The 57671-nt window shown below is 29.8% G+C and carries 55 protein-coding genes and 2 pseudogenes (2 of these 57 running past the window's edge); 49 read left to right on the top strand and 8 right to left on the bottom strand.

Translation table 11 applies throughout. The features are described 5' to 3' along the window. Both CC89_RS10020 and CC89_RS10015 read left to right on the top strand, forming a co-directional pair. Positions 1-215 carry the final stretch of a GerAB/ArcD/ProY family transporter gene (locus CC89_RS10020; protein ID WP_035293507.1) on the top strand. Its footprint begins 892 nt before the window's first position, so only the last 215 of its 1107 coding nucleotides appear in the window; its start codon lies off the left edge, out of view; it ends in the stop codon at positions 213-215. Beyond that, on the top strand, positions 190-1374 hold the full coding sequence (locus tag CC89_RS10015) for a Ger(x)C family spore germination protein (RefSeq protein ID WP_051931695.1): 1185 nt from the start codon (positions 190-192) through the stop codon (positions 1372-1374). The genes CC89_RS10020 and CC89_RS10015 overlap by 26 nt, the downstream gene beginning before the upstream one ends. Before the next feature lie 190 nt (positions 1375-1564). Here the strand turns inward: CC89_RS10015 and CC89_RS10010 are convergent, their stop codons facing one another. Continuing rightward, positions 1565-2257: an LrgB family protein gene (locus tag CC89_RS10010; protein WP_035291788.1), complete on the bottom strand. Its 693-nt coding sequence runs from the start codon at positions 2255-2257 to the stop codon at positions 1565-1567. A 336-nt stretch (positions 2258-2593) separates the two neighbouring features. Continuing rightward, complete coding sequence (locus CC89_RS10005; RefSeq protein ID WP_035291786.1) at positions 2594-2971, bottom strand: CidA/LrgA family protein; 378 nt, start codon at positions 2969-2971, stop codon at positions 2594-2596. A 438-nt stretch (positions 2972-3409) separates the two neighbouring features. On the opposite strand from CC89_RS10005, the gene CC89_RS20505 reads away from it, so the two are divergent. Together CC89_RS20505 and lplA are read left to right on the top strand one after the other, a co-directional pair. After that, positions 3410-3550: a hypothetical protein gene (locus tag CC89_RS20505; protein WP_180964022.1), complete on the top strand. Its 141-nt coding sequence runs from the start codon at positions 3410-3412 to the stop codon at positions 3548-3550. A gap of 57 nt (positions 3551-3607) precedes the next feature. Continuing rightward, entirely contained in the window at positions 3608-4606 is a 999-nt protein-coding gene (gene lplA, locus CC89_RS10000) for a lipoate--protein ligase (RefSeq protein ID WP_035291784.1), read from the top strand. 165 nt (positions 4607-4771) lie between these two features. Here the strand turns inward: lplA and CC89_RS09995 are convergent, their stop codons facing one another. From CC89_RS09995 to CC89_RS09985, 3 genes are all read right to left on the bottom strand, one after another. Continuing rightward, entirely contained in the window at positions 4772-5293 is a 522-nt protein-coding gene (locus CC89_RS09995; protein WP_035291783.1) for a peroxiredoxin, read from the bottom strand. Positions 5294-5432: 139 nt separating this feature from the next. After that, positions 5433-5660, bottom strand: a complete 228-nt coding sequence (locus tag CC89_RS09990; RefSeq protein WP_035291781.1) for a glutaredoxin family protein — start codon at positions 5658-5660, stop codon at positions 5433-5435. Positions 5661-5662: 2 nt separating this feature from the next. After that, entirely contained in the window at positions 5663-6598 is a 936-nt protein-coding gene (locus tag CC89_RS09985) for an NAD(P)/FAD-dependent oxidoreductase (protein ID WP_035291779.1), read from the bottom strand. A gap of 925 nt (positions 6599-7523) precedes the next feature. Between CC89_RS09985 and CC89_RS09980 the strand changes: the two genes are divergently transcribed. From CC89_RS09980 to CC89_RS09815, 34 genes and pseudogenes are all read left to right on the top strand, one after another. Beyond that, on the top strand, positions 7524-8714 hold the full coding sequence (locus CC89_RS09980; RefSeq protein ID WP_035291777.1) for a phosphopentomutase: 1191 nt from the start codon (positions 7524-7526) through the stop codon (positions 8712-8714). A gap of 295 nt (positions 8715-9009) precedes the next feature. Beyond that, a pseudogene (locus tag CC89_RS09975) lies at positions 9010-10230 on the top strand (NupC/NupG family nucleoside CNT transporter). A gap of 419 nt (positions 10231-10649) precedes the next feature. Beyond that, positions 10650-12287, top strand: coding sequence for a phosphatidylglycerol lysyltransferase domain-containing protein (locus tag CC89_RS09970; protein ID WP_051931693.1), 1638 nt, complete (start codon positions 10650-10652; stop codon positions 12285-12287). Between the two features lie 1014 nt (positions 12288-13301). Beyond that, the gene (locus CC89_RS09965; RefSeq protein WP_035291776.1) at positions 13302-13835 is read left to right on the top strand and encodes a TDE2712 family protein; all 534 of its coding nucleotides are present in this window, start codon (positions 13302-13304) and stop codon (positions 13833-13835) included. A 243-nt stretch (positions 13836-14078) separates the two neighbouring features. Beyond that, a complete protein-coding gene (locus tag CC89_RS09960) occupies positions 14079-14918 on the top strand; it encodes a patatin-like phospholipase family protein (protein WP_035291775.1) in 840 nt (279 codons plus the stop codon). 797 nt (positions 14919-15715) lie between these two features. Further along, entirely contained in the window at positions 15716-16336 is a 621-nt protein-coding gene (locus tag CC89_RS09955) for a sigma-70 family RNA polymerase sigma factor (protein ID WP_035291774.1), read from the top strand. 931 nt (positions 16337-17267) lie between these two features. Beyond that, positions 17268-17948: a YveK family protein gene (locus tag CC89_RS09950; RefSeq protein ID WP_035291773.1), complete on the top strand. Its 681-nt coding sequence runs from the start codon at positions 17268-17270 to the stop codon at positions 17946-17948. A 15-nt stretch (positions 17949-17963) separates the two neighbouring features. After that, positions 17964-18665 carry a CpsD/CapB family tyrosine-protein kinase gene (locus CC89_RS09945; protein ID WP_035291771.1) on the top strand — a complete coding sequence of 234 codons (702 nt, stop codon included), beginning with the start codon at positions 17964-17966 and terminating at the stop codon, positions 18663-18665. Positions 18666-18671: 6 nt separating this feature from the next. Next, entirely contained in the window at positions 18672-19442 is a 771-nt protein-coding gene (locus CC89_RS09940) for a tyrosine-protein phosphatase (RefSeq protein WP_035291769.1), read from the top strand. Between the two features lie 292 nt (positions 19443-19734). Beyond that, positions 19735-21615, top strand: coding sequence for a polysaccharide biosynthesis protein (locus tag CC89_RS09935; protein WP_035291766.1), 1881 nt, complete (start codon positions 19735-19737; stop codon positions 21613-21615). 89 nt (positions 21616-21704) lie between these two features. Next, on the top strand, positions 21705-22268 hold the full coding sequence (locus CC89_RS09930; protein WP_035293503.1) for a NeuD/PglB/VioB family sugar acetyltransferase: 564 nt from the start codon (positions 21705-21707) through the stop codon (positions 22266-22268). Between the two features lie 29 nt (positions 22269-22297). After that, entirely contained in the window at positions 22298-22921 is a 624-nt protein-coding gene (locus CC89_RS09925; RefSeq protein ID WP_051931692.1) for a sugar transferase, read from the top strand. A gap of 24 nt (positions 22922-22945) precedes the next feature. Continuing rightward, entirely contained in the window at positions 22946-23470 is a 525-nt protein-coding gene (gene loaP / locus CC89_RS09920; RefSeq protein WP_051931690.1) for an antiterminator LoaP, read from the top strand. 238 nt (positions 23471-23708) lie between these two features. Further along, a complete protein-coding gene (locus CC89_RS19545) occupies positions 23709-24089 on the top strand; it encodes a prepilin-type N-terminal cleavage/methylation domain-containing protein (RefSeq protein WP_051931688.1) in 381 nt (126 codons plus the stop codon). 91 nt (positions 24090-24180) lie between these two features. Then, complete coding sequence (locus CC89_RS09910) at positions 24181-25341, top strand: NAD-dependent epimerase/dehydratase family protein (RefSeq protein WP_035291764.1); 1161 nt, start codon at positions 24181-24183, stop codon at positions 25339-25341. A 6-nt stretch (positions 25342-25347) separates the two neighbouring features. Continuing rightward, positions 25348-26352, top strand: a complete 1005-nt coding sequence (locus CC89_RS09905; protein ID WP_035291762.1) for a WaaS/CpsH family glycosyltransferase — start codon at positions 25348-25350, stop codon at positions 26350-26352. A gap of 20 nt (positions 26353-26372) precedes the next feature. After that, positions 26373-26936: an acyltransferase gene (locus CC89_RS09900; RefSeq protein ID WP_035291760.1), complete on the top strand. Its 564-nt coding sequence runs from the start codon at positions 26373-26375 to the stop codon at positions 26934-26936. A gap of 19 nt (positions 26937-26955) precedes the next feature. Then, positions 26956-28215, top strand: a complete 1260-nt coding sequence (locus tag CC89_RS09895; RefSeq protein ID WP_035291757.1) for a hypothetical protein — start codon at positions 26956-26958, stop codon at positions 28213-28215. 107 nt (positions 28216-28322) lie between these two features. After that, on the top strand, positions 28323-29243 hold the full coding sequence (locus CC89_RS19540) for a WaaS/CpsH family glycosyltransferase (protein ID WP_051931686.1): 921 nt from the start codon (positions 28323-28325) through the stop codon (positions 29241-29243). Between the two features lie 194 nt (positions 29244-29437). After that, the gene (locus CC89_RS09885; protein ID WP_207641503.1) at positions 29438-30439 is read left to right on the top strand and encodes an O-antigen polymerase; all 1002 of its coding nucleotides are present in this window, start codon (positions 29438-29440) and stop codon (positions 30437-30439) included. 163 nt (positions 30440-30602) lie between these two features. Beyond that, positions 30603-31937 (top strand): oligosaccharide flippase family protein, encoded by a 1335-nt coding sequence (locus tag CC89_RS09880; RefSeq protein WP_035291751.1) that lies wholly within the window; start codon positions 30603-30605, stop codon positions 31935-31937. After that, positions 31918-33072, top strand: a complete 1155-nt coding sequence (locus CC89_RS09875) for a hypothetical protein (RefSeq protein WP_035291749.1) — start codon at positions 31918-31920, stop codon at positions 33070-33072. The genes CC89_RS09880 and CC89_RS09875 overlap by 20 nt, the downstream gene beginning before the upstream one ends. Positions 33073-33111: 39 nt before the next feature. Next, positions 33112-33906: a protein kinase domain-containing protein gene (locus tag CC89_RS09870; protein ID WP_035291747.1), complete on the top strand. Its 795-nt coding sequence runs from the start codon at positions 33112-33114 to the stop codon at positions 33904-33906. 130 nt (positions 33907-34036) lie between these two features. Continuing rightward, positions 34037-35263, top strand: a complete 1227-nt coding sequence (locus CC89_RS09865; RefSeq protein ID WP_051931684.1) for an IS701 family transposase — start codon at positions 34037-34039, stop codon at positions 35261-35263. A 313-nt stretch (positions 35264-35576) separates the two neighbouring features. Further along, on the top strand, positions 35577-36320 hold the full coding sequence (gene kdsB / locus CC89_RS09860) for a 3-deoxy-manno-octulosonate cytidylyltransferase (RefSeq protein ID WP_035291745.1): 744 nt from the start codon (positions 35577-35579) through the stop codon (positions 36318-36320). A gap of 1 nt (position 36321) precedes the next feature. Further along, entirely contained in the window at positions 36322-37149 is an 828-nt protein-coding gene (kdsA, locus tag CC89_RS09855; RefSeq protein ID WP_035291742.1) for a 3-deoxy-8-phosphooctulonate synthase, read from the top strand. A 17-nt stretch (positions 37150-37166) separates the two neighbouring features. Continuing rightward, positions 37167-38141: a KpsF/GutQ family sugar-phosphate isomerase gene (locus CC89_RS09850; RefSeq protein ID WP_035291740.1), complete on the top strand. Its 975-nt coding sequence runs from the start codon at positions 37167-37169 to the stop codon at positions 38139-38141. A 2-nt stretch (positions 38142-38143) separates the two neighbouring features. Then, positions 38144-38626, top strand: a complete 483-nt coding sequence (locus tag CC89_RS09845; protein ID WP_035291738.1) for a KdsC family phosphatase — start codon at positions 38144-38146, stop codon at positions 38624-38626. Between the two features lie 83 nt (positions 38627-38709). Further along, complete coding sequence (gene rfbA, locus CC89_RS09840) at positions 38710-39615, top strand: glucose-1-phosphate thymidylyltransferase RfbA (RefSeq protein WP_035291735.1); 906 nt, start codon at positions 38710-38712, stop codon at positions 39613-39615. 15 nt (positions 39616-39630) lie between these two features. Then, on the top strand, positions 39631-40206 hold the full coding sequence (gene rfbC / locus CC89_RS09835) for a dTDP-4-dehydrorhamnose 3,5-epimerase (RefSeq protein WP_035291733.1): 576 nt from the start codon (positions 39631-39633) through the stop codon (positions 40204-40206). 13 nt (positions 40207-40219) lie between these two features. Continuing rightward, entirely contained in the window at positions 40220-41269 is a 1050-nt protein-coding gene (gene rfbB, locus CC89_RS09830; protein WP_035291731.1) for a dTDP-glucose 4,6-dehydratase, read from the top strand. A 109-nt stretch (positions 41270-41378) separates the two neighbouring features. Next, positions 41379-42221, top strand: coding sequence for a dTDP-4-dehydrorhamnose reductase (rfbD, locus tag CC89_RS09825; RefSeq protein ID WP_035291729.1), 843 nt, complete (start codon positions 41379-41381; stop codon positions 42219-42221). A 72-nt stretch (positions 42222-42293) separates the two neighbouring features. Beyond that, positions 42294-42596 (top strand): hypothetical protein, encoded by a 303-nt coding sequence (locus tag CC89_RS09820; RefSeq protein ID WP_035291727.1) that lies wholly within the window; start codon positions 42294-42296, stop codon positions 42594-42596. Positions 42597-42713: 117 nt separating this feature from the next. After that, positions 42714-43076 carry a hypothetical protein gene (locus CC89_RS09815; protein WP_035291725.1) on the top strand — a complete coding sequence of 121 codons (363 nt, stop codon included), beginning with the start codon at positions 42714-42716 and terminating at the stop codon, positions 43074-43076. A 562-nt stretch (positions 43077-43638) separates the two neighbouring features. Here CC89_RS09815 and CC89_RS09810 read toward each other — a convergent pair. Together CC89_RS09810 and CC89_RS09805 are read right to left on the bottom strand one after the other, a co-directional pair. After that, the gene (locus CC89_RS09810) at positions 43639-44160 is read right to left on the bottom strand and encodes a PIN domain-containing protein (RefSeq protein WP_035291723.1); all 522 of its coding nucleotides are present in this window, start codon (positions 44158-44160) and stop codon (positions 43639-43641) included. Beyond that, positions 44153-44452, bottom strand: a complete 300-nt coding sequence (locus CC89_RS09805; protein WP_035291720.1) for a UPF0175 family protein — start codon at positions 44450-44452, stop codon at positions 44153-44155. The genes CC89_RS09810 and CC89_RS09805 overlap by 8 nt, the downstream gene beginning before the upstream one ends. Before the next feature lie 344 nt (positions 44453-44796). Here CC89_RS09805 and CC89_RS09800 point away from each other — a divergent pair, with 344 nt between their 5' ends. From CC89_RS09800 to CC89_RS21115, 4 genes and pseudogenes are all read left to right on the top strand, one after another. Beyond that, positions 44797-45363 (top strand): transposase, encoded by a 567-nt coding sequence (locus CC89_RS09800; protein ID WP_035291718.1) that lies wholly within the window; start codon positions 44797-44799, stop codon positions 45361-45363. Between the two features lie 41 nt (positions 45364-45404). Beyond that, a pseudogene (locus CC89_RS09795) lies at positions 45405-46958 on the top strand (YifB family Mg chelatase-like AAA ATPase); the annotation flags it as partial. A 40-nt stretch (positions 46959-46998) separates the two neighbouring features. After that, positions 46999-48066, top strand: a complete 1068-nt coding sequence (dprA, locus tag CC89_RS09790) for a DNA-processing protein DprA (RefSeq protein WP_242971910.1) — start codon at positions 46999-47001, stop codon at positions 48064-48066. Positions 48067-48144: 78 nt separating this feature from the next. After that, a complete protein-coding gene (locus CC89_RS21115) occupies positions 48145-48279 on the top strand; it encodes a hypothetical protein (RefSeq protein WP_278320095.1) in 135 nt (44 codons plus the stop codon). Positions 48280-48331: 52 nt separating this feature from the next. On the opposite strand, the gene CC89_RS19535 is transcribed toward CC89_RS21115, so the two are convergent. Beyond that, entirely contained in the window at positions 48332-48928 is a 597-nt protein-coding gene (locus tag CC89_RS19535; protein ID WP_051931682.1) for a helix-turn-helix domain-containing protein, read from the bottom strand. 640 nt (positions 48929-49568) lie between these two features. On the opposite strand from CC89_RS19535, the gene CC89_RS09780 reads away from it, so the two are divergent. From CC89_RS09780 to CC89_RS09750, 7 genes are all read left to right on the top strand, one after another. After that, positions 49569-50858 (top strand): chitobiase/beta-hexosaminidase C-terminal domain-containing protein, encoded by a 1290-nt coding sequence (locus CC89_RS09780; protein WP_035291712.1) that lies wholly within the window; start codon positions 49569-49571, stop codon positions 50856-50858. Positions 50859-51164: 306 nt separating this feature from the next. Next, on the top strand, positions 51165-52859 hold the full coding sequence (locus tag CC89_RS09775) for a PD-(D/E)XK nuclease domain-containing ATP-binding protein (RefSeq protein WP_035291710.1): 1695 nt from the start codon (positions 51165-51167) through the stop codon (positions 52857-52859). Between the two features lie 450 nt (positions 52860-53309). Next, positions 53310-53858 (top strand): CD3072 family TudS-related putative desulfidase, encoded by a 549-nt coding sequence (locus CC89_RS09770; RefSeq protein ID WP_035291708.1) that lies wholly within the window; start codon positions 53310-53312, stop codon positions 53856-53858. 12 nt (positions 53859-53870) lie between these two features. Next, on the top strand, positions 53871-54968 hold the full coding sequence (locus CC89_RS09765) for an ABC transporter ATP-binding protein (protein ID WP_035291706.1): 1098 nt from the start codon (positions 53871-53873) through the stop codon (positions 54966-54968). Continuing rightward, positions 54961-55854, top strand: coding sequence for a carbohydrate ABC transporter permease (locus tag CC89_RS09760; protein ID WP_035291703.1), 894 nt, complete (start codon positions 54961-54963; stop codon positions 55852-55854). Before CC89_RS09765 ends, CC89_RS09760 begins: the two co-directional genes overlap by 8 nt. 39 nt (positions 55855-55893) lie before the next feature. Next, on the top strand, positions 55894-56718 hold the full coding sequence (locus tag CC89_RS09755) for a carbohydrate ABC transporter permease (protein WP_035291700.1): 825 nt from the start codon (positions 55894-55896) through the stop codon (positions 56716-56718). Between the two features lie 275 nt (positions 56719-56993). Further along, positions 56994-57671: the start of an ABC transporter substrate-binding protein gene (locus tag CC89_RS09750; protein ID WP_035291697.1), read on the top strand. 684 nt of this gene lie beyond the right edge of the window; only the first 678 of its 1362 coding nucleotides appear in the window; its start codon is at positions 56994-56996; its stop codon lies off the right edge, out of view.

Raw genomic sequence — 57671 nt, 5'->3', positions numbered from 1 at the left:
GGAGAAAAATTAATATGAAGACTTGGATATATATATTGTATCCAGTGCTTTTTTATATATCTGGCATTTATGGTACACCCACTAATAGGAGAGATATTATAATAAAACTTGGAAAAATGTATGCAATATTTAACCTAGTATATGTAACATCCATTGCTATACTAATCATGTTAAAAAGAGGAGAAAAAAATGTTACAGAAAATAAAAAATCCTAAAAATATAAGAATTATTACATTAATAATAGTAATTATATTGTTTATTTATTCATTTTTAGGAAATGAAGGTGAACTGGTGGAGAATGTTAGTATACCCATGGCTGTAGGATATGATATAAAAGAAATGGATGGTAAAGAATATGTAGTTCCTATATTAATGGCAGTGCAAGACCAGCAAGAAACTGGAATAATTCAAATAGGTGAGGGGAATAGTTTAGGTGAATCAAGAGAAGACAGAAGTAGCAAAATGGATAAAAAATTAATACTTGGAGTAGAGAGATCATACATAATAAGTGAGGCACAGGCACGTTTAGGTGTAAGAGAACTTTTAGATATATTAGTGAGAAATCCCAGAACAAATGACAGAGGATACGTGTCAGTATGTTCTGGCAAAGCTTACGACATACTTAAACAAAAAAATATTAAAGGAGTGAATCCAGCAGAATATACAGAGAATTTAATTAAAAATTTAAATGAAGCTTATTTTTATGTGAAAAATTTTACTGCAATAGATATGATAGTTAGGGTAGATGCGGAAGGAAGAACCTTAGTACTGCCTTATATAGAGATGAAAGATGGTGGATTGCAAAACACAGGATTAGCTATATTTAAAGGAGAAAAAATGATTGGAGTGGCTAATCTTAATGAAACAAAATTTATAAATTTAATGAAGTTTAACGGTGGAAAAGGGATGATCACAATACAAGAAAATGTAAAGGAATATATCAATTTTTACGGCAAATCTAAAAGAAAGGTAAAGTGTTTTAAAGAAAATGGAAAGTATAATTTTATAATAAATATAGATTTAAAGGGAACAGTAGTGTCCAATGTTCTATATAAAAATTTAGATAACGACCCTAAAGAAGTTGAAAAATGTCAAAATGAAATTGAAAAGGAAGTTGAAAGCCAGTGTCAAGATGTAGTAGAAAAGATAAATAAAGAATACAAAACTGATGTACTGGGTTTAGGTAAATATGCAGTAGCGAAATATGGAAGAGATACTGGACAGGATTGGAATGATATAGTGCCTAAATCAAATATAAAAGTGAAGGCAAATGTGACGTTAGAGTCCCAAGGAAGAGCAAATTATACAGAATATGTTTCTAATAGAGCGGAGAACTTAGGCAGGACTCAGCAGCAGAGCGGCGTCCAACACTAGATGTATATTATTTCAAAGATGTGAAAAATTTCAGTTAACACTATGAAAATTTATATGAGGAACAGAGAAAAACATAAGGAACAGATGAAAACATAAAGAATAGGGGAAAACAAACAAGAAGCCGGTTAAGAAATTTTTGTCGTAAAAAGAATGTAAATTTCTCAATCGTCTTCTTAAAGGTTCCTTTAAACTATAGAAATATTTTAAATAAAAGTGGAGCCAGAAATACTGTTAAAAGTCCAGCTATGCCTATAGCAAGGCTACTCATGGCACCTTCCACTTCACCTATCTCCATGGCTTTTGTGGTACCTATGGCATGGGAAGCGGTACCTAGGGAAACCCCAAGGGCCACGCTATCTTTGATTCTGCAAGCTTTACATACAAGAGGACCTATTATGGCACCCATAATTCCAGTTATTATGATAACTGCTACGGTAACTGCAGGAATACCTCCCAGCTGCTTAGATATTTCAATACCTATAGGTGTAGTTATAGATTTTGGCATCATGGAAATGCTCAATTTTGTATCTAAATTAAATAATTTGCAAAGATATATAATGCTAACTATACCAGCAATGCTGCCAGTAGTTATGCCAACTATTATAGGCATAGCATGAGCCTTTAAAAGATTTATCTTCTTATAAAGAGGCACCGCCAAAACTACTGTAGATGGAGCTAAAAAGAAATTTATTATACTTGCTCCCTTATTATAAGACTCCAAATTTATAGAGAAAAATTCCAAAAATAAAATTATTAAAGCTACAGAAATAAGTAGGGGATTGAAAAAAGGAATTTTTGTTTTTTTATAAATAAAATTACCTATTTCAAAAGCCATCACTGAAATTATTATCCCAAATAGGGGATTATTAAAAAGATTTTCCATTATAAAACTCCTTTAAATAAGTAATAAATAAGATTAACCCACAAAAAGCATTATATTACTTGAATTATGAAATTTCTCTGGAATGACTTGCATAAGAAGCGAAGGAACTGTTTAAATTTAATTTTAGAAATTCTTCTTTTAGACAGATAAAATTATCGTAAGTCTGGCAAGGACGCCAGGCTAGCGAACCTGAGGCAGGACGCTGAATGTGAGCGTTAGATAATTTTATATGGCTAAAAGATTAGAATTTCTTAAATTAAATTTATTGTTTTGAGCTCTTATGCAAGTCATGGAGGAGAAATTTCATAATTCCATTACATTCTACCTTATTGTGGGTTAATCATTAGTATTAATTTTTAGTTTTTTACTCTCACAGGCTTTCTTTAAAATTTGTATGGTAAATCCTGTTACTATTATGACTACTATAGTTGATAAAAGGCATACCATCAAAATGGCGCTCCAGTTTCCATTTAATATAGACATACAAGAAATAAGACCAACCCCTGCAGGTAAGAAGAAAAAAGCTAAGTTCTTGAGGAAAAAGTCGCTTATTTCCTCTATAACTTCTAATTTAAGCACTCCCGTGCATAAAAGAATCAATAATAAAATCATACCAATTACATTGCCAGGTATGGATGTTCTCAAAACTAAATGAATTATCTCACCAATAAAGTTTATAAATAAGATAATGCAAATTTGTCTTAAAATTTTCAAAATATCACCTCGATTTTTTATATTTGCTCAAAAGTTCTCATTCATCAGTCCATTAATCCACAGTTTCCAATCATTAAATAAAATTTAGTTAATCTTAAATAAAATTTCATTTAACTACCAAATAAGATTTTACTTAAACACTAAATAGAGATTAGTGATTGGAGACACAAAAAAGAATTATTTTACCCAATATATAATAGTGCTAAGTTCGCAAAATAAGTACATTATATATAGCAATGTTAAATTCGCAATATAATCACATTATATATAATAATACTAAATTTGCAATATAAGCACATTGTATGAAAAGAGAAAATTTTCTATTCAATTAGCATTGAATTAGCATTATTTGTAGAATTCACAAGTTACTTGATTTAAAAGCTGGTTAAGGGTAAGATATAACATATGTATATAGCACTTTGGGGTGTGATTTTCTAGTTGTCAATTATTAAAAATTACAGCCTTAGAGATGATCGAGAGGATTTGAGTAAAATGTTTGATATAGAAACTTGTGTGGCATTTGTAACTAATAGAGTGGCTAAGGAAATAGAAATATTTAAAAAATATTGGATAAAATAGTCATAAATGCTAACTAAAGTACTATAGTAACTTGAATTTTAATAGGGGGAATTCATTTTGCATAATAAAGAAATTATTACCAATATAGTAGTATCCAAAAGCATTAATCCATGGTTTAATTTAGCTTTAGAAGAAAAATTAGTGAAAGAAGCAAAAGCTAATGAAATAATACTATATCTATGGCAAAATGCAGATACTGTAGTCATAGGCAAAAACCAAAATCCATGGAAGGAATGTAAATGCAGAGAATTAGAAGAAGACGGTGGGAAGCTGGCTAGAAGACTTTCTGGGGGAGGGGCAGTATTCCATGACATTGGGAATTTAAACTTCACCTTTGCCATGGACAAAGGACTCTATAATTTGGAAAATCAATTACAAGTCATATTAAAAGCAGTAAAAAACCTAGGAATAAATGCGGAATTTTCAGGAAGAAACGACATATTGGCAGATGGAAGAAAATTCTCAGGAAATGCCTTTTACTTCGGAGATCATACTTGCTATCACCATGGAACTCTTCTTGTAAATGGAGACATGAAAAGGCTTGTTCAGTACCTTACAGTTTCAGAAAAGAAAATAAAATCCAAAGGTATAGATTCTGTAAAATCCAGAATAGTTAACTTAAAAGAAATAAATGATAAAATATCCATAGAAAAATTGATGGAGCAGTTAGAAAAAAGTTTTCAGGAAGCTTATGGAAGAGTTCAAGGGAAGAAAATATATACTGAAAAAAATTCTAATGAAATGCAGCAACTTTATGAAAAGTATTCCTCTTGGGAATTTAGATATGGCAGTTCACCCAAATTTGACATATGCTTAGAGGAGAGATTTCCTTGGGGAGGTATTGAATTTAATTTAAAGCTTAAAAATGCAAAAGTACTGGAGGCTAAAGTTTACTCAGATGCCATGAATGTAAAATTTATAGAAGATATACAAAATTCATTAATAGAAATTCCATTTAAGCAGCAAGATATAAAGGAAAAACTAATGAGTTTGGCAAATACGGAAGAACAAAGAGGAATGGTACAGGATGTGCTTAGCATTTTTAAAGATATCTAAGGCACATTTAAATAAATAACAAGTAAGTATACTAGTCTATTTTGGGTCATATTGCGTCAGTAGAACACGCGGATAGTCCTATTAGAAAATCCAAAAGAAGGGGGGAATATCTTCTTTTGGATTTTAGTATTACAAGAGTGAATATTGCATAAGTGAAATTGGTTATTATAAAGTTTTATCTCCTTCGCTCCAGTCTACGGCGCACATACCTCCAGTTTTTAAAGCCTTAAGTACACGTAGGGTTTCATCTACACTTCTGCCTACATTTAAGTCGTGAACCACACTATATCTTACTACTCCTTCAGGGTCTATTATAAATAAGCCCCTCAATGAAATACCCTCTTCTTTAATTAATATACCATAGCTGTCAGATACGGACTTCGTAATATCAGAAGCTATAGGAAATTTAATTTTCCCTAGATCACCCTTAATCCAAGCTTCATGGGAATACTGACTGTCGCAGCTAACTGCAAGGAGCTCAGCGCCTACTTTATTAAAATCCTCATACCTTTTACTAAAACCTGTTATCTCAGTTGGACAAACGAAGGTAAAATCTAGTGGATAGAAAAACATAACTAGCCACTTGCCCTTGTAGTCCTCAAGACTTACTTGTGTAAAATCACTGCCGCCACCCTTTACAGCATTCATTGTGAAATCAGGTGCATTTTTACCAACTAATCTTTCCATAAGTAACATAACTCCTTTCCAAAACATTTTATTTAATGATTAACCCACAAAAAGGTACAATGCGATGGAATTATGAAATTTCTCCTCCATGCCTTGCATAAGAGCTCGGAACAATAAATTAATTCTCACAAAGCTCAGATTATAATCCTAAAGCTTCATCAATAGAATCTTTGTCAAAACCAAGGATTACCTTATCATCAATTTGAACTACAGGAACTCCCATTTGATTTGAAATTTGGAACATTTCCTTTCTTGCAGCGGCATCTTCAGCCACATTGATATCTTGAAACTCTATATTATTGCTTTTTAAATAATCCTTAACCTTTTTACACCATGGACATGTTGGTGTTGAAAAAACTTTTACCATAATTATACCTTCTTTTCCATAATATATTTTTCAGCTGTTAAGGCTGAAATGGTTCCATCAGATACAGCAGTAGTTAACTGTCTAATGGTCTTTGAACGTAAATCTCCGGCAGCATAAACGCCTTTTATGTTGGTTTCCATATTCTCATTTGTAAGCACATGACCCCAATTGTCTAATTTTATATAGTTTTTAAATAATTCAGTGTTAGCAATTCTACCAATGTATACGAAGACACCATCAGTTTTTATCTCTGAAAGTTCTCCAGTTTTAACATTTTCAATTTGTACACCCTCCACTGAATTTTCACCTAATACATGGCGAATTTCACTGTTCCATATATATTTAATATTAGGTTTTGTGGAAAGCTCTTCTTCATTAGTTTTATTTGCTTGAAGATAATTAAATTGATGTACAATAGTTAAATTTTTTGCAAATTTTGATAGCACTATGGCTCCCTCAATAGCAGAGTTACCGCCGCCTACCACTATCAAATCCTTGCCCTCATAAAGTGCACCGTCGCAAAGTTCACAGTAGTGTACTCCGTTACCATGAAATTTTGTTTCCTCAGGTACAGGAAGAAGTCTATTATTTGAGCCTGTGGCCAATATGATTGCTAGTGGTTTATATATTTTTTTTGAAGTTTCAACTATTTTTTCATCACTGCTTAATTTTAGTGATATTATATTGTCGAATTCATCAATCTTGGCACCGGAATCTAAAGCATGTTGCTGAAAGTTATTTGAAAGATCTGCTCCTGTTATATAAGAAAAACCAGGATAATTGTCTACTCTATAGCTGTCTCTCACTTGACCACCTACTATTTTGTTTTCCAAAACCAAAGTGTCAAGTTTTGAGCGGGAGGCATAAACTGCTGCTGCTAATCCAGCAGGACCAGCACCTATAATGATTAAATCTAAAGATACTGTTTGTTTTTCCATAGGATATACCGCTAATTAACGGCACTTTTTCACTTCCTTTCTAAAATAGAACGAATAGTATTGTAGTTTTATAAGATGATTATCCCACAATAAGGTACAATGTAGTGGAATTATGAAATTTCTCCTCCATGACTTGCATAAGAGCTCGGAACAATAAATTTAATTTAAGAAATTCTAATCTTTTAGCCATATAAAATTATCTAACGCTCACATTCAGCGTCCTGCCTCAGGTTCGCTAGCCTGGCGTCCTTTTAAGGCTTACGATAATTTTATCTGTCTAAAAGAAGAATTTCTAAAATTAAATTTAAACAGTTCCTTTGCTTCTTATGCAAGTCATTCCAGAGAAATTTCATAATTCAGGTAATATAATGCTTTTTGTGGGATAATCATAATATATTAAGTAGATGAAATTTATTATTTATAATAATGGATGAAAGTTTCTATTTCATTAAAATGATTATTATTGTATTTATATTATACAATAATAATTATTAATTGAAAATAGTTTTCTTGAAATATTACTTTGTTTTAGCAAAAGATATAAATTTGTAAAAGATATTACAATGAATAAAGAATATATATTAAATTATATAAAAATATTTTATGCAAAAATTAAAATAAAATACTAAAGAAGCTTAAAAATAAAATATATAAAAAACTGATTTTATGCTATATGTAAACAATTTCTATAATGAAAATATATAACCAATAAATGCATATTTGTTTTAAAAATATTCCAAAAAAGAGTAATATTTTTTCTTTACTTTTTGTTTTCAATATGATAAAAATTATATGTAAGCGGTAACATGTAGTAAAAAAATAGTGTTTCCATAGAAAGTATTTTAAATTTTCAAGCTTTTTTCAAATTTACAGTTATTATATGGAGCATTGAAAGGTATAAAGTTTTTTCATAGGAGGTAGCTAAATGATAAATAGAGTCATATGGATAGTACTAGATAGTGTGGGCATGGGAGAAATGCCAGATTCAGTAAAGTTTGGAGATGTGGGCTGCAATACTATAGGGAATGTATCTTCTAAATTAGGGGGATTAAAACTTCCTAATATGGAGAAATTAGGACTTGGAAATATAGAAGGCATGAAAAATATAAATAAGGTAGAAAATCCAATAGGGTGTTTTGGAAGATTTGCTGAAATGTCAGATGGAAAGGATACTACTACTGGACATTGGGAAATGTGTGGAATACAGTTAGATAAACCATTTCCAACATATCCACAGGGTTTTCCAAAAGAAGTAGTAGAAGCATTTGAAAAAGCTATAGGAAGAAAAATTCTTGGAAATAAGCCAGCATCAGGTACAGCTATTCTAGATGAACTAGGAGAAGAACATATAAAAACAGGATGTCCAATAGTTTACACTTCAGCAGACAGTGTATTTCAAATAGCCGCTCATGAAGATATTTATTCAGTGGAAGAGTTGTACAAAATCTGCCAAATAGCTAGGGATATGCTAGTGGGAGAACATGCTGTAGCTAGAGTTATAGCAAGACCTTTTGTAGGAGAAGCTAAAGGAAATTTCACAAGAACTTCAAACAGAAGAGACTTTTCATTAAAGCCAATACATGAAACAGTTTTAGATAAATTAAAGGCTTCAAAGTTAAATGTTATGGCAGTAGGTAAAATAGAGGACATATTCCAAGGCGCAGGCATAACAGAAGCAGTGCATACAAAGGACAATATGGACGGAGTAGATAAGACCTTAGAATACATGAAGGAAGATAAAAATGGCCTTATATTTACAAATCTTGTGGACTTTGATATGAAGTGGGGACACAGAAACAATGCAGAAGAGTATGGAAGAGGATTAGAGGCCTTTGATGTGAGATTAGCAGAAATAATGGAACAGATGAAAGATGATGACATACTATTTATAACAGCAGATCATGGCTGTGATCCAACTACAGAGGGAACAGACCATACAAGAGAATACGTTCCATTTTTAGCTTATGGGAAAGCGCTTTCAAAGGGTAAAGACCTGAAAACAAGAAAAACTTTCTCAGACATGGGTCAAACTGTAGCAGATATATTTAAAATAGAACCAATAAAGAATGGTGAAAGCTTTTTAGAATTGATAGTTAACCACTCTAAATTCGCTTAATTACGACAACGGACTTGTGAGTGGATAATTATTGGTCAAAATACCAATGATAATTTAAATTAATTAAATAAATATTGAAAATTGTATGACAAAATAACCGTAAAGCATAAAAAATGTAGAAAAACAAAACATAAAGATTATATAAAAACAAAACAAAATAAATTATAAAGAAAATAAAATAGAAATAAGACAAAATAGATTAGAGATAAAATAAAGCAAATTATAAATAAAGAAAAGTATAAAAATAATAAAGTGAGTTAGGAATAAAAATCATAAAAAAGGGAGAATAAGAAAAGTGAACAGATTTATAGGTATTATAGGTTTAATTGTACTTTTAGGTATCTGTTACTTGATTTCCAATAATAAAAAGAAAATAAACTGGAGATTAGTAGCAACAGGTATAACACTGCAATTCATATTTGCACTATTTATATTAAAATTTCCTCCAGGAAGAGCTGCCTTTGAGGTTGTCAGTGGACTTATCACAAAGCTTTTAGACTTCACTAAAGAAGGAACAACATTCTTATTTGGAGGACTTATGGACACAAATAAGGTAGGATATGTATTTGCACTTCAAGTACTTCCAACAATAATATTCTTTTCAGCTTTAATGAGTGTATTATATTATCTTGGAATAATGTAAAAATTAATATCTGTACTAGCTAAAGGAATAGTTAAACTTCTTGGAACCAGTGGAGCTGAAACGTTATCAGCTGTGGCTAACATATTTGTTGGTCAAACAGAAGCGCCACTTGTAATAAAGCCTTTTGTAAAAACTATGACAAAGTCAGAACTTCTATCCATAATGGTAGGAGGAATGTGTACTGTGGCCGGCGGAGTTATGGCAGGATATGTAGCTATGGGTGTTAGTGCTGGACATTTGATGGCAGCCAGCATGATGGCTGCACCAGCAGGACTTGTGGTTTCAAAAATAATATGTCCAGAAGTAGAAGAGCCAGTGACAAAAGGAAAAATTCAAATAGAATTAGAAAATACTAGCTCAAACGTAATAGATGCAGCAGCTACAGGCGCTAGTGAGGGGTTATCTCTTGCGCTAAATGTTGCAGCAATGCTTTTAGCCTTTGTTGCTATGGTTGCCCTTGTAAACTCATTAATAGCTTGGGTAGCAGGTCTATTTGGGGCACCATATATAAACCTTGGATGGTTATTGGGAAGAATATTCGCTCCACTAGCTTTCGTAATGGGAGTACCTGCTCAAGACATATTAAATGCAGGTAACTTAATAGGTACAAAACTTGTGTTAAATGAATTTGTTGCCTACGCAAACTTAGCTCCAATGATAAAAGCAGGAGCATTACAGCCAAAAACAATAATGATATTAACTTACGCTCTTTGCGGTTTTGCAAACATAAGCTCCATAGCTGTTCAAATAGGAGGGATTGGTGGTCTTGCACCAGAAAGACGTTCTGACATAGCTAAGCTTGGAGTAAGAGCATTAATAGGTGGCTGCGTAACTACATTCATGACAGCTACTATAGCGGGACTGTTGTTTTAGTCCCAAACCCCTAGTTTATAATACCCAATCTTTAATCCATAATACTCAATCTTTAATTTACCAATCAACCCAAAGGCGTTCTGCGCCTTTTTTTATTTTGCAACCTTTTTGTAATAATTTTTTTTATTAATGTGTGTTATTATAAAAGGGGATTTTACATTTATTATCATAAAAGTATTAAAAAATCATCATAAATACCAAAAAGTTGTAACGAAAATTTATAAAATGTATAATTAGGTGTAATAGGGTATATTTAGGTGCTATCTACTAGTTTCTAGGAATATGGGCTAGCACTTCTAAACTAAATAAAAATTTTTATAAATAAGATTTTTGGTGATTGGATACTGGGGACTAGTGGATTGATAATTAATTAAGAAGGCTAGCTATGAATCCACTTAATAACAATGAGAGGAGTTAACATGAAAGAGGTATTTTTAAAGGCAAAAAAGATTTGGAAACTTGCGAAAGATTTTAAACTTACTGGCGATATAGGAGTAATTGTAGTATCAGTTATGATATTAATAAGAGGATTTTCGTTAGTATTATACTCCATATTCAGTGGAGATAGTATTATAATGGAAAGATTTCCCGTAGTAGAAAAGTTTAAAATAGGATGCATAATGTTTCTGATGTCAATATTTATAGGCATAGGTCTTATAGTTTTATCCATGGAAATATTTTTAAGACTTAAAAAAAGTTATAGAACAACACAGACATTTCTTATTTTAAATCTAATTTTATTTTTATCACTAGGATTAGATTACGTAGATATAATGCTAATACTTTTAAGTATTTTACTTTTAAGAATAATAAAAGGTCATTTGTACAGAGAGTGGGCTTCGTTTAGAAAAAGAAAATATGGAATTTTAATTGTTTTATCTTTTATATTTATATTAATGTATATGATGGCGGCACCCTTTTTACAGGAGAGCTTTTTATCAGAAAGCATTATAGAAAAAGGTTTATTTAAAAAAGGAAGAAGCTTTTTATTTGCAGGATTATTCGTATATTTTATAACGTGGACATTTTTAATATTAAGAAGTCTAATAGTATTTAGAGATAGAATAAAAAATAAAACCTCAGATGAAGAATTAGCCAAAGTAGAAGAATTTTTAAAGGAAAATAGGGGAGATGTGAACACTCATCTAATATTTTTAGGAGATAAAGCTTTATTTTGGGGTATGGATGGAAAGGTACTTATACAGTACGCTAAGATAGGAGATTCACTAGTAGCTTTAGGAGACCCTGTAGGAGATGAAAAGTATATAGTTGAAGCTATAGAAGAATTTCAGGATTTTGCTAATAAATTTACTCTAAGTACTGCTTTCTATAGAATAGACAGAGATAAATTAGCTCAATACCATGAAAATGGATATCACTTTTATAAATTAGGAGAAGAAGCGGTGGTATCCCTGGAAAATTTCGATTTAAAGGGAAAGAAAAAGCAGAGCTTGAGAACTGCAAAAAATAAATTTGAAAGAGAAAATTATAGTTTTCAAATGGTATATCCCCCATATTCAGATGAATTTTTAAAGAAACTACAGAGCATATCTGTACAGTGGTTAAATGGGAGAAAAGAAGACAAGTTCTCCATAGGTTGGTTTCAAAAAGAATATTTAAATAAGTCTTCTATAGGTGTAATAAAAGATCAACAGGATGAAATAATAGCTTTTGCATCCACTGTTCCATATTATGATGGAAAAGAAACCATATCTATAGATCTTATGAGGTTTAAAAAAGATAGTCCTAATGGCATGATGGATTTACTCTTTTTACATTTAATACTTTGGGCTAAGGAAGAGGGGTATAAAAACTTTAGCTTAGGCATGGCACCACTAGCCAACGTTGGAGTAGCAGACCACTGCCACACTGGAGAAAAATTTGCTAAGTTCATATTTAACTATGGCAACCACTGGTATAACTTTAAAGGACTTAGATATTTTAAGGGGAAATTTGACCCTGATTGGAATCCAAGGTTTTTAGCATACCAAAAGGTTGTATCACTACCAATATTGGCATTGAGCATTAATAGACATATAGGAAAAGGAAACAAATAAGAATATTGTGATGTAAGTGGCATAAGAAAAATCTGTCTTTAAGTCCACAATAAATATATTTTTTAAGACTGTTCGCAATACGCCAAGAAATTCTAATGTTTTCAAATTTCAATACCCTAAAACTTTCAAACTCGCTTCTAACGGCGCTCAAACATGAAAGCTTCTTAACGGGTATTGAAATTTGAAAACAAAGAATTTCTAAGGCTAGCTCAATAGTCTAAAAAAATATATTTATTGTTACCTTAAAGACAGATTTTTCGGTTCATGCATAAGCTATCAAAGGAGGGAGACAGCTAACTAAAGGATGATTTTCCTCCGCTATGCTACAGAAAATCTTTAATTAAATAGAAAATATATAAACATAATAATCTAATAATAAAAGCTATAATTATGTTATTAATGGAATAATTATAGCTTTTTCTTTTAAGGCTTTAAAAATTTTTTAATGGCGATAGCCAACATAAATAATATAGCTAAGACGCATATGAAAACATTACTTTACGGCAAAATGTATTAAATTTTAGTTATTTCCTTATTTTTATGTGTAGTATAAAATTTACCGAAAGGCTACGCCTAAAAAATATTATGAGCGTTTTTCTATTTATAAATTAAAGATTTTCCGTAACGTAGTGGAGGAAAATCATCCTTTAGTAGGCTTCTCCGCTGAAACCACATACATATTAAGCTAAAAATCTGATTTTAATGTAGTAATAAATGTGGAATTTGGGACTATTGAACTAGCTCTAGAACTTCTTATGTCTCACAGTTAAAGAACCGTTAAGAAGCTTTTATGTTTGAACGAGGAACGAGTGAGTTTAAAAGCTTTAGGGGCTTTAACTGTGAGACATTTAGAAGTTCTTGGCGTATTGTGAACAGTCGCAAATTCCACATTTATTACGGAATTAAAATCAGATTTTTCTTCAATGTATTATGTCACAACATATGTTTTTTATGTTAAAATAAGATGTGCATGAATTATAAATTTTCAATATTAGGAAGAAAGTAGGGGTAAGGATGTTAAAGACAATAAAAGTAAATTTGGACGAAGTTGAATCAATGCTATATTTTTGGCAGGCTACTAGTGAAAAGGAGAGAGTTTCAGAGCAGTACATGGTAGATGTAGCTGCAATGAAAGGGATATCTGCATCCTATGATGAAGAGTTTGATGCTGAATCTGTAAGAAAAGTTTTAAGTTCTATAACAAATAAAGAACTTTTATCTAAAAAGACAAAAAAAGAAGGAAGATTTTGGAATTATAACATGTGGGTAATGGAAGACTTAGAGTATACTTTAAGCATGGTGCAACCAGTTAAACAATTAAATTTAGACTCTTTAGTAGAAAAATTAAAAGATGTAGATTCTAAATATGAAGAGGTAGAAGTTAGATTCTCACCATTATCATTAGAAGATTACATAATAAAAGATAATTCTTTAATAATAAACTTCTTCAAAGTTAAACCAAGTGATTTTGATGATAATACATTCATAGATGGAGTGGAAATTAAAGAGTATATTTGTGAAAAATTAAAAGAAGTTATAGCTAAATAAGCTTAGGGAATAGAATGAGAGCATATGTGGAATTGTAAATCCATATATGCTCTTAATTTTGTTTAATGAATAATTGTGCAAGTATATAGAATATAACTAAAGTAATTAATTACAGGGGTCGAATGAGGTAAAATATAAATTTTTTGATAATATTTACAGTTTTCTAAGACCAGCAGCTTAAAAAATGGTATATTCATATTGATAGAAAATTTATTTTTGGATTACAGGAAGAGGAGGATAACGGTGAGTGGATTATTTTTACAAGGTGGTGGAGCTAAAGGCGCTTTTCAGGCAGGAGCTCTTTATGCCTTATGGGAAAAGGGCGTAAAACTAAGAGTGATAGCGGGTACTTCTATAGGGGCTGTAAATGGATACTACTTATACACAGAAAATCTAGAAGCCATGAAGGAGTTTTACACAAATTCAGGAGAGCAAGGGGAAGCTTTATTAAACAAGAAGATTAAGCTGAATAAAGTTGTAGATAATAGTATTATTATGAACATATTAAATGAATTGAAAGGAAACAATGCACAAATAAAGGCTTTCTATGTGAATTATGTAGAAGTTATGGGGATAAATATTAAAGAAAAAGTGGTTAATATTTGTAATTTACAACAAGAACAAAAACTGGATGCAGTAAAGTTCAGTTCGCTTTTGCCTTATGTATCCCATGAACAGGAGGAAAAAAATTTTAAACAGTTGTGGAGAGAATTTGTATCAGGAGAACAAATAGAAAAATTTAAGGAATGTCTCATAAGTGGAGAATACCATGGATACAATTTAGATGGTGGAGTTCTTAACAATTGTTTTTTGACACCTTTTGTGAAAAACAAAGTAGAAAAGTTATATTTAATGCCTTTAAGCAATAACTTTGTGATACCTGAGTACATAAAAGAAGAATACAAAGAAGAAGATATAGTTTTGATAAATAGAGAGAAGGGTTTCAATAGTCATGATACATTGAATTTTCAACCAGACTTTCTTAAAGAACTTTTTTATGAAGGGTACCATACTTGCATAGAAAAATTAAATTTAAATAGTTCCTTTGCTTCTTATGCAAGTAATTACGGAGAAATTTCATAATTCAAGTAATGTAATACCTTTTGTGGGATAATCATAATAGAAATTTATATTATGGAGCTGTCGCATTGAGAAATTTACATACAATATACTGTTCTGCAAGTTTAAACTTAACACAATATATTGTAGTATTTATTTTTAGTGCGACAGCCCCGTTTTAGGTACATTCAAATAAATAACAAGTTAGTATGCTAGTCTATTTTGTGTCATATTGCGCAGCAGAACCCGCCGATAGTTCTACCAAAGTCGGAACCTGCTTCCTTGTCTAACACAAAATATACCAGCATCTTTGACTTGTTATTTTCTTCATGCACCTTATTAGTAGGTGAATGTTAATTGTACAAAATCATCTAGATAAAACTTACAAAAGCTTCTTGACAGCAAACTTAAGTTTGGATATACTATAATTACAGTATTTACCAAAATACAAACATTCCCGGGAAGAGTAAATTAAAAAGGTTAGTATGTATAAAAAATTAAACAAGTATTTAACTTACAATTTGGTATTTAAGTAAGAATTAATAGGTAAAAAGTAAGAAGTAAGAAGTAAGAATGAAAAGGTAAGAACTGACTACTTAACTACAAATTTTAAATTGTAGTTAATTTCTAAAAGGGCTTTATTCTTCATTTAAAATTTTATATTTTTATTTTATAACTGCGAAAGTTGAATATATAAATATTGAAGTACTAAATTGAAGAATATGCTTGTTTTATATTAAGGTAGATACATGGTATAAAAGCATAGATACACACAGGATTAGAAAAAAAGAAATGGGGTTAAAAGAAAGAGGGTAATGTTTATGAGAGGAAAAGTTAACGTTAAGAAAAACATGAGAGAAAGGGAACAGGAGTTAAATCAGTTGGTATCTATGGCTAAAGAGGGAGACAAAAATGCTTTACAGAAGATTATGGAGAAATTTATGCCTTTTATAGTTAAAATAACAAAAAGTGTATACATTAGAGGGATGGATGATGATGATCTTAAGCAAATAGGATGTATATCTATAATGCATGCAGTGGAAAAATTTGACCTAGAAAGATCAAAAAATTTCACCACTTATGTGACCACTGCTATAAGAAATAATTACTATTATGAGATAAGAAAGAAGGCAAATGAACGATTTAGTATAAGCTTAGATGCTCCCATAGAAGATGGACTTACGTTAGAGGATATGCTTCAAGGGGAGATAGATTTAGAAGAGGATTACTTAGAAAAGGAAGAACGGGAAAAGCTTCAGGAGTCCATAAAGCATTTATCTTTAGAAGAAAAGGAATTACTGCTAATTATATATAAAAATACTAAAGGAGCATTAAAGGAGTATGCTAAAAGGAAAGGGCTATCCCAAAGTGGAGTTTATAAAAGAAAAACTAATTTATTTAAGAAATTGAGAAAACTACTAAAAGCTGAGAATAATGAGTAAAAAATATAATTGTGAAAAATGAAAAAAGGGTAAAACTAAACTTGAGGATTAAATGTGAAATCTACAAGTGTAAGTTAAAAATTGTAGTGCAAGATTTTTAAAGTTAGAATCATAAAATTAAAATTATAAAGTTAGAATCGAAATTTAAAAATTAAAAATTTTAAATAGAAGCCTTACAGAAAAAGTTGTGAAACCCACTGTAAGGTTTCTTTTTTGGTTTGTATTATGGATTTAAATAAAAAAATAGAAAAATAAAAAAAATTAAAATATTTTTGCTCAAAATAGAAATAAAAAAAGAGGAAACTTATGTCGAAAATGAATAAATTGTTAACAAAAAAATGTAGAATGGGATAGATTTTAAGGACATATTGAAAAAGATGTATAAAAATAAAAAACATATAGGAAATTTAATACAAATAAAATCATGATTATAAAATTTAATTTAATAACAAGAAAATATTTACAAAATATTACAATGCGTTTATTATATTTACAAATTATATGATTCGTTGTAATATTATTAATATTGGTAATAGATAAATTTAATTACTATAATAGATAAAGTTTATTATATATGATTTATTTACTTATTAAAGTAATATTTTAAGCTAGTTTTTTACTTAATATTAATTATTGAATACTATATTAAGTTTAAAATGTAAAAAATTATCCATAACATTAGTTGTTTGAAAGTTATATATAACTCAACTTTTGTACATGAATTTCAAGTTCTACATTAGATGAATAAACGTTTTTAATTTTAAATTTTAAAAATTAATTTAAAGCAGGTTTACTTCATTCTAAATTTTACATTTTTATTTTATAACTGCGAAAGTTGAATTAGTATAGAAATGTTAATATTTTGTTAAAGTATAATTAAACTTAAACGAAAAAAATATATGGACTATAATGTTATAAACGGAGGATTAAAATGCAAGAAGAAGTAACATTAGATTTAAGAGAATTCTTTTGGATTTTGAAGAAGAGAGTTAAATTAATAGTGAGTATAACCCTTTTATCGACTATAATTGCAGGGGTTATAAGTTTTTTTGTACTATCACCAGTTTACCAATCAAAGGTTAGTGTAGTTATAGGAAAGACTGGAGATAAGAAGCAAAATGAAAATTATCAATATAATGAAGTTATGATGTACCAAAAGCTTGTAAAAACTTATGCAGAAATTGCAAAGCTTCAATCTGTGGCAGAAGACACTATTGAAAAGGCTAATTTAAACATTACACCAACGCAATTAAAAGATATAGTAAAGGTTACACCACAAGCGGACACTCAAATATTGGACATAACAGTAGAACATAAAAATCCTAATAAGGCTAAAGTAATAGCAGACATATTTACAGAGGAGTTTATAAAAAAATCTACTAAGGCAATACAAGGTGGAGAGGTTGAAATTTTAGATCCGGCACAGGTTCCTGAAAAGCCTATAAAGCCTAATAAAAAATTAAATATAGCCATAGCGTTTTTTCTAGGACTTATGGTATCCATAGGACTTACATTCTTATTAGAATACATGGACAACACTATTAAAACCGATGAAGATGTGTTAAAAAGTTTAGAAATACCTGTTATAGGCGTAATACCAGAGCATGAATAAAAGGGGGAAAGGTAAATGCTTGTTATAGAAAAAAGTCCTAAATCCGTACCAGCAGAGGCGTATAGAACTTTAAGGACGAATATACAGTATGCATCCTTTGATAAGGAATTAAGAAGAATATTGGTAACCAGTTCAGGACCAGGAGAGGGAAAATCAACTACAGCAGCTAATTTGGCTCTTTCTATAGCTGAAACAGGTAAGTCAGTACTTCTAATAGATTGTGATTTAAGAAAACCTAGTGTACATAAAAAATTTAAAATATCTAATGAAAAAGGTGTAACTAATTTCCTTTTAGGAGAAGTAACTTTTGAGCAGGCTACTAAAGTCTATAAAAATAAACTATTTATAATGACGGCAGGAACTATACCTCCAAACCCAGCGGAAATGCTTTCTTCAAATAAATTGAAGAACTTTTTAAAAAAAGTTTCTGATCAGTTTGACATGGTTATAATAGACAGTCCACCAGTAATGGCGGTTACCGATGCTCAAATACTTTCTACCATAACTGATGGGGTTATTTTAGTAATTACTTCTGCACAAACTGAAAAGGCCATGGCAATAAAGGCAAAGGAATCACTTAAAAAGGTAAATGCAAACATCCTAGGAGTGGTTTTAAATAGAATCAAAGAAGAAAATGGCAAGAGTTATGGATATTATTACTATTATAATGAAGATGAAAATGGAGAAGTAAAAAAGAAAAAGAGAAAAAAGGAGTAGGATTTTATGATAGATATACATTGTCATATAATTCCTGATATAGATGATGGGTCAAAGGATATTTCTTGTAGCATAGCAATGGCAAAAATGGCCTATGAAGATGGAGTGAGGAAAATAATAGCCACTCCTCATTTTTATCAAAATCATTATGAAAATTCTTTCTTAAGCATAGAAGAAAAATTAGATATGCTAAATACAGAATTAAAAAATAATAAAATAAACTTAGAAATTTTACCAGGACAGGAAATTTTCTTGGACAACCATCTGTTAGACTTATATAGAAAGGGAATTATAAACACTCTCAATAAAAATAATAAGTACATGCTTTTGGAAACAGATTTTACTAAATGCCCCAAGGAGCATATAGACTTAATATACGAGCTAAGAATCAAGGGTATAAGAACCATAATAGCTCACCCAGAAAGATATGCCTACGTGCAAAAAAATTTAGAAAGTTTAAATTCATTTATAGAGGAAGGCTGCTTATTCCAGCTAAATGCTGGCAGCATCATGGGTATATACGGCAAAGAAACTAAAAAAACTGCAAGACTTTTAATAGAAAAAGGTCTATGTGATTTTGTAGCCTCTGATGCCCACGGCATAGGCAAAAGAAATCCAAAGCTAAGGGAGTGCTACGATTTCATACAAAACAACTATGAATACATATTTGATGACATATTAGAAAATGCAGGGGCTGTGGTGAACGGATTTGATATTCATAAGGAGCATAAGGTTATTAAGCATAGGAAGAAGGGATTCTTGGCTATGTTTAGATAAAAATTGAGAATGATTAAAAATATTACCATTTAAGCTTTCGTAAGAATATGTCCATACTTTAGGAATATATGAAAAATATGTTATGATTAAACCACAAAAAGGTACAATGCGATGGAATTATGAAATTTCTCCTCCATGCCTTGCATAAGAGCTTGGAACAATAAATTAAATTTAAACAGTTTTTTCCCTTCTTATGCAAGTCACTCCAGAGAAATTTCATAATTCAGGTAATGTAATGCTTATTGTGGGTTAATCATATTATGAAAAATGTATAAAATTACATTATGAATAGATGGAGGTGAGAAAAATTAAGGATTTAGGGAAATGGAAAAAGCCCATATTGATACTAATAGATGCAGTACTTGTAAATCTATCGTACATATTAGCTCTATACTTTAGATATAACTTTAGTACATTTAAAAATTTTGCCAGCAATTATAAAAATATAGCGATAATAGTTACTATTATATATTTAATTTGTTTCTATTTGTTTAAGCTCTATGAAAGTATCTGGAGTTATGCCAGCATAGATGAATTTATGCTAGTTATAGGGGGTTGTTTAGTAGCAAACTTAGTAACCATGATATTTTTACATGTTTCTTCCTATGGGGTTGCCTATGGGGTAAGCATAATAGCTTGTGCCTTTAGTATTCTTTTTATAGTAGGATTTAGAATATCTTTTAGAATATATGGCAGATTTACCAGTATATTAGATTGCAACGCTAACAAAAACAAGTTAAAGAGAGTAATGATAATAGGAGCAGGAGCAGCAGCTTCTATAGTCATAAGGGAAATGAAAAACAACAATCAAAATAAATACTTACCAGTAGCCTTAATTGACGATGATAACTATAAAGTTAGAAAAAATGTTTTAGGTGTAAAGGTAATGGGTACCAGAAGTGATATTCCTAGAATAGCTAAGGAAAAAGCAATAGAAAATATAATAATTGCTATTCCATCCATTAGCCAAAAGGATAAAAAAGAAATACTGGATATATGTAAAGAGACAGGGTGTAAAATTCAAATTATTCCAAGTGTATATGAAGTAATTGATGGTAAAACTTCGCTAAATCAAATTAGAGATGTGGATATTGAGGATTTACTAGGAAGAAAGTCTATACAGCTGGACATGAAAGGTATATCAGACTATATAAAGGGAAAATGCATCATGGTAACAGGAGGGGGAGGCTCTATAGGTTCGGAACTATGCCGTCAAATCTCCAAGTTTAAACCAAGGACACTCATTATTTTCGATATATACGAAAATAATGCTTATGATATACAAAATGAGCTTAGATACAAATACCCTAAATTAGACTTGAAAGTACTAATAGGATCTGTTAGGGATCACAAAAGATTAAGTTATATATTCAATAAGTATTCTCCAGAAGTGGTATTCCATGCAGCAGCTCATAAACATGTACCCCTTATGGAGGACAGTCCAATGGAAGCTATAAAAAATAATGTGTTTGGCACCTTTAATGTAGCTAGCTGTGCAGATAAGTTTGGTGTAGAGAGATTTGTGCTAATATCTACAGACAAGGCAGTAAACCCAACAAACGTAATGGGCGCTACCAAGAGAATGTGTGAAATGATCATACAGTCCATGGACAAGGTCAGCAGTACTCAGTTTGTAGCTGTTAGATTTGGGAATGTGCTAGGTAGCAATGGTTCTGTTATACCACTGTTTAAAAAGCAAATGGCCCACGGAGGACCAGTAACAGTAACCCATAAGGAGATAACAAGATTCTTTATGACCATACCAGAGGCATCTCAACTAGTGCTTCAAGCAGGAGCCTTTGCAAAGGGTGGAGAGATATTCGTACTAGACATGGGTGAGCCTGTTAAAATATACGATTTAGCCTGTGACTTAATTAGACTTTCCGGCTTTGAACCTAACAAGGACATGCATATTAAAATCTCCGGACTTAGACCAGGAGAAAAGCTATATGAGGAGCTTCTAATGAGCGAAGAGGGATTAACTAACACAAAACATGAAAAAATATTTATTGGAAAACCAACCTTCAGTGACATTCATGAGCTAAAGGCCCATATAATGGAGCTAAGTAGCATCATAGAGGGAGACGATGTGGAGAAGCTTATATTGAAAATTGGGGAAATTGTGCCCACTTATCAGAGGAAGGTAGAGGATGAGGTTGCAGTGAGTTTGTAAGTTTAATAAAGGATTAGAGCAAAATAGTATTTTAAAATTTAGATGTAGTATATAAAAATATAAATTAATAAGAAATTGGTGGTATTGTAATGAATAATTTATTGATATTAGGTGCAGGAGGCCATGGAAAAGTTATAGCTGAAGCCGCAGAGCTTCAGGGTAAATGGAATAAAATTGCCTTTCTGGATGATAGGGAAGATATAAAAGGCATATATAATTCCCCGATTGTTGGTAAGGTACATGAATACGCCAGCCTCATTAATGAATATAGATATGCCTTTGTGGCAATTGGAAACAATGAAAAAAGATTAGAATTGATAGACAAGCTTATAAGTGCAGGTTTTAATATACCAATAATTATTCATTCTAGAGCCAGTGTTAGCAAATATAGCAATATAGATTTAGGTACAGTTGTTTTGGCTGGAACTGTAGTTAATGTAGGGACAAGCATTGGTAAAGGATGCATTATAAATATAAACGCTACTGTGGATCATGACTCAGAAATAGGCTCTGGAGTTCATATTTCATCTGGAGCAGTGGTGAGAAGTATGGCAAAGGTAGGAAGACTGTCCACCATTGGAGCTGCAGCTTGTGTTAAATCTTCTACTATATTAAAGGAAAAATTTATATTACCTGAAGGAAGTGTTATTTAAAATATTTTGGGATTGGGGGGCAAAGGTATATGAAGAGGTTTTTGGATGTATTGTTTAGTGCAGTATTATTAATTATACTGTCACCGCTATTATTAATAATAGCCATGCTAATAAAGTTAAATTCCAGAGGACCAGTATTCTTTACTCAAATGAGAATAGGCAGGAAGAATAATTTATTTAAATTTTATAAGTTTAGAACCATGCGAGTTGGAACTCCCAATGTGGCAACAGACAAGCTGGGAGATGCAAAGAGCTATATAACGTCTGTTGGAAAAGTATTAAGAAAAACAAGCTTAGATGAAATTCCACAATTAATCAATATACTTAAAGGTGATATGACCTTTGTGGGACCAAGACCAGCTTTGTACAACCAGTACAATTTAAAAAAACTTAGAACAAAGGCAGGGGTACATGCATTGGTACCAGGAGTTACTGGATGGGCACAAGTTAATGGAAGAGATCACAACGATGATTTTCAAAAAACAGAGCTAGACAGGTATTATTTAAATCATAAATCATTAAAATTAGATTTGAAAATATTATTTATGACAGTGTTTAAAGTGCTTAGAGCTGATGGTATCCTTGAGGGCGGAAATAAAAATCCAGAAGTTGAGGAACAGGTGGCTGAGCACAAGGAAAGCATGAGCGTATAATCAACAAACAAAGGAGCCACTGCATTGAACCTGCAAGGTAGAGAATGTTGGTATGTATTATTTGTAAATTCCAACCAGGAGGAAAAAGTAAAAGAAATTCTCCAAAAGAGAATGGGAGAGAAATACAAGTTCATGGTTCCAACTAGGGAACTGAGAGAAAGAAAAGATGGAAAGTGGCGTAAAGTAAGAAGAAAGCTGTTTCCAGGTTATGTTTTGATAAAGGGAATTATGAATGTAGAGGTTTATTATAAAATAAAAAAAACACCTGGAATAATAAAGCTACTTAGAAGTGAAGATGAAGTTTTAACAATTGATGAAAGAGAACTAAGGCTACTAAAGATACTCATAGATAACGATGATAACAATATAGGAATTTCTAAATTATATAAACAAAATGACAGCGTAAGGATAACAGCAGGCCCCTTGGTAGGAATGGAGGGCCAAATATTAAAAGTGGACTCAAGAAAAGGCAGGGCAAAGGTGTGCCTTAGCTTTATGAATGAGGAAAGAGTAGTGGAACTTGGTGTTGAGTTGGTGGATAAAATCTGATGTGGACTTTGGGTGTTTCGGCCCCGGAGGAGGCTTAAGAGGTTATAGTTAGCTTGGAGGAAGCATAATGAATTTTATAGGTTATGTGAAGGGGCGAAGCTATAGCCGGAAGACAGCGGAAGGTTATAGTGTGATTATAAAATTTGTGTAATGTTGGTTTAGAAATAGGACTAAATGGAAAGCATTTAAAGTGATAATAAAGCCTATTTTAAACAACAAATACAGAGGTGATATGATCATGTTATTAACTAAGTCAAGCAATATAAAGAAAAACTATAATAAAGGTTTTACTTTGATTGAAATTATAGTTGTTATTTCGATTATAGCAATTTTATGTGCTGTAATTGCACCAACTTATTTTAAATATACAAAAGATGCTAAAGAAAAAGTTTGCAATGTGAATTGCTTACAGTTAGAGAGAAGCTACAATTTATATTTGGAAAAAGAAAATATTGAGCACAGTGATGTTGTTTTTGAACAGTTTTTGCAAAATCAAGGTAAGAATATATGTCCAGAACATGGATATATGATTTATGTGGATGAGAAAGTTCAGTGCAGTGTTCACGTAGGGGATGATGTAAAGAAGGAAAATGAGGATGAGGTGCCGTTCTTGGAATAGTGGTTGATTGAATGGTGAGGACGAAGTGAGAATGGGGAAGGGATTAGAGGTTAAATAAAAATAAATAACTTTAGGAAGGAAGCTTTAAGTTATGAGAAAAGTACTTGTTACAGGTGGTTCAGGTTTTATTGGAAACGCTGTTGTTGAAAGGTTAAAAAATAAATATGAGGTTATAGTACTAGATAATTTTTCACCACAAATACATGGGGAGAATTATGAAGAGTCATATTTATATAAAAATATAAAAGATAAATGTAAGGTAATAAAAGGTGATGTTCGTAATTCAGAGGATTTAAAGGCAGCATTAGAGGGTGTGGACTATATAATACATTTAGCAGCAGAAACAGGAACAGGACAATCTATGTATGAAATTAATAGATATACTGATGTTAATATAAAAGGTACATCTAATTTATTAGAAGTAGTTTTAAAAAATAAATTGCCTATAAAGAAAATAATACTTTCTTCATCACGTTCTGTTTATGGGGAAGGTATGTATTTTTGTAAAGAACATGGAATAGTTGTTCCAAAATCAAGAGAAATAGATGATATGAAAAATGGGGACTTTGAAGTTAAATGTCCTATATGTGGTAGTGAAGTTGAATTAAGATACACAACAGAAGGTTGTGAGTTAACACCAATTTCTTATTATGCATATACAAAGCTTGCACAAGAGAAAATGTTAGAGGTTATGTGTCCTACAATGAACATACCATATACAATTTTTAGATATCAAAACGTATATGGTGCTGGACAGTCTCTTAATAATCCATACACTGGTATACTTTCAATATTCTCTAAGTTGTTATTGAAAAACCAAAATATAAATATATTTGAGGATGGTAAAGAAAGCAGAGATTTTGTTCATGTAAGTGATATTGCAGCAGCTACATGTAGTGCACTTGAAAATGCATCTACTGACTATCAACATATAAATGTAGGTAGTGGAGAAAATATTTCTGTTATTCAAGTAGCCGAAACTTTAAAGAGATTATATGCAGCACATTCAGAAATAAATATTTCAGGAGATTTTAGAAAAGGTGATATTAGGCATAATATTGCAGATATAACTAAGGCAAAAGAGTTATGTGGATTTAAGCCAGTTTATACATTTGAAGAGGGAATGAAAGAATTTACAGAATGGGTAAAGAAGCAAAATGAAGAACAAAGCTTAGAAAAATCAGGAGATCTTTTTGAACGTTCATTATTTGAAATGAAAGAAACTGGGATGCTAATTCAAGCTAAGGAGTAAATGAACATGAGTAGAAAAAAAGTTTTGTATATCGGAACCCCAATATTTAATTATCATAAGAAGATTATTTCAGAGTTTGAAGCTAAGGGGTATTCCGTTGATTTTTATAATGATAGACCAAGCGAAAATTCATTTATAAAGGGTATGATAAAAATAAAAAAGAGTCTACTTAATTCTTTAATTCAAAAATATTTTGATAAGATTATGTCTGAAACCAAAGACAAAACCTATGATTTGGTGTTTATTGTTAATTGCAAGGTATTTACATCGGAAATGATTAAGCAGTTGAGAGAAAGTCAAAAGTCAGCAAGATTTGTATTATACATGTGGGATTCATTAACTCTTTATCCTGACAGCAGAAAACTAATTCCATTGTTTGATACAGCTTATTCTTTTGATTTAGATGACTGTGAAAAAATAGAGAAACTTAAATTTTTACCATTATTTTATTGTAAAGAATTTGAGCAAGTGGGTCAAGTACAGGATAGTCAGATTGATTATGATATTGTAAGTGTTTGTACAGCTCATCCCAATAGATATAAAACAATGCATAAACTATTTCCGGAGTTAGAGTCAAAAGGAATTAGAATATTCTCATATATGTTTTTGAATAAGCTTCAGTATTTATATAATATAACATTTGTTCCTGAGTTTAAAGGAAGTAAAAGAAGTGAATTTAAATTTATACCATTATCAGAATCGGAAAATCTGGATGTATTGAAAAGAGCAAATAGTGTATTTGATATGCAACACAATAAACAGAGCGGCTTAACCATGAGGACTATTGAAACTCTTGGAGCTAAAAGAAAATTGATTACCACTAATAGAAATATTAAAAGATATGAATTTTATAATGAAAATAATATATTCGTAATGGATGAAAATAATTTAGATAAAATAGAAGCTTTTATTAAAAGAAAGTATGAACCCATTAATGATGAAGTATATAAAAAGTACAGTATAAGTAGTTGGATAGATACCATTATTAATGATAATAAGTATTTAAAATAAAAATTAGATAGGAGTAGACTATGAGTTTAATAAAATATATATGGGCTCTTAGGGCAATAATATATAAGTTGCGATTTAAATCCATAGGTAATTTTTCTTACATCGGAAAACCTACTTTCTTGCTTGGTACTAAAAAAATAAACATTGGTGATAAAGTAAGAATATATCCAGGAGCAAGAATGGAGGTGCATGGTGATGATGGAAAAATAACTATACAAAATAATGTTTCTATAGGACAAAATTTCCATATAACATCTAAAGATATGAATTTAGTAATAGGAAAAGATACAACAATTTCAGGAAATGTTTTCATTACAAATATAGATCATGATTATATGGAAATCGGAAAACATATTATGGAGCAAAAATATATTATTAAAGAAACGATTATAGGTGAAAACTGCTTTATTGGTTATGGAGTTGGTATACAAGCTGGAACAGTATTAGGAAAACAATGTATCGTTGGTGCAAATGCAGTGGTGAGGGGTGAATTTCCGGATTATTGCGTCATTGCCGGAGTTCCAGCGAAAATTTTAAAACGTTATAACCCGGAAGCAAAGGAATGGGAAAAATATTCTTATTGAATGAAGGATGATAGATAATATGGATATTAATGATATAAGAAAAGCAAAGGAAGATAATAATTATATAGTTGGAAATATTAATTATGCAAGAGTAAATGCTATGAGAATGTATGATACTAGCTTAAAAGGTTTATTAAAAGAGGCTATTCTTTTGTTTTTGTATGATTTTGATATTATTTATAATGATGTAAGTTATTCGAAAAAATATTTAATATATACTTTAAGAAGTGCACAGCGACATGATTATGATGAAATAATTGAAATGTTTCAAAAAATTAATCAGGATTTTACTTTAATTGAAGTAATACAAGTAAAATCTTTAAGAAATATTTTCGTGAAGTTATTAAAGTTATTGAAGCATAGTATACATTTTTTTAGTAATCGAGTAAAAAAACCATTTCAAACTGCAATTACAACTACAAAATATAATTTACTGTACGATAGGTTGCATAAAGAGAGATTTCTTAATGATGCTCAGATTATAGTCACGTTTTGTGATGCATACTCACCTGATAATCTTATTACTCAAATAGCAAAATTAAAGGGAATTAAGACAGCTACTTTGCAGCATGGTCAATACAGAGTTTTATCAGAGGGTAATGAAAATGCTGATTCAGAAGCATATGAAAATTTTATAAGCGATTATCTATTTACATGGGGGCAGGCAACGGTTGATGAGTTTAGTAAAGTTAATATATGTAAAGAAAAATTAATAAAAACTGGAGCCTTAAGAAGTTTTACATTTAATAATCGAAGAGTTATTAGTATGAATAAAAAAATTTTTGGAGTTGTGTTATGCGGCGAAACTTATAAAGATACAAATATTAGAATGATAAAACTAGCAAATGGTTTTTACGAAAAATATGGATTAAAATATTTTTTAAGAATGCACCCGAGAAATCCACAAAAGGATTATCTAGCGCATGTTAATAAAAAAGCTCTTTATGGATTTTCAAATAATATTGGAAATGTTGATTATGCTAGTATTGTAGATTTTAGCTTGATTCACATGACCGGAGTTTTTGTTGAATTGCTAAGTATTAATACACCTCTTGCAGTTTATAAAGATGATTTTTTGGAAAAAATATTCCAAATCGAGCCGTATTGTATATCTGATTTAGACGGTTTATCAAAATTTTATGATGATTTACTAATTAATACTAAAAAAATTCTGGATGACCAATACAATAAATATCATTACTTTAATGAGCCTAAAGAAAAGTTGAGTACAAATTATAGCATGGCCATTAGTAAAATATTGAATGAAATTGAGGAATAAAGCTTTAATATTTCCAATATCGTCAATAATTGTATTAGTATGGTGACTGGTGTACTAGGTTAAAAATGTATTCAAATAATAATTATATAAAGCAGGTGATTAAATTTATGATATATTTACTTCATTCTGGTTCTGAATTAATTGAAGAAGCTATTAATAACTGTAAATATAAAGATAAAATTGTATTAATTAATCCAACATTAAATTCTAAAATCTTGAGAGGAATTAGAAAAGCCCACAATATGACAAATTTAAGAACCAAAAAAATATGGGTTGATTATTTATTAAAAAAACAACAAGTAGATAACTCAAAATTAGATACAGTTATTGTTTTCGATACTCCACTTTGGATTGACAATATTGAATATATTCGAGAGAGATTTAGTAATGCTAAAATTATTTTTTGGTTTTGGAATATTATCAAAGATAAGACAAAAATAAATAAGATTAAAATGAATTGTAATAGCATATTTATATTTGATGAAAATGAGGCGAAAAAATATCAGATTAAATATCATCCGCAATTTCATTGGATAACAAAAACATCAGATGATAAAATTAAAAATGATATTTTCTTTGTAGGTCGAAATAAGGGAAGATTATTTATATTAGAGAATTTTTATGAAAAGTGTATGCAAGAAAAACTTACAGTTAAGTATCATGTTGTAAAAGACAAAAAAAATGATTTTTCAGAGGTGGTTAATTTGAAAAGTCAATCGATGGTATATGAAGAAGTAATTGAAGAAGTTAAACAAAGTAAATGTATATTAGATATCAATCAAGAGGGACAAGCAGGATTAACTTTAAGAGCTTTAGAAGCATTATTTTTAAAGAAAAAATTGATGACAAATAATAAAGATATAGCTAATTATGATTTTTATAGAGAAAATAATATTCAGTTTTTGGATGAAAATAATATTTGCATTGATAAAGAATTTATAAGTAGTAAATTTCAAGATGTTGATAATGAGATTATTGAGAAATACACTGTTGATCATTGGCTTGAGACATTGATTTACTCAGAGTAATAATAAAAAAGAATGGATGGAATAATATGATAAACCCTTTTTATATGTCAGCGTTTTCTTTTATTGGCGTTTTGCTAATATTTTCATTAAAATGGTCTGGTTACTATCAAAGTTTACAAGTTGGAACTTATATATTTGTTTTTTTGAATATTATATTTAATTTATTTATAGGTTATTTTTTTAGAAAAAAATTTGTGTTTAAAAAAACAAATATAAATATTTTTAGTTCTAAAAAAATGATTACTATAATTTTTTTAGGATACGTGATTAATTTTCTTTATTCTAAAGAAGTGCCTTTAATAAATTCAATATTTGGAATAGGTACATATTATAAAGATATTGCTACAATACCTACATTTTATCCACTATTAAATTCTATGAATGTATTTTTTGTTATATATAATTTTTATTTATACTTGAATTTAAATGAAAAAAGACACCTACATACATCTATTATATTACTGATACCGTTTTTAATAACTATGGGACGTGGTCTCATAGTTATGGCAATCACTCCCTGTGTATTGATGTACTTATCACAAAATATTAAACGATTTGTAAACAAGAAAACATATAAGGTTATAATATTTTTGCTAATATTTACATTTTTGTTTGGTTATCTAGGAAATTTAAGGACAACTCAATCTCATCTCAAGAATATTAGTCCTACTGAAAGAATTCTTTATGTAGGTAATGCAACAGAACAATTTTGGAATAAACCTATACCAAAAGAATATTTTTGGGCATATATTTATGTTGCTAGTCCAATTTCTAACTTTGATAATTTTACACAGTATGATTATGAAGGAAGTACATTTGGTGGGTTTGTAGCGTATAATTTTCTGCCACAGTCGATTAGAAAAAGAGTTATAGATGAAAATTCAATTGACAAGAAAATATATCTTATAGTTGATGAATTTAATGTCTCCACAGCATATGGCATTCCATTTTATCAATTAGGTTGGATAGGTGTTCTTTTGTATCAATTAATATATTATCTAATATTTATTTTCATGTTTATTATTGTTCAAAGATCATATTACCAAACAATATTTCTAAGCTTGTATTCAATGACTTCAATATATTCACTTTTTTCCAATATATTCGTATTAGACATAGTAGCTATTCCAATAATTTTATGTGTACTTTTATCAGTAAAAAAGCGAATTGTATTTAGGAGAAGATTTGTGGTATAAAAGCATTGATATATAATAACTAGATTTAAACAACTGTTATTTATAAAGCACAATAATTATTATTAAAAATAATTAAACTTAGAATTAGTAGAATCATTATGTTTAAAAGATTGTAGTAATTCAAGCAATACATTATAGTCAATTGGATGGTAGGAGGTCGCATATGAACTTATTAAAGAGCAAAACTACAATAAATATTATACTGTCAATGTTCATTAAGGTGCTAGCTGCATTACTTGGAGTTATTACAAGTATTATTCTTGCAAGGGTATTAGGTCCAGAAGATTTAGGTGTATATCAACTAAGTATAACCATACTTACTACATGCGTAATTGTTGCTAAATTAGGCCAAGATAATGCATTGTTAAAATTTGTATCATTCTATTTTTCGAAAGTAAATTGGAGTAAAATCAAAGGGTTACGGAGAAAATCATTTTTATTGACTATAATTTCTTCATTATTTATTACAATGTTGATTTATTTGTCGTCGGAATATATAGCAAACATAATTTTTAAACAACCATTATTGGCTTCAACATTAAAACTTATTTCGATCGCAATTTTTCCCCTTTCATCATTGCATTTGCACGCTGAAATGTTAAAAGGAATTGGAAAAATAAAATCAGGAATGTTCTTACAAAGTGCGTTGATTACATCTATAAATATTATTATAATAATATTTATATTTATTTTTATGGATACTAATTTAAAAGCTATGGTAATAAGTTATTCAACTTCAATAATAATAGCATATATATTTAGTTTATTAGTATGGAAAGTTAATTTACCATTGAATTACAAGAATATTACTGCAGAATTTGAAACAAAGGCTCTCTTAGAAACTAGTCTACCACTTATGTGGGTAGCTTCTCTTAATTTAATATTGAGTTATATGGACATATTTATGATAGGGATTTTTCTATCAACTAAAGAAGTTGCACTATACAGTATAGCTGCTAAAATTGTATTAATGAGCAGTATGATATTAGTTGCGTTTAATGGAGTGATAAGTCCCAAATTTTCGATTTATTTTGGTAATGGTAATCATAAAAAACTAGAGCTATTAGTACAAAAAAGCACATTAGCACTATCGGGTATCTCTTTAATAGTGTATATATTTCTTGTTGTTTTCAACAAAAATATTTTGGGGTTGTTTGGAACTGAATTTATAAAATCGAGTAATATATTTCTACTTTTAGCAACAGGACAATTTTTTGTTTTGGCAACAGGTCCTGTAGGAGCTTTACTTATGATGAGTGGACATGGTAGGTTTCATAAAAGAAATATGATTATAAGTGCGTTAATAAATTTAATACTTAATTTAGTTTTAATCCCTACAATTGGTTCCATAGGAGCAGCTATTGCAACGGTGATATCTTTAGTGGTTAAAAATATGTTAGCCGTGATTTATGTTAAGCGTACACTTAATATAAATGTGTATTCAAATTGGTGGGTAATTTTGAAAGGAGTTTTCGGCAATGATGAAAAATCAAATTAGTTCAGAAATTCACTTGTTTATACTTTGGGAAAATGCAAGATACAAAGAATGGCAAATAATTGAAGATATAAAAAATAATTTTAAAATATTGGGATTATATGAGATTAATTGGAGTAAAGAAAAGTTTTCAGAAAATCTGTCTCGATTCTATGGAAGAAAACTCCCAGTAGGTTCCAATAAAGAAAAACATTGCGGGGTCGGACCGTTCTTATTAATTGTTGTTGAGGATTATTCTCCGAAATATATGCAAAGAAAAACGTCAAAAGGTGTTGAAATAGTAAATATAAAAACTTTTGATTCTAAATCAAAGTATAGAGAATGGACTGGGGGTGGTCATAAAATCCATTGTACAAATTCAAAGAAGGAAACAGATCATGATCTGACTTTATTGCTAGGTGTAAATTCATGTGACTATAAGAAGAGTAAAAAAGATTTTAGTAGTAAAGAAGTAATAAAATTAAATAGTGATATTGTTGGTTCCAAGGGATGGAAGAATATTAGAGAACTCTTTTATGTACTAAATAATACTATTGAGTATGTTGTGCTAAGAAATTTTGAGTGTTTACCAGATCAATATAACATGGAAAATCATGGGGATATTGATATATTGTCAAACAATTTAATAGATATGATATGGATAATGAATGGTGAAAAAGTTTTTAGGCCGAAGTATAGAGTTCAATATAAAGTGAATATAGGCGGAGAAGTTGTTCTGTTTGATTGTAGATATGTAGGTGACAATTATTATGATATTAATTGGGAAAAAAACATTCTTAATAATAGAGTAATTGTAGAGGATACATTTTATGCTCCTAATACTTATGAGTACTATTATTCACTTTTATATCATGCAATTATCCATAAGAGAAAAGTTCCTTCAGACTACATTTTTCAATTATGGAAAATGTGTGAAAAGGTTGGAATAAATGAATTAGATATAAAAGATTTTTCAGAAATTAAAAATATGAAAAATCAACTAGAATTGTTTATGGAAAGTAAAGGTTATAATTATACTGAACCGATAGATTTATCTGTTTTCTTTAACAAAAATATTATCGGAACAAAAATTTCACTCAATCGCTGGATTAATGAGAATATATTTAAGAGAATAAATTCATTAATTAATAAAGTTTGAACTATTAAATAATTTTAAATTCAGGAAGAAGATAAAAATATGAAAAAAATAATATATTATAAAAATAAAACTATGAAACATATAAGAGCTTTTATATGGCTCCTTTTAAAATATAGTAAATTCAAAAAAATATTAAATGAATATGGAATTTCGAGAGTAAAGCCGTATAAGTTTTTCATATGGCATCATGGTTCTCATTACTTCACAGCGTTCACAACTGAAGATAATAAGAAAGTATTCATTAAAACTGGAGGGAAGTATAACTTAATATATAGAGAGGCTAGTGTTCTCAAATATATTCAGAAAAACAAAGATAAAAATTCAAAATGGAGTATACCTAATATTGTTCAATGTTTGGAAAAAGGTGAATTTTCGTTTTTAGCAATCGAGTATATTGATGGACTTAACTTGTCTAAATTAATTGAGGATAATGTTCTAACCCCAAATAATCAGATAGAATTGTTGCAACAATTTAATGAGATTTGTGATTTCTTTTTTGAGCATAAACTTATACATCGTGATATTAGACCGGATAATATAATTATTAATTTAACACCTACTTTTTTGCAAGTAATTTTAATTGATTTTGCATTTACTGTAAGTGATTTTAAAAAAGAGTACAATGAACTTCAAGTAGTTAAAGAATCTAATTTGCTTTACAGGTTAGGAGCAGGATTGAATCCAGAACCTTTTGTATGGGATGATGCATATTCATTTTGTAAAGTTACTGAGCAAGTTAATAACTTGCAATTTGATGATACTCCGGAATTAAATTTATTAAAATCTAAAATAGGAAGATTGAGATATATATGTGAGGGTTGTAAAAAAAAATAAGTTATTTACTTTAGTTCTGCAAAATAAAAAGTCAAATTGGTAATGCTACCAAAAAATAAATATGGCACACCGACGGTTTCCGTGATATATAAAAGTTATTACTCAATTAATCACACGGGAGGTTGTCAGTATGCCAAATAAATTTACTAACCATATTATATCCATAAATGATGAACTTTACAATTATTTAAATGATGTAAACTATGGAATGAATAAGCCACAATTTCATCATTTAACCACTATTATTGATGGATTAATAAACTTAGATGGCACAAAATCCTTATTAAAAGTTTCAGAGCATATATTAACTGCTAAAAGCAGCAGTTCTATATATAGATTTTTGAGTCACTCTAAATGGGACGATAGTCTCATTGATAGAAATGGTATTAATTATCTAAATTTGCATTTTAATAAACTCATAAAGCCAAAATCCGTAGGATTTCTGGTGATAGATGATACTGTGAATCCTAAGACTCAAGCAAAGAAAATGCAAGGCTTAAGCTACAATCACTGCCATACAGAAGGCAAAACTCTTTGGTCTCACTGTGTTGTTACCTCTAATTTTGTTGCAGGGGATATGTCTATCCCTTTAAACTACAAGCCTTATTTAAATGAAGAAAACTGTAAAAAACACAATAAAACTTTTATGGGCAAAACAGATATAGCTTTAGATTTTATTAGCTCTTTTGAAAAACCCACTAACTGTGACAAAATATATTGTCTTGTTGACAGTTGGTATACAAGCGAAAAGCTAATCGAAGGTTCTCTGCTAAAAGGTTTTAACCTCATTGGTGCTTTGAAATCTAACAGAAAAATCTCTCCATTAGGAATCACAATGCAAATTAAAGAATTTGCTAAATATATAAATCCAGCTACCTTAGATGTAGTTACCATCGAAGGAACTGAGTATAGAGTATATAGATACGAAGGTAAAGTTTCAAAGTTTGAAAACGCAACAGCGTTAATTTGCTATGAAGTTGATGGAGATACTTTCAAAGACCCTGTGTATCTAATGTCTACAGATGTAGAACTTAGCAACGAAACTATAATAAAATACTATCTAAAAAGATGGAGCATTGAAACGAACTACAAATATCTTAAAACACATTTAGGCTTTGACGAATATAAGGTTCAAGGTATACTCTCTATCGAGAGATACTTTCTGCTTACATTCTTAGCAATCAATTTTCTAGAAATTTATAGGTTGCATCATCTTAAGGAGCTTCAGACCATTGGCGACACTATAAAATCTGTTAAAAGCCTAGCGGCTAAAGAATTAGTGCATTTTATTTATGAGCAAGCTAAAAACAATGTACCCATAGAATTAATACTTGATGAGCTGAAATTAGCTTCTTAGAAAAATTTTCAAGTTATTTATAGGACAAATATAGTGTGAAACACTGTAACTATATTCCTGTCAAGGAATTTGAATCTACAATTGGTATTTCAACTTCTTAAATTAAAGAAGTTAAGTTATTTATTAATATTATGAATTTTAAAATACTAACTTATGTAATATATACTTAATCTATGGTTAACTGTGAAAAATGCAATTAGAGATATATAAATGAATGTGAAGAAATATTCATGATAACAATACTTATTATAAATGTATGTTTTATATTGTTAAATATTCTATGATAAAATTTTAAAGACGAGAGGTGTAATAAATGTGTAATATAATTGCTATCATACCAGCAAGATATCAGTCATCTAGATTTCCAGGGAAACCATTAGCTTTAATAAATGAGAAACCTATGATTCAGTGGGTATATGAAAGAGTGAGTAGTGTTGATAAGATAAAATCAGTTTATGTTGCTACAGATGATCAAAGAATATATGATGAAGTAATTAATTTTGGAGGAAATGCAATTATAACAGGAGAACATAATTGTGGGTCTAATAGGTTAGCAGAAGCAATAAATAAAATAGATGGAGATTTTGACATTGTATTAAATATTCAAGGTGATGAACCAATGATTAAGGTAGAAATGATACTTGATTTAATAAGTGCTTTCGAAGATGAGAATGTGTATATGGCAACCCTAAAAAAAGAAATTAAAGAAGATATTGAGATAAACAATCCTAATATAGCAAAATTAATTACAGATAAAAATGGATATGCTATCTATTTTTCTAGAAGTACAATACCATTTAATAGAGACAAAATTGATAATATTAAATACTACAAGCATATAGGGGTATATGGTTACACTAAAGAATTTTTGAAGAAGTTTGCTAATTTACCGCAGACTTCTTTAGAAATTACTGAGCAACTTGAGCAATTAAGAGCTATTGAGAGCGGATATAAAATTAAAGTTATTGAAACTAAATATCAAAGTATAGGTGTAGATTTACCAGAACATATAAAAATAGTAGAAAAAGAAATGAAAAAAGAAGGAGTTAGATATTAATATGCCTACTAAAACTATTAATGTTAAAGATATTAAAATAGGTGGAAATAATCCATTTGTATTAATTGCTGGACCGTGTTCTATAGAATCAGAAGAGTTGGTCATGAAAACAGCTGAGAAAATAAAACAAATAACATTAGATTTAAGAATACCTTATATATTTAAATCGTCTTTTGATAAGGCTAATAGAACTTCTATAAATTCATATAGAGGACCGGGATTGGAAGAAGGTTTAAGAATTTTAGAAAAAGTTAAGAAAGAATTTGATTTACCTATTTTGACAGATATACATTTACCAGAACAAGCGCAACCTGTTTCAGAAGTAGTTGATATAATTCAAATACCTGCTTTTTTATGTAGACAAACTGATTTATTAATAGCTGCAGCAAAAACAGATAAATGCATTAATATTAAAAAGGCTCAATTTTTAGCAGCATGGGATATGAAAAACGTAATAAACAAATGTTTAGAGATTGGGAATGACAAAATAATGTTGTGTGAAAGAGGAACAACATTTGGTTATAATAACTTGGTTGTTGATATGACTGGTTTAGTAGAAATGAATAAATTTGGTTTTCCGGTAGTATTTGATGCTACTCATAGTGTGCAGAAACCGGGTGGCAAGGGAAATAGTACTGGAGGAAATAGAGAATATGTAGAATATTTATCGAGGGCAGCTATTTCAATAGGAATTGATTCTTTGTTTATGGAAGTACATCCGGATCCGGATAATGCATATTCGGATGGTCCTAATATGGTTAAATTAGATCAGCTAGAAGAAATTCTTAAGAGATTAAAATTAATTGATGATCTAGTTAAAACTTATTAACGGTGGAGGGGAGTTAAGTGAATATTTTAGAAGAAGGTAAAGAGGTATTTGATATAGAGATTCAATCGTTAATTTATTTAAGAGATAAATTAAATGGTGAATTTGTGAATTTAATTAAATTAATTCAACAAAGTTCTGGAAGAGTTATCATTACAGGAATGGGTAAGTCTGGGCATATAGGAAGAAAAATTGCAGCTACAATGTCAAGTTTAGGAACACCATCGTATTTTTTACATCCGGCAGAAGGATTGCATGGTGATTTGGGACAAATAACTAAAGATGATATAGTAATTGCATTAAGCTACAGTGGACAAAGCGATGAGGTTATTGGGCTTATTCCATCTATAAAAAAAATAGGAGCTAAATTGGTAAGTATCACAGGAAAATCTAATTCATTATTGGAGGAATCAGCTGATTTAAGTATAATATTACCAATAATCAGTGAAGCTTCTACATATAAGTTGGCTCCAACAACAAGTACTACTGCTACTTTAGTATTTGGAGATGCTTTAGCTGTGGTTTTATCAAAGTTGAATAATTTTACGCCAGAGGATTTTGCTGTATTTCATCCTAATGGAGCATTGGGGAAAAAATTATTATTAGACGTAGATTCATTGATGAATAAAAATGGGGATAACCCAATAGTAAATTATGATGCTAACCTTAAAGAAGCAATTGTGGTTATGAGTTCAAAAGGTTTAGGGGGAGTTAGCATAATAAATGATGAAGGTAAATTAGTTGGACTATTAACAGATGGCGATTTAAGAAGAATTATTGAAAAAAATAATCAGATTAATATTTTTAATATAAAGGTTAAAGACGTAATGAATGTAAATCCAATAGCAATAAATAAAAGTGAAAAAGCTGTAAAAGCTTTAGAAGTAATGGAAAATAGGAAAAGGCAAATAAGTATATTACCAGTAATAGATGATGAGGGATATTCAATAGGAATGATTAGACTCCATGATATAATAAGGGCAGGTATAGTATAAAAATGAAAGAAAAATATAAAAAAATAAAGATGTTAATAATGGATGTTGATGGAACGTTAACAGATGGGAAAATATATATCGGAGCTAGTGGAGAAGAATTTAAAGCTTTTAATGTTAAGGATGGTTACGGAATAAAATTATTAAAATTGAATGGAATAATTCCGGCTATAATAACAGGAAGAAATTCCGAATTTGTATTAAGAAGAGCTGAAGAATTAGGAATTGAAGAAGTATTTCAAGGAATAGAAAATAAATTACAAAAATATGAAGAATTAAAAATGAAATACGATCTTATTGATGATGAAATAGCATATATTGGTGATGACATTAACGACTATGAAATATTAAAAAAAGTTGGAGCAAAATTTGCAGTTGCCAATTGTGTTAGGAATTTAAAAACTATTGTTGATTATGTATCAGTACTTAATGGTGGAGATGGTGCAGTGAGAGAAATTATAGATTTAATATTAAGTAATGACATATAAGAAATTTGTTTTAATGAAAAAATAAAAAAGTTTTACAGTCATCAAAAGATAAATGTGAAAAATAAAATCTAAGGGGGCAAAATATGAAAGGTATAATTTTAGCCGGAGGCTCTGGCACAAGACTTTATCCAATTACTAAATCCGTTTCAAAACAAATATTACCTATATACGATAAACCAATGATTTATTATCCATTATCAGTTTTAATGCTTGCAGGTATTAGAGAGATACTTATAATCTCAACTGAAAGGGATCTTCCTTGCTATAAAGAATTACTTGGTGATGGCAGTGAGGTTGGTCTTGAGATTTCTTATGCTGTACAAGCTGCACCTAATGGATTAGCAGAGGCTTTCATTATAGGTGAAAAATTTATAGGGAATGATAAGGTGGCTTTAGTTTTGGGTGATAATATTTTCTATGGCTATGGCTTTAGTGAAAGACTTAAAAATGCTGTAGAAAGAGATGAAGCTACTATTTTTGGGTACCATGTAAGTAATCCAACGGAGTTTGGAGTAGTAGAATTTGATGAAAATAATAATGTAATTTCTATAGAGGAAAAACCTCAGTTTCCTAAATCTAATTATGCAGTACCAGGATTATATTTCTATGATAATGAGGTAGTGGAGATAGCTAAGAATGTTAAGCCTTCTGCTAGAGGGGAACTTGAAATTACTTCTGTTAATAATGAGTACTTAAAAAGAGGTAAGTTAAAAGTTGAGCTATTTGGTAGAGGTATGGCTTGGCTCGATACAGGAAGCCCTTCAGGCTTATTAAATGCTGCAAACTTTGTTGAAGCTGTCCAAACGAGGCAGGGACTTTATGTAGCATGCATAGAAGAAATTGCTTATAAAAAAGGCTTTATAACTAGAGAGCAGCTTCTTAAATTGGCTCAACCTTTGATGAAAACAGAGTATGGAAAATACCTAGCTCAAATTGCAGATGATTATAAAGAAGCTCAAGCTGAGGTTGCAGCAACAGAAAATATTTAAAGCTTGGAGGTAACTATGGGAAAGTTTAAATTTATAGGAACTAAAATAAGAGATTTATATATTATAGAACCTACTATTTTTGGTGATAATAGAGGCTATTTTATGGAGACTTACAGCAAAAAAGATTTTCATGAGGCTGGACTTACTATGGAATTTGTTCAAGATAACGAAAGTAAGTCTAAAAAAGGAGTACTTAGGGGTATGCATTTTCAAACAAAGCATACTCAAGGTAAACTTGTTCGTGTTACAGAAGGAGAAGTTTATGATGTAGCAGTGGACTTAAGAAAAGGCTCACCTACTTTTGGACAGTGGAAAGGTGTTCTTTTGACTGCTGAAAATAAAAAGCAGTTTTATGTGCCAGAAGGTTTTGCACATGGATTTTTAGTTATGTCAGATACAGCAACTTTTAATTATAAATGTACAGATTTTTATGCACCAGAGTATGATAGTGGACTTTTATGGAATGACGAAGAAGTTGGTATAGAGTGGCCATTAGAAGGTATAGAAGAAATATTGTTATCAGAGAAAGATAAGGTACAAAAGAAGTTATCAGAGTTAGAAGTACCTTTTATATATGAAGAAAGAAAGTAGGGGAATAACAATTATGAAAACTTATTTGGTAACTGGCGGAGCTGGTTTTATAGGTTCAAACTTTGTACTTTATATGCTTAATAAGTATGAAGATATAAAAATTATAAACTTAGATAAGTTAACTTATGCAGGAAATTTAGAAAATCTAAAAGATATTGAAAAGGATGAAAGACATATATTTGTTCAAGGTGATATATGTGATAATAAGTTAGTATCAAGCTTATTTGAAAAGTATGAAGTAGACTATGTGGTTCATTTTGCAGCAGAATCTCATGTTGATAGAAGTATAAAGGAACCAGAGATTTTTGCTAAAACTAATGTGCTTGGAACAGTTAACTTACTTAATTGTGCAAAAAATGCTTGGGAAACAGCTGATGGATGGAAAGAAGGAGTAAAGTTTCATCATGTATCTACTGATGAAGTCTATGGTTCTCTTGGTGAAACAGGATTCTTTACAGAAACTACACCGCTAGATCCACATAGCCCATATTCAGCAAGTAAAACTGGTTCAGATTTAATGGTTAAAGCTTACTTTGATACATATAAGATGCCAGTAAATATTACAAGATGTTCAAATAACTATGGCCCATATCAATTCCCAGAAAAATTAATACCACTACTTATAAATAACTGCTTAAATCATAAGGATTTACCTGTTTATGGTATTGGAATGAATATTAGAGATTGGCTTTATGTTGAAGATCATTGCAAAGCTATAGATATGGTTATCAAAAATGGTAGAATAGGTGAAGTTTACAATGTTGGTGGACACAATGAAAGAACTAATATAACTATAGTTAAAACTGTTATAAACTATATCAATGAACATGTAGATAAAGAAGTTACTGAAAACTTAATTAAATATGTAGCAGATAGAAAAGGTCATGATTTAAGATATGGAATAGATCCAGCTAAGATTAAAGACGAGCTTGGATGGTATCCTGAAACAACTTTTGAAGTGGGTATAGTTAAAACTATACAATGGTATTTGGATAACCAAGAATGGATGAAGAATGTAACATCTGGAGAGTATCAAAAATACTATGAAAAAATGTATCAATAAGTAAATTTTAAAAACTCTCAGAGTGACTGTAGGGGTAAGGTATAGTAGTAAACTATGGTCTTATCAGCAGCAGTATGTTCTGAGAGTTTTTTTATAAGGGGTGGAAAAAATGAAGGTATTAATAACAGGCGCTAATGGACAGCTAGGGAGAGAATTAACAAAACAATATAAAGAAAACAGTAATGTAGAATTAATACTTACTGATGTAGTAGATTTAGATATAACAGATGTAAAAGCTGTATATGAATTTGTAAATAATCATAGGCCGGAAGTAATTATAAACTGTGCAGCTCATACTGCTGTGGATAAATGTGAAGCAGATGTAGATATGGCATATAAAATTAATACAGTAGGACCTAAAAATCTAGCAGCAGCTGCAAATGCTATAGGAGCTGAAATAGTACAAGTATCCACTGATTATGTTTTTGATGGAGAAGGGGATAAACAGCTTACAGAATTTGATGAAGTAAATCCACAAACCGTATATGGAAAGACTAAGTTAGAAGGTGAAAAATTTGTAACTATGCTTAATCCTAAGCACTACATAGTAAGAACTGCATGGCTTTATGGTGACGGAAATAACTTTGTAAAAACAATGCTTAAATTAAGTGAAACTAATAAAACTTTAAAAGTAGTTGATGACCAAAGGGGAACTCCTACAAGCACTGTAGACTTAGCTAGAGTGATAATAAAACTGATAGAAAATAAAAACTATGGGATATTCCACTGTACTTGCAAAGGCGAATGTACGTGGTATGATTTAACTAAAGAAATATTTAGAATAAAGGGTATAGATACAGAAGTTATTCCTTGTACTACAGGGGAGTTTCCAAGACCAGCTAAAAGACCTAAGTATTCTGTGCTTAGAAACTATATGTTGGAATTAAGCATTGGAGATATAACTAGGGATTGGAAAGAGAGCTTGGAGGAATATTTAAATATTTTGATTTAATATAGTAGAGTTTGATTATAGATTAATATATCTAGTGTATACACGTGATTTTCGTGAAAGGAGGTGATTATTATGGGCGAATTTAAAGATAGAAGTGATTTAATATATGATAATTTAATTGAAAGATTAGAAGAAGAAGGATATATAATTTCAACATCTGAAAACAACAAAATTGTAGGTTTGATTAGAGATGAACAACTAGAAGATTCTGATGCATTTGAACAATTAGTAAATGATGCAATAAAGACTATAAATTATATTAGAAGCGAAAACGTATCTGAAGGATTTCAATGCAGTGAATGTGGAGAAGAAATAACTTTTGGAACCAATGCTGGTACTGGTAGATGTATTAATTGCGAGAGTGAAGTTGATTAGATGTTTTTTAGTTAAGCATCTATTGAACTTGGGTGGACTGCTAAAAGAGGTATATTAGAAATGTGTAGGGATGCTTGGAGATTTGAGAAGAACTACACTGATTAAGGGGGGAAATTAATGGAAAAGGATTTTAAATACGTAATAGATGGAAGTCCTATTGATTATTTTTATACTACTTTATCAAAAGAAGATTTAATTCAGGCTTACCGCAATGAATATTGTTGCAGTGGGGAATTTGTAGAAAATTTAAATGCTAACTATGACTTTATTGTATCAACGGTGGAAAGACTCGGACATGAAAAGCCTCATACGGTTAGATATTTTTCAATTCCTCGATATGGATGGTGTGATATGGAATTGTGTGCTGTAGCAAAGATAGATAATAATGGGACAACATTTATGTTTACAAACAATAGAGAATTTGCGCAGTTTATAAGCGAAAACAGTGGATATAGTTTTGACGTAGAAACTTTAATATAGATTATATTAATACAGAGAATAATAAAAGCGGAGAATTACAAAGAATAATAACAAGGTCATTACCTTTGCAAGCTTATAAAGTTGCGAGGTGATGGCCCTTTTTTATAATATTAAAAGATAACTTAGGAAGGCTAAATGTAATATATTAACTAGCACATAGGGGATAAGAGCAAGGTTAATTAGCCTAATGGTAGCAAACAAAAAAAGTCCTCCGCTTCGCTACATCCTTTTTTTGTCAGCACCCCTGGGGTGTAATTTTTACCAATAATTCAATAAAAAAACAAAAACACATGAATAAAGCAAACTAAACTTTAATCTATGTGTTTTTTATGCTATTGATATTATTTGAAAAAATACCTGCTAATCTCTAGGAGACTGGTATCTGGTTATCCAAAATTAGCAAACAAAAAAAGTCTTCCGCTCCGCTGCAGCCTTTTTTTGTCAGCACCCCTGGGTGTAGTTTTCTCCAATAATTATATAATATATTTTCAAATATTAACAGAGGAAATTCTGGGTAAATATCTTCACTATATAAAAGACAGTAAATATAATTCAAGTTTTATTATTTGTTTTCAAAAATTTTTTCTTCCTCACAAGCAATTTTTAAAGATTCTAAATATAATCTTTTTGAAATCCTATAACCTTCTTCAATAAGTATATCTAAATATAACTTGATTTCAGCAATTTTTCCTAATTTCTTTGCTAATTGTAGAATTCCTATGATTCCTATAGGTTTAAGCAACATGTCTTTGGCTCTATTTCTAGCAGATCTATCATCAATAATAACTTTATTAATATTTAATTCTTTAGCAGCCTGTATTACCTCTAATTCTCCACGATGTAATCTTCCAATCATTGATTCTACTATTTTATTATTTTTTATCTTATAAACTGTTATTTTTCCCTCATTAACGGCCTTTTTAAGTTCCTCTTGTCCATAATGTTTGAATTCATTGTTTTGAGTAATCTCTATATATACCTCTTCAGTTATATATACTTGGTTAAAAATTTCCCATAATAAATTTAATTTATTAATTATACTTAAGCCTATAATGGGACTGGAATTGCACACGATTTTAGTCATTTTTGTTATACTCCTTTAGTATATCCTTTATTGCCATTTCATCTTCTTTTATATCTTCATCTGTGTATTCACCCCAAGGAATATTTTTGAAATTAAGTATATATATAAAATCATTTAGTGAAAGTCTAGCAATTTCTGCCGCTCTAGCTAAGGAAACACTTTTAGCAACAAATAAACTTATTGCTATAGATATTCGTACATTTTCATCTAGGGAATCACCGTGAGCTAAGTCATCTAATAATGGAAGTATATCCTCTGGTATAACTACAGCATTATTTTTTCTTAATTCCATTAGCTTCAACCTCCTTTTTTATTATTATATCATGTATATATTATTATTATTGAACAATTTCAAATTTAAATGTTTATTAATTTTTAATTAAAATATGAAAAAAGCTTTAAAGTCTTCCGCTCCGCTACATCCTTTTTTTGTCAGCACCCCTGGGGTATAAATTTTACCAATAATTCAATAAAAAACAAAACACATAGATAAAGTAAACTAACTTTAATCTATGTGTTTTTTTATGCTAATTTCCCTTTATTCAAGTTTTTATAAATAAAATAAAGCAAATTAATGTGTAAAATTTATAGAAATGGTCATAATCAAGAATAGTGATGAAAAAGGAGGGTGCTGTTTTGCCTACACCAAAAGTACCTTGGTTTCCCGGAAGCAGCTGCCATATAACTGCAAGAGGCAACCATAGAAATGATATATTTAGAGATGGAGAAGATTTTCAATACTATTTAATATTGATAGAAGAGGCACTAGACCACTTTAAATATGATGGATATAAGATAATTTGCTATTGTTTGATGGATAACCATGTACACATATTAATAGAAACAAAGGATAAACCACCAGGTAAATTTATAGGGAGGGTAAATGCCATGTATGCAAAATATTTTAATAAAAAATATAATTACATAGGCCACTTATTTCAAGACAGGTATCATCCACAGTTTATAGAAACAGATGTCCAAATGCTTGAGGCTAGCAGATATATTCATTTAAACCCATTGAAAGCTAATATGGTTCAAAAGCCAGAGGAGTATCAGTGGAGTAGCTACAGCATGTATATAGGTGAAAAAAAAGAAAAAATTATATGTTCTGACAAAATTCTTTGTTATTACAAGGAAGCAGATAAAAGAGAGTTATATAAGAACTTTGTGGAAAGTGGTATAAAAGTTAAAATTGATGCATGATGGATGCATTATGAAATTGATCATAGTTTAATTTTAAGGAAAAGGAGATGAAATCTTTGGCTTCAGTTGTAAATAGTTTTGCCATAAGTGGAATAGATGCATATACAGTTAAAATAGAAACGGACACTATTTACGGTAAACCAGCTGTTTCTATTGTAGGCTTAGGTGACACTGCCATAAAGGAAGCGAGGGAAAGATTAGAAGCAGCTGTTGTTCATTCGAAATATGAATTCCCTAAAATGAAAATAGTAGTGAATCTTTCGCCCTGTGACGTGAAAAAAAGCGGTTCGCACTTTGATTTAGGTATGGCTATAGGTCTTCTTATACAATCTAAACAGTTGTGCACAGGGGATTTGTCCATCTTTGGATTTATAGGAGAATTATCATTGAATGCAGACTTAAGACCATGCAGTGGTGTACTGCCTATGGTTATTGAGGCAAAGAAAAGAGGAATCACTAATCTAATAGTTCCAAAGCGAAATCTAAAGGAGGCTTCACTTGTAAATGGTATAAATATATTTGGATTTGAAAATTTGAAGGAAGTAGTAGAATTTATTGAGGGAACTAATACTTATGAAAATGTAGAAAATTTTAAAGATGATCATGTGGTCAGAAGAAAATATTTTATTGATTTTGAGGATGTTCAAGGGCAGGATGAAGCCATAGAATTTATAACAGTAGCTGTAGCAGGAGGACACAATATACTGCTTTCTGGTTCACCAGGATGTGGTAAATCTATGATTGCAAAGCGAATTCCAACTATATTGCCGGCTATGACAGAAGAAGAGGCTTTAGAAGTAACTAAAATTTATAGTGTAGCGGGGCTTTTAAAAAACAGAGGCAGACTTATAACAGAAAGACCTTTTAGAGCGCCACATCATAATGCTTCAACTAATTCTCTTATAGGGGGAGGCAATAATGCCATGCCCGGTGAAATATCTCTTGCTCACAATGGAGTGCTTTTTTTAGATGAAATAGCAGAGTTCAATAAAGGCACTTTAGATGCTTTAAGACAGCCATTGGAGGATAATAAGGTTACTATTTCTAGGGTTAGGTTTACAAATACTTATCCAGCAAATTTTATGTTGGTTTCGGCAATGAACCCATGTCCCTGTGGTTACTATGGGGAAGATAGGTGTCATTGTACTGATTATGAGGTGTTAAAGTATAGGCAAAAGCTTTCAGGGCCCATATTAGATAGAATAGATATACAGAAAAATGTTCAACCAGTAGAGTTTATGAAGCTTTCTAAGTATGAAAAAGGTATATCCTCTCAGAAAATCAGAGAAATAGTTGAGAGAACTAGGAAAATGCAAATGGTTAGATTTAAAAATTTAGAAGGAGTAAATTGTAATGCTCAAATGACACCTTCTATGATTAAGGAATTTTGTGTATTAAACAATGAGTGTATTAATTTGCTTCAAATGGCTTATGACAGATTCAAATATAGCGCAAGAACTTTTCATAAGTTTTTAAAAGTAGCAAGAACTTTTGCAGATATGGATGGAACAGAAAATATTTTAAAGAAGCATGTGGCAAAAGCGCTTATTTGTAGAGAATTTGATAAGGAGCAAGCCAATATGATGGTGGTGTAAAGGAGAGTCTTAAATAGAAATGAATGTATATTGGATATGGTTGAGTGAAATAAAGGGTATAGGTCCAGTTATGGGTAAGAAACTTTTAGAAAAGTTTAACGTACCAGAAAATATATTTAAAGCTTCCTATCATGAGCTAATTAGCGTAGGGGGAGTAGGTGACAAAATTGCTAAAACTATAGTAGAGTCTAAAGATGAAACTATGAGTAGAGCAGATTTTATAATAAAAAAATGTATTATTAATGGTATAAAGATACTTAATATAAATGATGAGTTATATCCAATAGAAGTTAAGAAACTTAAAGATTCCCCCAATCTTTTATACTATTTGGGCAATATTAGAAAAAATCCTTTAGGTGTAGGTATAGTTGGCTCTAGAAGATGTACTGATTATGGGAAAAGAATAGCTAAAGAAGCAGCTGAATTTTTATGTGCGAATAACATAACTGTTATAAGTGGTATGGCAAAAGGAATAGATGGCTATTCTCATACAGCTTGTATAAATTTAGGGGGATATACTATGGCATTTTTAGGATGCGGTGTTGATGTAGTTTACCCTAAAGAGCATAAAAAACTTATGGAGAAGATTATAGAAATAGGAGCAGTGGTGTCCGAGTATCCTCCAGGTACCGAGCCAGATGCTAAAAATTTTCCAAAAAGAAATAGACTAATTAGTGCCTTTAGCAAGAAACTTCTAGTAATAGAAGCTAGCCGTAGCAGTGGGTCTCTTATAACAGCAGAATTTGCTAAAAAATATGGTAGACAAGTATTTGCTGCACCTGATAATATTTTTTCAAAAGAAAGTATAGGAAGCAATGAATTAATATTAAATGGCTCAAAAATATATATTTCCCCAAGGCAATTGCTGGATAAGTCTATTAAAAAAATTGAAAACTATGAACAAAATAATCAAGTACAAGCTACTAATAGTTTTAAAATAGATTCTATAGAAAAATTAATATTAAATTCCATACATAAAGAACCTAAAACCATAGATGAACTAAAAACTATTATAAATAATACCAGAGTAGACATTCTAGAAAAATTATCATTGATGGAATTGCAGGGAAAAATAAAAATTTTTCGAGGAAAAGTCCAAACACTCTAGAACAGGTAGCTAGCAAACAAAAAAAGTCTTCTCCTCCGCTCTATTCTTTTTTTGTCAGCACCCCTAGGGTATAATTTTATGTATATAGGAAAAGTAAAAGAGAAAATTATTGAGAGTGAAAAAATAGATGAAGCCATCGCAGGAGATGTGTATTACCTTGGGAGCTTTTTATTTTGCAGGACTGATGGCAACCCCAAAAAGTCTTTTGTTTAGCCCCAATCTTTTTCTGGTAGCGCCCCTGGGATGTAAATTTTAATAATTCAATCTACTCCAAAACCTCCTCATACTCAAAACTAGCATTACCCAGTAGTGCCTTTTCTAGCTTACTAAAATCATATTTTCTTTGAGTATAATCGTTGAAGGTATTGGTTTTATAGCTTTTTTTGTGATTTTTGAAGGTATTGCTATGGCCGTTATTACGGATATTACTGTAGTTACTATAAGAGTTATTACTGCAACTATTGGTATTATTACTAATATTATAATCAGTGTTGTGAATATTCATAGATGATTTATTAGCATTACTTTTTCTAGTTTTTAATGCAGCCCTAAAATCGCTGCATTTTTTTTGTATTTTTTGAGCAGTTTCCTGTACTTTTTTATTAAGTTTCTTTGGCAATATGTACAGATTGCTGGTAGAGCCACGTCTTTTTATTATAACAAGGCCTAGATTTTTTAGAGTTTTTAGGTATCTCTGTATTGTTCTTATGCTTTTATTCATTCTAGTAGCTAGAGTATTTTGAGATGGAAAACAATCTTTTTTATCTCCGTAGCAGTAGCTTTCTAATAGGCAGTATAGTTTTAAAGCTTGTCCATCTATATTAGTATTTAAAATCTCAGAATCAATTGATATAAAGCTCATATTCAGTACCTCCAGTTATTTTATTAAAGTCTAAGGCTTAAAGCTTAGAGTTTGTCCTTCTAATAACTAGATATGTATTTTTGAATATAATTCCACTTCAATTTTTAAGTTTTTTTATTATTTTAGAGAAATTAGTTTATATTATGTAATAGAAAGTTATATTAAAAATTCGCATTTAAAATGTGTATCAAAAAAGTTATATCTTAAAAACTAATTGATTAAGAATTACTATAAATATACTTAGTTTTTATTTATTCCCTTGTATTTATTATGGTGAAAGCAGATGTCGCATTGCAGAAGACAGGGCATGTCGTATTAGATGTGACAAAGAATGATTACCACCCCAGGAGTTCATTTTTTAAATTGAATACATAAGTTTTCTTGTAAATAAAAGTGCGTTAATGTATAATTAAGGTATGATATGTATAATATAGATAAAATGTAATATTACTAGAAAGTTTGGGAATTAGGCCTCAGATAAAAATATTAAACCAAGACATTGAGTTTTTCTTAGGAGACTCAATGTTTTTATTGTATTTTAAATTATGTAAATTAATATAAAGAATAATTATTATATGCAAATGTAATAATTTGATATAATGATTTTATGCATAAATACTAATGTAAAGGAAGAATGTATATGAATAAAAAGATTATTGGAGTTTTAGTTTTTATAATAAGTCTGATTGCTATTTTAATTTTATTATTTAGTGGTAGCAATAAAAGAAGTTTGAGCAAGGCTAATGAATATTTGAATAATGGACAAACTTCTAAAGCAATTGATATATTTAAGAAATTGGAGAATGATAGTAAACTAGGCATAGAAGCTAAGTTTGGCTTAGCTAAATCTTATATTAAAATGAATAATTATAATGAGGCTGAAAAAGAACTTGTTAGTGTAATAAATAATAAGCCGGATTACTATGAAGCTAATATTGAACTTTATAATTTATATAAGAGAGGTAATAGAATAGAAGATGCCTATACAACAGTAAAAAAATACTATAATTTAACTAAGGATAAAAGGGTTGAAAGACTTATAGATGAATCAGAAAAAGAAATTAGAAAAACGTTAGTAATAAATGTTAACCCTAAGGGCGGAGAAATGCACTTTGGTGATTATATAACAATAAATGCACCTGAGAATTGTAGTATATATTATACAATGGATGGCACGAATCCAAATAAAAATTCGCAAAAATATAATGAAAAGATTAAATTAAGTAAAAATGGTAGCATAACTTTAAGAGTTATGGTTATTAACAACAAAAATAATATAAGTAATGAAATAACCTATAAGTATAATGTAAAAAACAAGGAGATAATTCTTAATCAAGAATTGCAAAGAAAGTTTAATATTTTTATGAGTAATTTTGCGGAGATTCCATATGATATGAAATTTGCGGAAGGTAAGATATCTAATGAACAACTAATACTATTTGGTTTTTGGCATAATTATAGAAACCATTACAGAGGAATCTTTTCAAAAGGAGCTAATTATTTTGAATTTGAGAATCTTCACGATAAACTTAAAAAGGACTATATTGAATCTGCAGTGAAAAAATATTTTAATATAAATAGTATTAAACATCAATCAATACAAAAGGCTTATAATGATATATATGAATATAAAAATGGATATTATTACAAAATGCACGGCGATGGCGAGTGTCCGATAGATTACTCTGTTGTTTACAAAATGGAGGATATAGGAAATAACCAATATTATATATATGCTAAAAATTATCATACTAATGAATATAATCAAAAAATTGATTTGGATTACGATTATTATTCATTAAATTTTGATAATGCAGAAAAAATCTACAAAGATAAGTTTGACGGAGATAAAATAGAAATGGTTAGAGCAAAGGTTAAAAAGATAAATGAAAATGGTAGCGAGCGATATATTTTGTTAGAGTATAAATAAAAATGTTTTGGAAAAAATTCAATAAAAAACAAAGCCAATAATGCGTAGAATTTACATAACTGGTAATAATTCAAAAATATTATATATTCAAAGAGTAAGTATATTGTTTATTTAAGTTGTCAATATGGTAAAATATAAATAAGGAGAAATAAGGTTTAGTGTCAAAAATGGATGTATCAATGAAAAGACTTATGCAAAGTAGATTAAAACATTGGGTGAAGCATAATATAAAAATAATACAAAAATAGTGAAAATATAAAAAATAATTTAAATAAACACAACAAAGTTAGGAGTGTGAGTAGAATTATGAAAAGAATACCTTATGGTATTTCTAATTTTCAGGTTTTAAGAGAAAAAAACTATCTATATGTAGATAAAACTTCATATATAGAAATTTTAGATAGATATGCTCCTTATCAGTTTTTTATAAGGCCAAGAAGGTTTGGAAAGAGTTTATTTATATCTATGTTAGAAAATTATTATGATATAAATAAAAAAGATAAATTTCAGGAATTATTTGGGGATTTATATATAGGAAAAAATCCTACAGAAGAGAAAAATAAGTTCCTTATTTGGAAAATTAGTTTTGCTGGAATAGATGCAGGTCATGGTGAAGAAGAGTTAAGAAATAGTTTTAATTCAAAAGTTATTGTTTCTGCAACGAAATTTGTAAACCAGTATTCAGATTTATTAGGAGATAGTATTATTCCAAAAAAGGTAAACAGTGCTGAAGTAATAGTTCAATATATATCCCTGTTAGCTAGTAAAATAAAGATGCCCGTATTTGTTTTAATAGACGAATATGATAATTTTGCCAATGAACTAATCACAGGAGGAAAACAAAGTACTTATGAAAGTATTCTTCATGGTGAAGGATTTGTTAAGGTGTTCTATAAGGCTTTAAAGGATGCAACCATGGATAATTTTAACAGGATATTTATGACAGGTGTAAGTCCTATAATGCTGGATGATTTAACTAGTGGATTTAATATAACTAGAAATTATACATTAGATGAAAATATTAATGCAATGATGGGATTTACAAGGGAAGAATTATCATGGATTATGGACGAAATAAATATAAAGGATACAGAGCTTAGAGAAAAAATATGTACTGATATGACTACTTATTATGATGGATATAAATTTAATGAAAATAGTAAATCAGTTTTTAATCCAGATATGTCCATGTATTTTTTAGATAATTATTTGATGTATAATCGTTATCCAAAAGAGATGATAGACAATAATGTAAAAACGGATTATGGAAGAGTTAATCAGCTGGCTTATAATTTTAATGATAGGGGAGCTTTAGAGGAAATAATGAATAAAGGAGAAACCTCTACTATGCTAGTGGATAGATTTAATATTCATACTATGTATAGTGTAAGTGAAAATTTCAAATCCCTATTGTTTTATTTAGGTATGCTTACAATAAAGGGTCAAGGACTTAGTGGTACTATACTTAAAGTACCTAATTACGTGATAAAAACAATTTATTGGGAACAGTATTTCCAAAGGATGAACTTAGAATATAATATACAAATAAAAGATGTTAGAGATGCAATAACTGAAATGAGAGCTTATGGAAACATAGAACCTTTGGTGGAAATTATAAGTAAAATACTAGAGGATTTATCCAATAGAGATTTAATGCAAATGGATGAAAAGCACATTAAAATGATGTTTTTAACCCTTTTAGGCATAGATGGCACTTATTTCATACAAAGTGAAGCGGAAAACAACAAAGGCTATGTAGATATAATGCTTAAGAGAAAAATTCAATTTAAAGATATAACAAAATTTCAGTGGATTATAGAATTAAAATATATAAAGGAAAGTGAAAGAAACACCCTAGAGAAAGTAAAAGAAGAGGGATTAAACCAGCTTAAGGGTTATGCAGAAAGCAAAATGGTTAAAGAACAACTTGGAGAAGATGGCTTAAAGACAGCTCTTATTATTGTGGTAGGTAAAAAAGATATTTATACTGTAGAAGTATAGCCTTTTTTGGTAGCACTCCTATAGGTTGATTTTCACCAATAATACAACAAACAAAAACACAAGACTACATAGATGAAGTAAACTATATTTTAATCTATGCGGTCTTTTTTTGTGGCTTTTTTTATGCCAGTTAAATAATTCCTTATTCTAAAATCTTCCCATACTCGTAACTAGTATTACACAGTAGTGCCTTTTCTAGCTTAGTAAAAGCATATTTCCTTTGAGTATAGTCGTTGAAGGTATTGATTTTATAGCTTTTTAGGGGGTGTAATTTTTATTAACCATATTATACCTTTGATATATTTAAAATTCCAATATATGAATATTAATGTATTTAATATATGTATTAGAAATTTGTTTTTTTATATTATAAAATGTAATTTACTACGGATTATAAAATCTTATGAATAAATATGAATTTAAAAGCAAATGACATGGAAGGGGAAAGTAATGAAAGAAAAGGTAGTATTGTTAGCACATTGTATATTAAATAAAAGTTCTAAGGTGAAATATCATGGAGAAAAAAATAATTTAGAAAGAGATGAAAAAAAGAAACAGTTGTTAAAAATGCTTGTTGATAACAACATTTCTATTGTACAGCTTCCTTGTCCAGAAGTAACTTGTTATGGAGTTAATAGATGGGGACATGTTAAGAATCAGTTTGATACACCACATTTTAGAAATCACTGTAAGAAATTGTTCTCTATATATTTAGAACAAATAGAGGAATATAAAAATAATGGTTATGAAATATTGGGTATTATAGGAATAGATGGGAGTCCATCTTGTGGTGTAAATAGAACCTGTGTTGGTAAGTGGGGTGGAGAGCTTTCTTCTAATGAAGAACTTCAAAGTGTTATTGATAGCATAAGTATGTCAAATGAAGAAGGAATATTTATTGAAGAAATCAAAAAAATGTTAGAAAAAAAACATTTAAATATAAATATTATGGGTCTAGATGAAAATAATATAGAGGATATATACAAGGCTTTGCTTTAGGATGGTGATAAAGTGAATTTAAAAATAGATAATTTAACTATAAAATTTAAAGATGTGACAGCTGTAAAGGACCTAACTTTGCATATAGAAGAAGGGAGCCTTGTGACTTTATTAGGACCTAGTGGATGTGGCAAAAGTACTACACTCTTTACTATAGCTGGGTTGTACAAGCCTTGTAATGGAAATATATATTTTGCTCAGAAGATTGTAAATGATTTGGAACCTGAAAAAAGAAACATAGGTATGGTTTTTCAAAATTATGCACTATATCCTCATATGACTGTATACAAAAATATAGAATTTCCTTTGAAAATGAGAAAAATCAGTAAGATTCAGTTAAAAGAAAAAGTTGAAAGCATAGCTAAATTGGTTAAAATAGAAGATTTACTAGAAAGAAGACCTTATCAGCTATCTGGAGGGCAGCAACAGAGGGTAGCTATTGCCAGAGCACTGGTTAAAGAGCCAGAAATATTGTTGCTAGATGAGCCCTTGTCTAATTTGGATGCTAGACTTAGGATTGAAATGCGGGAAGAAATAAAAAGAATACAGAGAAAACTTAACATAACCACTGTATTTGTTACACATGATCAAGAAGAGGCCATGAGCATGTCTGATAAGATTGCTTTGTTAAGTGAAGGGAAGCTTCAACAATATGATAAACCGGAAAATTTATATATGAAGCCTAGTAATTTATTTGTGTCCAAGTTTCTAGGAAATCCACCTATAAATATTTTTGAAGTGGAGATAAATAGAGAAAATAATACCATGAGGTTTTTGAATAATAATTTAGTAATGCCATTAAATAATTTTATTGATAATGAAAAGATAAAAAGTGGTAAGTATAGAATAGGTGTAAGATGCGAAGATTTTATATTAGAAGAAAAAGATTCTGCAGCTATAAAGGGTAATATTGAAATTGTAGAAATGGTTGGAAAAGATACTATTGTAAAAGCACGAGTAGGTAATGATTATATAAGATGCATAATGCCTTATGATAATTTAAATAAAAATGAAAAAAATATATATTTAAATATAAGAAAAAATAAAATACATTTATTCGGTTACGAAGATGGTAAAAATGTATGTATTGAAGGAGAAAAAGGTGAGTAATAATAAAAACTTTAAGTCTTTTTTAAAAGGTATTATGTATGTATCACCTGCTCTTATAATATTAACGATTTTTAATATTTATCCTATACTAAAATCTTTTGATATGAGCTTCTATACTCATTATAACTACTATAAAGATATAGTTTATACTAGAGGATTAGATAATTTTTATTACATATTTAATGATAGGGAATTTTTATTAGCTGTAAAAAATACTTTTATATATGTGCTTTATGTTATGCCTATATCTATTGTTTTATCTTTGTTTGTAGCAATTTTGTTAAATTCAAATATAAAATTTAGGGGTTTTTTTAGAACTATATATTTTATACCCTTTGTAACATCAACAGTTGCTATATCAATGGTTTGGAGATGGATGTATCATGCAGACCATGGAATTTTAAATTATTTATTAGAATTAATGGGCTTGAATCCAGTAAAGTGGCTGACAGATGCTAAGTGGGCCATGCCTAGTTTAATTATATTAAGTGTATGGAAAAGTCTTGGATATAATATAGTTATATTTTTAGCAGGTCTTCAAAATATAGATGAACAATATAATTTTGCTGCTAAGATAGATGGAGCTGGTAAGTGGCAAAGAATCAAAAATATAACTATACCACTTTTATCGCCAACTATATTTTTTGTGTGTATCATGACATTGATAAGTTCGTTTAAGGTATTTGGTGAGGTGTTTGCATTGTTTGACAAGCAGCCAGGACCTTTAAATAGTTGTCTTACAATGGTTTATTACATATACAACAAATTTTATAACCAATATCAATATGGTATTGCGTCTGCAGCGGTATTTATTTTATTCATAATAATAAGTTTATTTAATTTAGTTCAATTTTATATAGGTAAGAAAAAAGTAGAATATCATTAATTTATAAATTTGAACCGTATTTTATAGGGAGATTGTATTATGATAAAAAATATTTTAAAGAAATCTTTCATTTATATGGTATTAATACTAGGGTGCATTATCACTGTAATACCTTTTATTTGGATGATAAGTACATCATTAAAGCCTTTTAATGAAGTATTTTTGATGCCACCTAAATGGATACCATCTAAAATTATGTGGGAAAATTATGTAGAAGTTCAAAATAAAATACCTTTATTAAGATATTTTTTAAACAGTGTACTTATAACTTTAGGAATAACCTTAGGCACTGTTGTCACTACTGTTTTGGCAGCCTTTGCTTTTTCTAGGGTTAAGTTTTGGGGAAGAGATATAATATTCTCCATATTTATTGGAACCATGATGATACCGGGAGAGGTTATATTAATACCTAATTATATAACTATATCTAAAATAGGATGGATGAATACCTATAAAGGGCTTATTGTACCATGGACTGTAAGTGTATTTTCTATATTTTTACTTAGACAATTTTTCTTAGGTATACCAGAGATACTCTATAGTGCAGCTAAATTAGATGGATGCAGTGACTTTAAGTTTTTGTGGAGGATAATGGTTCCAATAGCCAAACCGGCCTTGATAACTATAGCCTTATTAAGGATTATAAATAGCTGGAATGAATTTTTGTGGCCACTTATTGTGACAAATGTGCCAAATATGCGAACACTTCCAGTTGGACTTATGACATTTACCTCAGAAGCAGGGGCTGATTATCATTTATTAATGGCAGCAGTTACCATGATAATAATTCCAATAATTATAGTGTATTTTGTATTGCAGAAATACATTATATCAGGTATGACTAAATCTGGAATAAAAGGTTAAAATCAAAATTTTAAGGGAAGAATAAAGTTCTTTTAGAAACTAACTATAATTGAAATTTCCAGGTAAGTAATAGGTAATATTCATAAAATAAGTAATAGGTAAGAGTTGAGAAGTAAGAGTTAAGGATAAAACTCAAAGAGTTTTTTAAATTAAAGACCCTTATTAATCTAATGGAGAGTTTAAACTTTATGTGTGAGAGTTCAGTGATTAATTTATTATGTATATCAATAAAATTTATATAAAAAAATATATACAACTAAATAGGAGGTAGCAAAATGAAGTTTAAAAAATTGACAGCTATTATCGCAGCTTGTACTCTAACCTTGGGATTAGCAGCTTGTGGTAATAAGCAAGAGGATGCAGCAAAAAATAAAGAAGAGAAAGTATCAATAGCAACAGAAATAAAAGATTCTGTTACTATCGAATTTTGGCATGCAATGAACGGTGACAATGAAGCGGCACTTAAGGAAATAACAGAGGATTTTAACAAGAAAAATGAAGGGAAAATAACAGTAAATTTGGTGTATCAAGGACATTATAAAGAATTATTCTCAAAATTAGATGGTGCTGCAAAATCTAAAAAATTACCAGCATTGACTATGATATATCCAAATAGATTAACAGCTTATGTTATGAATGATTTAGTGGAAAACCTAAATCCATATATAGAAAATGAAAAAGTAGGATTTGATAAAGAAGTATGGAATGATATACCACAGTTTATAAGAGATAACGGAATGTGGAATGGAAAACATTATTCACTTCCATTTAATAAAGGTACATATCTTCTTTTCTATAACGAAGATTTATTAAAAAAACATAATGTAGAAGTTCCAACTAATTGGGATGAATTAAAAGAAGCATCTAAAAAATTAACTTTAGATACTAATGGAGATGGAAAAAATGACATATACGGATTAGGATTAAACAAATCTGTAGGTATAGATTCAAGC

Origin of the sequence: Clostridium sp. KNHs214 (genome assembly GCF_000744935.1) — a bacterium.
Lineage (GTDB): Bacteria > Bacillota > Clostridia > Clostridiales > Clostridiaceae > Haloimpatiens.
This window is presented reverse-complemented; position numbering and strand designations above follow the sequence as displayed.

Bases quoted from the DNA above. Each gene is read 5' to 3' on its own strand.
- CC89_RS10015 (WP_051931695.1), top strand. From the start codon at position 190: ATGTTACAGAAAATAAAAAATCCTAAAAATATAAGAATTATTACATTA.
- CC89_RS10010 (WP_035291788.1), bottom strand. From the start codon at position 2,257: ATGGAAAATCTTTTTAATAATCCCCTATTTGGGATAATAATTTCAGTG.
- CC89_RS09995 (WP_035291783.1), bottom strand. From the start codon at position 5,293: ATGGAAAGATTAGTTGGTAAAAATGCACCTGATTTCACAATGAATGCT.
- CC89_RS09990 (WP_035291781.1), bottom strand. From the start codon at position 5,660: ATGGTAAAAGTTTTTTCAACACCAACATGTCCATGGTGTAAAAAGGTT.
- CC89_RS09985 (WP_035291779.1), bottom strand. From the start codon at position 6,598: ATGGAAAAACAAACAGTATCTTTAGATTTAATCATTATAGGTGCTGGT.
- CC89_RS09980 (WP_035291777.1), top strand. From the start codon at position 7,524: ATGATAAATAGAGTCATATGGATAGTACTAGATAGTGTGGGCATGGGA.
- CC89_RS09970 (WP_051931693.1), top strand. From the start codon at position 10,650: ATGAAAGAGGTATTTTTAAAGGCAAAAAAGATTTGGAAACTTGCGAAA.
- CC89_RS09965 (WP_035291776.1), top strand. From the start codon at position 13,302: ATGTTAAAGACAATAAAAGTAAATTTGGACGAAGTTGAATCAATGCTA.
- CC89_RS09955 (WP_035291774.1), top strand. From the start codon at position 15,716: ATGAGAGGAAAAGTTAACGTTAAGAAAAACATGAGAGAAAGGGAACAG.
- CC89_RS09950 (WP_035291773.1), top strand. From the start codon at position 17,268: ATGCAAGAAGAAGTAACATTAGATTTAAGAGAATTCTTTTGGATTTTG.
- CC89_RS09945 (WP_035291771.1), top strand. From the start codon at position 17,964: ATGCTTGTTATAGAAAAAAGTCCTAAATCCGTACCAGCAGAGGCGTAT.
- CC89_RS09940 (WP_035291769.1), top strand. From the start codon at position 18,672: ATGATAGATATACATTGTCATATAATTCCTGATATAGATGATGGGTCA.
- CC89_RS09935 (WP_035291766.1), top strand. From the start codon at position 19,735: ATGGAGGTGAGAAAAATTAAGGATTTAGGGAAATGGAAAAAGCCCATA.
- CC89_RS09930 (WP_035293503.1), top strand. From the start codon at position 21,705: ATGAATAATTTATTGATATTAGGTGCAGGAGGCCATGGAAAAGTTATA.
- CC89_RS09925 (WP_051931692.1), top strand. From the start codon at position 22,298: ATGAAGAGGTTTTTGGATGTATTGTTTAGTGCAGTATTATTAATTATA.
- CC89_RS19545 (WP_051931688.1), top strand. From the start codon at position 23,709: ATGTTATTAACTAAGTCAAGCAATATAAAGAAAAACTATAATAAAGGT.
- CC89_RS09910 (WP_035291764.1), top strand. From the start codon at position 24,181: ATGAGAAAAGTACTTGTTACAGGTGGTTCAGGTTTTATTGGAAACGCT.
- CC89_RS09905 (WP_035291762.1), top strand. From the start codon at position 25,348: ATGAGTAGAAAAAAAGTTTTGTATATCGGAACCCCAATATTTAATTAT.
- CC89_RS09900 (WP_035291760.1), top strand. From the start codon at position 26,373: ATGAGTTTAATAAAATATATATGGGCTCTTAGGGCAATAATATATAAG.
- CC89_RS09895 (WP_035291757.1), top strand. From the start codon at position 26,956: ATGGATATTAATGATATAAGAAAAGCAAAGGAAGATAATAATTATATA.
- CC89_RS19540 (WP_051931686.1), top strand. From the start codon at position 28,323: ATGATATATTTACTTCATTCTGGTTCTGAATTAATTGAAGAAGCTATT.
- CC89_RS09880 (WP_035291751.1), top strand. From the start codon at position 30,603: ATGAACTTATTAAAGAGCAAAACTACAATAAATATTATACTGTCAATG.
- CC89_RS09875 (WP_035291749.1), top strand. From the start codon at position 31,918: ATGATGAAAAATCAAATTAGTTCAGAAATTCACTTGTTTATACTTTGG.
- CC89_RS09870 (WP_035291747.1), top strand. From the start codon at position 33,112: ATGAAAAAAATAATATATTATAAAAATAAAACTATGAAACATATAAGA.
- CC89_RS09865 (WP_051931684.1), top strand. From the start codon at position 34,037: ATGCCAAATAAATTTACTAACCATATTATATCCATAAATGATGAACTT.
- kdsB (WP_035291745.1), top strand. From the start codon at position 35,577: ATGTGTAATATAATTGCTATCATACCAGCAAGATATCAGTCATCTAGA.
- kdsA (WP_035291742.1), top strand. From the start codon at position 36,322: ATGCCTACTAAAACTATTAATGTTAAAGATATTAAAATAGGTGGAAAT.
- CC89_RS09845 (WP_035291738.1), top strand. From the start codon at position 38,144: ATGAAAGAAAAATATAAAAAAATAAAGATGTTAATAATGGATGTTGAT.
- rfbA (WP_035291735.1), top strand. From the start codon at position 38,710: ATGAAAGGTATAATTTTAGCCGGAGGCTCTGGCACAAGACTTTATCCA.
- rfbC (WP_035291733.1), top strand. From the start codon at position 39,631: ATGGGAAAGTTTAAATTTATAGGAACTAAAATAAGAGATTTATATATT.
- rfbB (WP_035291731.1), top strand. From the start codon at position 40,220: ATGAAAACTTATTTGGTAACTGGCGGAGCTGGTTTTATAGGTTCAAAC.
- rfbD (WP_035291729.1), top strand. From the start codon at position 41,379: ATGAAGGTATTAATAACAGGCGCTAATGGACAGCTAGGGAGAGAATTA.
- CC89_RS09820 (WP_035291727.1), top strand. From the start codon at position 42,294: ATGGGCGAATTTAAAGATAGAAGTGATTTAATATATGATAATTTAATT.
- CC89_RS09815 (WP_035291725.1), top strand. From the start codon at position 42,714: ATGGAAAAGGATTTTAAATACGTAATAGATGGAAGTCCTATTGATTAT.
- CC89_RS09810 (WP_035291723.1), bottom strand. From the start codon at position 44,160: ATGACTAAAATCGTGTGCAATTCCAGTCCCATTATAGGCTTAAGTATA.
- CC89_RS09805 (WP_035291720.1), bottom strand. From the start codon at position 44,452: ATGGAATTAAGAAAAAATAATGCTGTAGTTATACCAGAGGATATACTT.
- CC89_RS21115 (WP_278320095.1), top strand. From the start codon at position 48,145: ATGTATATAGGAAAAGTAAAAGAGAAAATTATTGAGAGTGAAAAAATA.
- CC89_RS19535 (WP_051931682.1), bottom strand. From the start codon at position 48,928: ATGAGCTTTATATCAATTGATTCTGAGATTTTAAATACTAATATAGAT.
- CC89_RS09780 (WP_035291712.1), top strand. From the start codon at position 49,569: ATGAATAAAAAGATTATTGGAGTTTTAGTTTTTATAATAAGTCTGATT.
- CC89_RS09775 (WP_035291710.1), top strand. From the start codon at position 51,165: ATGAAAAGAATACCTTATGGTATTTCTAATTTTCAGGTTTTAAGAGAA.
- CC89_RS09770 (WP_035291708.1), top strand. From the start codon at position 53,310: ATGAAAGAAAAGGTAGTATTGTTAGCACATTGTATATTAAATAAAAGT.
- CC89_RS09755 (WP_035291700.1), top strand. From the start codon at position 55,894: ATGATAAAAAATATTTTAAAGAAATCTTTCATTTATATGGTATTAATA.